Genomic DNA, 57671 nt, shown 5'->3' on the forward strand with positions numbered 1-57671 from the left:
CTGGTAATAATAAACTGATAAGGGTTTCTGCAGCTGCGCTCAAAATGAAAATTGTCGTTTGATTTACAATCGCAAAAGAAAGAAATTATTTTCTTCCCCCCAAGAATTCCGCTTGATCCATAATGGATCAAGCGGAATTCTTGGGGAAATGAAATCAGGGACAGTTTAATAGAAGATCCTTGGTTTAGATCGCGATCATTCTCCAGCGCCTTTAATAATCTGTGTAGTTAACCAATCAGAAATCCGGAAATTAGTTTGTTGTATTTTGACAATGTATGGTTTAACTGCTGGAATGATACCGTTAAGCTTTGCGTTAAGTATAACACCAACGGTTCCGGTGATGTTAAGTTCAAGCTTTTTAGCAAATCTCCTAGCTCCTGCATCATCTATAATGAGTAGGTCAGCATGGATTTCTGATGCAAGCGCCATCGCACTGGCCTCACCTATGTCCACAGTTTCAGCATAATTATATAATAAATCACGATTCTGCACGGCTTTTACATCAACCCAATTAGGTAGTCTTTTACCAAATTCAGCAGCTATCTCAGGAGTTGTTATTACTTGTTTGTACAAGGATTGGAGCAAATGCATACCATCTATTTTGTCCAGCGTAATGAAACAGCTGGCATCGGTAATGACAATTTTATCCTGTATGAGCATGCCTAAATGTTTCAAGATCTTCAGCTGCACTTTCATCCAGGTAGTGCACGTCGTATTTGATTAGGATTTCAGCAAAATCCCATTTTTTCATTTGGCACATTTCAGCGGCTTGTCTTAAAGTAAGCTTACCTGCTTCATATAGCTTGGCTGCAATAAGGCGTGTTGTTTCATCATGCTCTCTCTCAAGGGCATCAGGAACTTGTATGGTCATTGTAGTCATGATATAAAGATACGTATTATTAAAATTTAAAACAAAATGGGTGCTGATGATAGAATGGATTTTGATATATTACAAAGGGTAATTATTCTATTTTTGTTTAATTTGCTATCTCAGAATTTCAACAGTGGACAATCTACTATTATACAGGTCTTTATTTAAAGGGCGCGAAGATGTTTATGCTATTCATTGGTCAAAAGGAACTAAAAGTGGTTACATGCCTGCTAAATTATATGATCCTTATATCAGCAAGGTTTATAAAAAAAGTACAAACCTCAATAGTTCAGAGACCGCAAATTATCTTCCTTTGACTGACGATCAGATTCAAAGGCATCTTGAAGGTAGACAGCTAACAGGATTGTATCCACTTTTACAAGACAATACGTCTTGGTTGATAGCGGCAGATTTTGATAAAAATAGTTGGTTGGAAGATTGTAGAAGTTTCATTACTATATGTGCAAGCTACAATATCCCTGCTTACCTGGAACGTTCGCGCAGTGGTAAAGGTGGGCATGTTTGGATATTTTTTAATCAACCATATCCGGCTTTTAAGAGCAGAATAATTGTACTTACTTTATTAGAGAGAGCAGGGATAGTCTCTACTTTTGACAAAAACTCTAGTTTTGACAGATTATTCCCCAATCAAGATAAACATTCAGGTAAAGGATTTGGAAATCTGATTGCCTTACCTTTGTATAAACCTACATTGGAACTTGGGAACAGTTGCTTCATTGAGTCAGAAACAGCTCTCCCTTATAGAAATCAATGGGATTTTTTATTCAGCATTCGCCGAATTTCTATTAATGACTTAGACCAAATATTTCTTTCGTTGACCAGTTCTAAAAGTTTAAACGTTATTGAACCAGGCAAGCTTGTAATTAAGTTGTCAAATACTATTGAAATCAATCGAAATGGAATAAGTACTGCCTTGGCATCTTTTCTGAAGGATGAACTTAATTTTTTCAATGCAGACTTTATCATTAAAAAGAATAGCGGTAGGAGTACGTTTGGAACAAAGAGATATTTTAAGTTTATTGAGGAAGTAAATGAATACGCTATCATTCCAAAAGGTTTTATTAGAAAGTTATTGGTTTATTGCATTAAAAATAATATTCAATATCAGCTGGATGATAATCGGAAATTACTTACTCCTTCGGTTTTTTCATTTCATGCTTCTTTAAGGGAATATCAGTTGCCTGCGGTAGAAGTTGCATCTAAAAAGGACATAGGCATAATCGTTGCACCACCTGGTTCTGGAAAGACCGTAGTTGGCCTTAAAATCATTGCGGATAAACAGCAGCCTGCACTAATTGTCGTACATCGTAATCAATTGGCAGACCAATGGGCAGAAAGAATTGAAGCATTCCTGGGAATTCCAAAGCAGGATATTGGCAGGATAGGACAAGGTAAAACAAAAATAGGGAAACGGGTTACCATTGCAATGATACAAAGCTTGGGCAAAGAATTACAAAAGCCAGGATCAGACCAACTGGTTCGTGCCTTTGGAATTATTATTGTTGATGAGTGTCACCACATTGCTGCGGAAACATTTAAAAATGCGGTATCACTTTTCCATTCTTACTATTTATATGGTCTTACTGCTACACCTTTTCGAAAGAATAGTGATGATAGGCTGATTTCTGTGCATCTCGGAGAAGTAATTTCAGAGATGAAATCCAGCGAAAAGGGAGCATCCGAACAGCCTGAGATTATCATAAGGAATACAGCTTTGAATGTAGCGTACAACGCCAAAACAGATCGCTTTGAAACAATATCAAATATACTTATTCATGATTCTGAAAGAAATAAGCTGATTTTAAAGGATGTAACTTTTCAATTGAGCACAGGAAAACGAGTTGTTATACTCACCGAGAGAAAAGAGCATATTGAAACTTTACAGCAATATTTAAAACAATCTTTTGAAACAGTTACATTAAGTGGCGACGATTCGGAATCCAGTCGTAATGCTAAATGGAAGATCTTGAAGACGGGTAATTACCAGGCACTTATTACAACTGGACAATTTTTTGGAGAAGGATCCGACCTTCATAATGCCCAATGTTTATTTTTAGTCTACCCATTTTCTTTCGAAGGTAAACTGATTCAATATATTGGTCGTGTACAGCGTTCTGAACTAACTCCGGTGATTTATGACTACAGGGATATTAAGATTGATTATTTAAATGCGATGTTTCTTAAAAGAAACGTTTACTACAAAAAACTGATACGGCATAGAACATTATTTGACGATGTTATCGAAGTTGATGAAAAGGTAGAACCAGTAGGTGATTTAACAAGTTCCTTTAAAGATCAAATCATTGAACGGAATATTAAAGTTGCAATTGAATCACTTGACTTTTTATATGGCGGGGTTGTCTTTTGTGAATTTATAAAGGAGATAGAACAAGAGGTTTCATTTGGTATTGAGAATCTCCATATGCGCCCGGAATTCGATGTATTGAAGTCGTACTTTAAGAAATTTTTGAATTCCAAAACGATTACGGTAGCGATCTGTATAGTTATAGAGAAAGGTATTATAGTTGGAAAATCAGCAATATGCGAGGACATGAAAAAATTGAATCGTGAAGTTGTAGACAGCGTGCGTTTTCGTTTTGCTGAAAAGAATCTATTTAAAAAAGGAAATCTTTTAGGTAAGAATGTTGAAATGTTCCAGCTTAGCGCCGGTGATGCTAACCAGACATTATATGAGTCGGGAGAAGAATTATTAAAGGATGTATTGATTAGAGGAAATTATCGGCACAAAATACAGCTAAGATATTTATCAGACTTACATCTTGGAAATGTATTGAAAATAAGATTTGTGTTAAGTCCGTTTGCTTTTGTTTTCCTTATAGCAGGAAAGGAGCAATATCATATTGTAATGGAGACACTGGATACGGATGAGGCTACTTATATATGGCATACCTCAAAAGAAGTTTCGGAGCTCAAAAATACGCTTCATAATGTTGATAAAGATCTTAATAAGATTCGAAATGACGGGAGGTTTGCATTTTTACAATCAATACCGATAAATTTCAGCCGCGTTTTACACGATTATTCGGATAAACGAAATGGATTTGTGATCTGGAAAGATGATTTAGAGCAATATCTGACTTAATTAAAATATTTCATCACTACTAGGGATGTTACAACATCCCTAGTAGTGATGAATTTCAGACGATATAAAATCATTTTCGTGGACTAAAATAGTTTAACTTTTTAGTAGCCTTCCAAGCTCATCCATTTCATCCATTTTTCTTTTTAAATCGGCCAAACGCTTCAAATCAGCAATAAAACGGGTTGAAATTTGTATCATAAATGACCCCAAGTTTTGAAAGCAGTTCTGAAAAGAGCTGCTTTTTTTTTGTTTCAATAGAAATCACGGACATGCCGCGGACACAAAAAGGCGATCAAGCGGAATTCATTTTTATTAGAGTTTTAATGATATAACCAGAGAGACACTTGCGCAAGAGGGGTTTACTATTTGGTACTCCAATATATATCAATTTTTTCATCACAGTAAAACCCTTCAAAGCGATGGTTGAATAAGATATTTTCAACTGTATTTTTGTTCGAGCACAACAAGGTAAAGTGGCTATCCCAATGTGTAGCATATAGAATTTCGTTGTGAGTAGTATACCAATTCTTTTGTGGACCCCATGTTAAGAGTGTGTCGTCTTTGCCGTCTACCACATCTTGAATATAACTAAGTTTACGTTCAAAGCCCCATTCATCCCCTATGTACATGTATTGGTGTCCTTGACCCTGTAAACTTCTGAGCATCTCTTTATCAAGTGTATCTTGGAAATTACCTTCCGAAGGAATCCACAGATTGTGTAGTTCAGAGGCCTGTCTTAAGATATCAGCATCTTTTTTGTTTTCATATTCGATACGTAGCCCACCTACATTAGTCCTTAACGCTACATCCAATTGATTAATATTTTCAAATCCGGCAAGGGATTGAAAGTCTTTCCATGTCGTCACCTGAATAATTTTATTATCCTTATCTAATTTGTAAAAAGGATGTAGCATAATGTAAACAGAATCAAAACACCCCCTATAAAACTCAAGGATAGATACATCTGCATAAGCGCAAATACAATTGTGAGGTGCTTCAAAAGGTGGTTTATCTGTCATAGTTTTTTATATCGGTTAAAATAACTAAAATGTTCTTACTAGAATAGTGAAATATTTTTTCGTCATTTTAGATTTTATATAAGGATTTTTCAAAAAACTGCCAATCTCCATCAATTCATTCACAAAATGGTTCGAATTACGCGCCATCACTAACCTCAAGTTTTGAAAACAACCCTGAAAAGAGCTGCTTTTTTTGTTTAGAACGATTTCCCTGGGATCAAGCCCTTTTTGCGATCTCAAAGTTTCTTTATGGAATGGGAGAAAACCTTCTAGACAAAAGAAAAGCAAGTCGTCAGAATACGTCCCAACTACTCTTTCTATTGTTATTTTTTCATCTCAATATTCGTGATTTAATGCAGTTATTTTAAAAACCTGTTTATCGGTGTTTCCCCGAAAAGATGATAAGGGTTTGAGGGGGTAAGTTTGAATGGAAAAGGTATACTTTATTGAACACTTGTCATGTATAAAAAATTAAACTATCTTTACATGACAAGAGTCTCATCTATAAAAACTTTGTATGAAGATATTGGCTAAATTGAAAAGTGAAGTACCTTTTAATGGATTGCCTACACTGCCTCCTGATCAAATTAAAGTAGAGACAATTCCTGTTTTGAGGCAAGTCATCCAATCTTCAATAGCCCTTTCCGAATTAAAAGGGCTGGCTTATACACTCCCTAATCCTTCTATACTTCTGAATGCTGTAATACTTAAAGAAGCTCGTATGAGTTCTGAAATTGAGAATGTAATTACAACTCATGATAGGCTCTATCAAGCGTTATCTGCAAGTAGCACACAAATAGATCATGCTACCAAGGAAGTTCTACGCTATAGAGAAGCTATGCTTGCCGGATTTAAAATGATCATGCAAAAGGGATTTTTGAATACAAACGGAGTATTGGCTATACAGGAAATACTAGAAGAGAATAAAGCAGGACTTAGAAGATTACCTGGAACCTCATTAAAAAATGCTGTTACTGGTGAAGTCATTTACACTCCACCGGATGATTACGACACAATCCTTGCATTAATGAAAAACTTAGAGGAGTATATAAACGAAACTGATGTACTTTCTCCATTGATTAAACTGGCAGTTCAACATTACCAGTTTGAAAGCATACACCCATTTTATGATGGTAACGGCAGGACCGGAAGAATTATTAATGTTCTTTATTTGTGCTTGCATGGGCTTTTAGATAGTCCTGTACTTTATTTAAGCGACTATATAATAAGACATAAACCTGATTATTATAGATTACTTGGAGAAATTAAGACAAAGGACAATTGGGAGGATTGGATATTATTTATCCTAAAAGCTGTAGAGGAAACTTCTAAACAAACCACTGACCAGATTAAATCAATCAATCAGCTCTTTTTGAAATTACAGAATAAAATAAAAGAAGAGGCATCGAAGCTATATAATAAGGAATTATTAGAGTTGTTATTTGAGCAACCATACTGTAAAATAGAATTTGTTATTGATAGACTTAAGGTTTCAAGGATAACAGCTTCCAAATACCTTAACGGATTAGAAAAGATCGGAATATTACAGTCTAAAAAAGTCTGGAAGGAAACCATATATATCAATATCGAGCTATTTGAACTTTTGAAAAAATAAACTACTAGAGATTTTGAACTTCTCTAGTGGTAAAATACACTACAGCTACCAATTACACAGATGTTTTAACCTCTGAGCAAAGTTTGTTAGCCGCTCAACTTAACAACATAAGTGATAAGCTACAACAATTGCAAGCTACAGTAGCGTTATATAGGAGCTTAGGCGGTGGCTGGAGGTAGTTGAATTATAAGTTTTTAGATTCAGTTAGTTCAATCTTTTTTTCTCCCGAAGGCCGCTTCATCTCGCCTCTGCCTTTTGGTATACCAAAAATGGGATTACCATCCTTTCCAAAGGTAAATTGTTGTAGGTACACCTCTCTATTATCCCAACCGCCATCCAAAGCAGCTTTAGAATGATAATAAATCCAATATTCAGTATCATCAGGTGAAGTAGTCATACTTGCATGTCCTAACCCATGAACAGTAGCAGTCCCTTGAAATACAGGCTTAGCAGATTTAACCCATGAAAGAGGGCTCAGTGGATCTTTACCACTTGTTAAACGAAGCTGTCCTAATTTATAGTGCTCGGTCCAGGAACCGCGGGTAGAGTAGATGATAAATACATCATCATTATGTTTCAATATTTGAGGTCCCTCTTGCAATACGATATGCTCACCCTTTTCCCACTCACGTTCGGGTCTCGATAACAACACACGTCTCCCTAATGTCCAGGGGTTTTTCATTTCTGCAATATAAAGATTCTGGTCTACATCATGATGATCATGAAGTGTTTCCCAACCAGACCAAACCGCATATTTTTTACCATTCAACTCCAAAACAGTCATATCGATAGCCCAGCAATTGTCCTTCTTTTGATTAGGATCATCACCGGTGTAAATCATTCCTTTATCAGTATAAGGCCCAAAAGGGTTATCGCTTTCCAGAACCCCTGTCCGTTGAGCATAAAAAGGTACACCGTTGTGGACTGAGCCGGCATAATAAATATACCATTTACCATCAATGTAATGGATTTCGGGTGCCCAAAGGTTAAAACTATTCCACTTGCCCTGAGGAGGTGTCCATACTACTTCTTTCTTTTCGAATTTGGTTAGATATCTGGATTCCGTAACTGCAAACCCTCCTTTTTCATTAAAAATGGTATAATACTTACCATTTTGCTTTGTAACATATGGATCAGCTCCTTTACGAAGTGGATTCAAAAAGGTTTCAGAGACTTTACCTTTATCGGTTTGTTGAGCAATTAGGCTTGATGAAAATGGGATTAAAAGAAAAATGACCCAAAGGATTTTGTTCATAACGGAATACTTTGGCTAAATATACAAAAAGCACAAGAAGCTCACAGCGAGTGTTTGAATTTTAAAAAACATATATGCAGGTTAGAAAAAACCTGATTAGACCATTTCAATTATTGTAGTATGTGGTCCTGGATTATACCTCCAAATTAGAACAACAACCAATAACAGCACAGCAACTAACGCAATTGCAGCATACTTATTTGAGGTTGATTGTTTATTTTCCTTTCTACCTTCAACTCCCTCCCAATAAGCCACTCCCTGAAAAATACCAAAAAGTAATTCTAGAATAAAATACATATAACTACCATCTAATTTACAGCAAGATAACTAAAACAATTCACTAAATAACTGAAAGAATGGTCTAATGAAAATAAATTAGTAACTTAAACTTATAAAAATATTGTCTTTCATAAGCTAACCAAATACTATTAACGTGACTCATACTTATTCAATCTCCACAGAAGATGATCTCTTTATTAAGAATCAAATCAAGAAAAGCCTTATCCTTTTCATTGGCATGTGTATTGCATCTCTAGCACTATGCGTTCTTTTCATGCTTGAAAAATTCCACACTATTGATTGGGGCGCCATTTTTCTTTGTGTACTCTTCTTCCTCTTTCCGCTTTCATTCAGCATTAGAGTATTCCGCAAGGCGATAAAACTTCATCAGCACTTAATAAAGGAAATTGATATAGAGGACGATATAATTACCCTTACCGGATATAAATCATTCGGAAAAGAAACGCCGAACTACAGGCTATATTTAAAGAACTATCAATATGAAAAGGGTATTCAAAATTTAATGCAGAAATCAATTAATACATTCAAAACAAAAGACACTTATATTTTAATATCTAAAGAAGATCCTAATCAACATTTTTACTTCATCAGCTCTTTTTGGAAGCAATGGGATGAAATCCAAGGTTTATTTCTAAATGACTATTTACAATCTAAAGCAGGTTAGTTGATAAAGCCTAAATCTGAATCAATGAAAGAATATAAAAAGCTCACCCCTCCATCAAAAAAAAGAACAATTTGGACCTACATAAATTGCATTGTAATTATCCTTTGCATTTATGCTGGAATTTTTCAACAATACCATAGGGTTAATTTAGCAAGTGCCGGCATGCTCCTTATTATTAGCTGGCATACACTGAATGCTTTAAAAAGATTATGGATAGACACCAGCGAAATGAATTGGGTCAAACACCTATTCCCTCTTGTAATATTAATTACCTTAGGTCTATCTGCCGTAGCAATAGGTAAACTTGAGAAAGTCTACCTTGACCATCAACTGACAAATTACGGCCTAACGATTACTGGAAAAGTAGAAATTGTAAACACGCGTGAATTCCCTATACTTTACGCTTATTACAGTCGCTACGCCTTAGTTCGCTACAAACTCAACAATAGATACTTCATGAAAGAAATAGACAACAAGAAGCAAAAGCTTGTTCAAGGGGATAGCATAAAACTCAAAGTATCAACTCAGCATCCTGAAATAGTTGAAGCGGTATATTAAACCGCCTCATACTTAATATATTCACTTTCAAAACTCCCATCATCATAGAGATTTAAAAGAGAGTACCCAGGTACAGTTTCCCTATAAGCACTTTTACCGTCATCACCGGGCTCCCACCAGAAACCACTTGTAGCACCATTGCACAGATAAGTCACATCATTATACCAAACTTTATCAAGCAAGTGAATATGCCCACTTAGACAAAGTTTAATGTTCTTATTCTTGTTAAAAACCTCGATAAACTTCAAAATATCCAGATGGTTGTAGCTTCCACTAACCTTAAATGGACCTCTAATGTCTGGTTTATTATCTACAATACCTGTACAGCTCAGTAAAGGATAATGCGACATAATCAATGTAGATCTATCCTTAGCATTCTTTTCTACGTCTTTTACAAACCAGTTCCATTGTTCATCATCAAGCATCCCCGGGTTTGTAGGATGATTACTATCCAACATAATAAAATGCCAACCATTTTTATCAAAGCTGTAATAGTTATGCTCCATTCGCAGCATCTTTAACACTCCGGCTTTGCCTCCTAACTCGTCATCTTTACCTTGCCACCACATATCATGATTTCCCAACACATGATACATCGGAATATTTTTAACCACCTCGACACTTTCATTCCAACAAGCCCATTGCTGCTCTACCCTATCCTTAGTAATGTTGTCGTAATCCGCAGCGTAAATAGTATCTCCACCGTTAAGAATAAAATCTACCTTGTCTTTCTTAATCATTTCCAGACATTTCTTAAAACGGGCTACCGCATTATGTTCTGGCCTGATATGCACATCAGTGATATGTGCAACTTTTAAAACTTTCTTTTTCTTTACTTGAGCAGCAGTTGATACCTCTGCAACACTGCTCAATGCAACAGTCCCTACTGTAACTCCAAGTGATTTAATTAAATCTCTTCTTTTCATTTGGTTATTTTGTGTGTTAAATTTTAGTTATTGAGGTTAGCCAAGCTTCCTATCTGAAATATAGGGAACAATAGGATAAATATAATCATCCATTTTTACTCCTAGTTTTTCCGGAGATGAACCTACAAAAACAGTCTTTTTACCTTTAATCGTGATTTTCCCTTTATGGTCAATTTCAATCATTGCCCATATTGGATCTTTGTAAGGCACGGTATACTTGAGATTTGGATGCGCTTTATCAACCTCCTCAGAATAACGGATTTCTTTGTAATTATCTCCAAGCCACTGGTAGGATGCACTGTTGATTTGCACGTAATGGATACCATTGATGTGATTGTAATAATCCTGATGATGGTGGCCGCTCATAACCAGAATAACCTTTTGCTTACCAGCCTTTTCATTTGCTTTCTCCAGGGTATATCGTAGCAAGGTGCCGTTTTCAAGCCCACCAGCATCATTATCTAACCCTTGGTGACAAAAGATAACTGTTGAAAAAGAAGTCTCATCAAGATCTTTTCTCAACCACTCTAATTGAACCGGGGAAATATAACGTGCGTATCCTTTTGGACGGTCGGCACTTTCATTATGCTCATTCCCATCAAGAACCACAATATGAAATCCATTAGCATCAAATGAATAGTATTTTGCTTTAGCATTCCAAAACTCGACCACCTGATCACGAGTATATCCTCCATCATTATCATGATTGCCAATTACATGATATTTAGGCCCATTAAATTGATTCCAAACATCTAATAATGGAGCATTACTTTTTTTAGGTATACAGAAATCTCCTCCTTGTATAATAAAATTGGGTTTCTCTGCATTCATTTCCTTAATAAAGGTCGACAAGCGTTCTATACCATCATGCATAATATCATGATGGAGGTCAGTGATCATTCCAAACCTGATTTTTTTATCCACCGGACTTAACTCAGGATAACGTGCAAAAAGCAAAGTACCACCTGCTAACCCTGTTGTTTTTAAAAATTCTTTTCTGTCCATTTCTTATTTTTTTAATTGAAATACCGTCATTACAGCTGCGTGATCTGAAGGAAACATTACCGGATGATAATCAACAACCCTCGATTCAATAGGATTAAGATCCTTTCCTTTATAATAAATAAAGTCGATTCTATCCCTTACTCCATAAAGGCCTGTTGTGGTCGCTGCTCTTCCCCCCCAGGTTAATCCTGGATCCAACAATGGATTAATATGCAATTCTCTGTAACTATCCGAAAACCCTGCCTTTAACATTTCCTTACTTTCAGGCCATTCCACAGCTCTGTTATAATGAATAGCTTTAGTTTCTTCTATCCAATCCAGGTGAGATCCCATATTAAAATCCCCTCCCATAATTATAGGTAAATTGTCAGTATTTTTAAGATACGGATCAATCCTTTTTAGAATTTCCTTTATTTCGGCATGGCGGGTAGTAGCCTCATCCTGGATCAATTCCTGAGGACTTTCATTCTTTTGTCTAATGCTGGCATCAACATCAGGCAAGTAATTTAGCCAGGTATTAAAATAGATCAACTTCTTATTGGGACCCAGCTTTAATTTTACCCCACCAAAATTACTGGGACGGAATTCCCTAATAGTTTCGGTTATCGGGTAACGACTCATGATGGAAAGATTCGGGCTAATTAGATAAAAGTAGTATCCTAATGAATCAGCAATGGTTTCTCCTGAGCCATAAGTTTCTATTAATCCTATGATATCGGCATTGCTTGATTTAATGGTTTCAATTACGCGTTCAAGTCCAACGGCTTGTCCATATCTATGTCCGCCATGCCAAATATTCCATGAGAATATTTTCAAATGAGTAGGATCGTATACTTCCTCCTTTACAATAGTATTTGGAAAAAACTGTAAATACTGCTTTTCTACTTCACTTGCTGAGATAACACCATTCCATACTTTTACTTCATCAATAAAACCATTAAAAGCATTCCATTGGCCATTAGATCCATACTCCCATTTTTCATCAGAACCACCTATAACTGTCGAAAGTTGGGTTCCAAAGCCACCAAGACCAGGTGTATTATAGATTGCTGTATTCTTTCCATCTAAATATAGCCAGACTTCTTGTTTCTCACGATGAACACTAAGAACAATCTGATGCCACTTACCATCATTTATACGCTGCCTTTCTGCAGTTGGTTTATAATCATACCGTTGTTTTCCATCATTTAAGATTAATGCCCATGCACCATTTTCCTGAGTATAAAGTTGCCATCCTACAGTTGAAAGGTCATCAGCAATTTTATTCCCCATAATTGAGGTTCCCATTTTAGCATTAGGCAAAGTCTTTATCCAAATCTGCACAGAAAATGATGTCTTTCCCTCAAGCTGAGGTAAAGCTCCTTTACTCAGTTTAACCGGCCTTCTTAAAATTGCATTTGATGAAAGATCTAACGCTTTTCCACTCAAACCTTTGGAATATTGCGATTGCTGCAGGTCAACCCCATAATAGGCCGTGTCTTTTTGAGTAATGTTCTCTTTAAAATTGAAATCATCAAAATTCAGATAAAAGGCAGGTTCCTGAGCATTGGCATTTATCTGATAAATAAGGAGAGCGAAGATTATGGTTATTTTTAGCTTCATGGGATTTGGTTCGTGTGAAGTACATTAAACCTCACGCCTTAAAGATACAAATACTAAACAAATGTTTAATATTTGTATCTTTAATTTTATAACAACTATAAGTAAAGATTTTGTGAAGACTAATTATTTAACCTAATCATAACTTCAAATCTTATTTACTTAACTCCAACAACCTTATTATTGCTATTTTTAATAGAAATAACATTTCTAAAGTTTCACTATGTCGAACAGAAGAATTTTCCTTAAAGGTAGCCTCGCAAGTATATTACTAGCAGGTCTTTCAAAAAGTGTTTCCGCTTTAACACCGAAAATGCATACTAACTTACCTGTGGGAGCAAAAGCGAAGCTTCGCTTTGTAATTGCATCAGACGGTCATTATGGTCAACCGGGAACGGATTATAAAAAAGACCATGATAATATCGTTCAATGGATTAATGAAGCCCATGATATAAACCCACTTGATTTTGTGATCATTAATGGAGACCTTGTTCATGATCGTCCTGAGCTACTCTCTGAAGTAAAAACCAATTATTTTGACAAACTCAAAGTACCATTTTATGCTATCCCAGGTAATCACGACCATGCAGATACTGCCCTTTGGAAATCTGTTTTTGGCTACGAAGATAATTACTCATTTGAAAAAAATGGTATAGGTTTTATTCTTGCTAATACCTCAGATACAAAAGGAGCTTATTTATGCCCTGACAAAAACTTTATAAAACAAGAACTCGAAAAACTTAAAAACTTAAAGACTGTGCTGGTAGTTTTACATATCCCTCCACATTCCTGGGTACCAGAAAGTCCATTCGTCGATTGTGCTGAAACAATAAGTATCCTACACAGTTACAGTAATGTTAAAGCTGTTTTTCATGGGCACGACCATAGCCTTGACGCAGTATTTTACACCAACAAATTACCCCATTTTTTTGACGCCCATTTTGGCGGTAATTGGGGCACAAAATATAAAGGATACAGAATCGTTGAAATAGACGAAACAAATAAAATAACTACATACCAGGTTAATGCAAGCAAAAACCCAATACTGAATGAAACTACTTTTTAAAACTACATACCCTATATTAAACCTTGCAAAACACAAGCCTTAACCAATTGTGCTGAATTTCTACAATCAGACTTGCTCAATATATTGCAGCGATGCTTTTTAACAGTTAAATCACTAATAAAAAGTTTTTCTGCAATTTCATTGTTATTAAGTCCATTGCTTATACACCTGATAATGTCTATCTCCCGTTTAGAAAACTTCATGGTATTCTGCATGGTGCTTCCCGGATTAATATTCATATAGGATGGCTCACCATTTATCCCCAAAAGTGAGTACTGATAAGTATTATAATTACTCAAGTGATCTATCCTTGTGTGAATATTAAGACATTTACCGTACCCCCCATTGCTATCTAATGTGAGCATTAATGCCTGGTGATTAATTAAGGCATAATCTCCATTACCAAGTCGCCCCCTTAAATTGTACACCTTTTTATATTTCAACAGCTTTTCCCTTTTAATATTCTTATGAAAAAAATTTGCTATAGTGGATTCTGCCAGAGCGGTAAACTCCACATCTTCAGGATGAATTGCATTAAGAACATCATTAAAAGTCACGGTTTCAGGATCAAAACCATGAATATCTCTTATCCCAGGACTAATATGTGATAAAGACATGTCATAGAAATCAATAACATAATAATAAAATGGGCCCGGGCTAATAATTGAATTCGTTAGATCATCAAAAGTTAATTGAGGCAGTTCGGTGCTTTCCATACCTACATTATGCGGTTGCAACCAAACATCGCGAAGTTTTTGTAGTTGAGAACTCATTGAGAGGAGATTTAATTTAGTATATATTAAGTACGGGATTATTTCTGAAGAAACCAAAATATAAATCCCTGCCTAAGAGGTACATTTAGCTACAAGCAAGGGTTAAAAAGACTACCTTCACCGGCATACGGTTTTACTTTCGTATTAACCCCATCCTTTTTGGAAAACACCTTTAATTGCCTCATCGATTCTTTTATAGACCAACAAGTAGGCATAGCCGATCACTTTTTAAGTGAAAGCCTTGCTGCCGATCTAAAGAAAAACCTTATTTCCCTTTACAGCAACAAAATGCTTCTTTCGGCAGGAACCGGAAACGACAAAATAATTAGACATAATTCGGAAGTACGGGGCGACCGTATCTACTGGCTCGACAGAGATCATGATACACCTTGTGAAAATGCTTTCTTTATACTCATGGACAACTTTGTAAAGCATTTAAATGAAACATGTTATACAGGAATCACAGGCTATGAATTTCATTACACCTTATACGAAAAAGGCAGTTTCTATAAAAAACACCTCGATCAGTTCAAAAATAACGACAGCAGGAAGTACTCAATGATTATCTATTTAAATTCAGATTGGGTATTTGCCGATGGTGGCGAACTCTGTATCCATCATGATGATCATTTGCAAAATATATCACCACAAAACAGAAAGGGCGTCTTTTTTAAAAGTAATGAAATTATGCACGAGGTATTACTCACCCACCAACCAAGGATGAGTATTACCGGGTGGCTAAAAATTTAAAACTATTGAGCCGAGGGAGGTGGCACATCTGCACCCCACTGCTCATTAGGCTTTGCGCCCATTACCAACACCATTTTTCCGCCCTTCATCAACTCATCTCTGTATAGCCAGCAATTGTTTAGCGGTTTACCATTAAACTCGGCCGACTGTATATATACGTTTTCTGTAGAGTTGTTTTTTGTTTCTATTATCAAACGTTTTTCGCTACCCAATTCAATTGTTGTCCTTTCAAAAAGAGGACTACCCAATTCAATAATAGGTCGGAGGTCAGTAAATCCTTTCACATCAAATAACCCCAAGGCTGACATTACATACCATGAACCTAATTGCCCTTGATCCTCATCTTGTCCATAACCATAGCCATGAATCGTTTCTGTGCCATAAAACTCATCGCAGATCGCTCTTGTCCATTTTTGAGTAAGCCAAGGTTTACCGGAGAAGTTAAACAACCAGCTAACTTGTAAATTAGGTTGATTACCATGATTATACATTGATTTCACCCCTGCAAATGCATCTATTTCTTTACCTCCACCAAAACCACTTTTTTGCGCAATGGTAAAAATACTATCTAAACGATTGTTAAATTCAGACTTGCCAATTTCAGCTATTAAACCCGCAGGATTTTGGGGGACATAGAAAGTGTATTGAAAGGCATTTCCTTCCTGAAACCCCCTCCATGGCTGATAAGGATCAAACTTATCAATAAAAGAGCCGTCAGCATTTTTAGGATGGATCAGTTTATTTTTAGGATTAAATATTAGTTTCCAACCATTAGATCTTTCAATCAAGTTTTGATAATCGTCTTTCTTGCCTAAAGCTTTAGCCATTTGTGCCGCAGCAAAAGCGCTAAAACTATATTCCAGCGTATGTGATGCAGAAAAATTAGAGCCTAGAGAATCTGTTTCCCCCTTAGCATATGGCACAAAACCGCGTTCAATAAATTGCTTGGTATCCATTTTTCCTGATCCAGGATTACGGTTAACCCATTCCAATTCATTTGCTTTTACAGCTTTATAGGCCAAATCTACATCGTAATCTCTGATTCCTAAATTATAAGCAGCACCAATGGTAAGTCCAATAAAGTTTGTTCCTACGCCTGAGGCAAATTGCCCATTTGCAATCCCATCGCCAAACCAACCCCTGTGTTTATAAACCTCTAAATGAGTTTGCACAAAGTCCTTATACCTATCAGGATATGCCAGAGCCCACAACTGTGTGAGATTCCAAAAAGCTCCCCAAATAGCATCTGTATTATAGAAATTATATTTAGGCCTTCCTTTTTCATCAAGCGGAAGCTGCCCTATTGTACCTCCATATTGAGGAAATGTCCCACTCACATCGCTTGCCGTCCCCCTACCCAGTAGGCCATGAAATAGCCCCGTGTAGAATTTCACCTTGTTATTCCTATCCTTTCCTTCAACATAAATCTTACCCAACTCACGCTCCCATACTTTTTGAGCATTTACCTTGGCTTGGTCAAAGGAAATACCTGTAGCTTCTGCCGTAAAATTCTTCTTTGCATTTTCTGTTGAGGTATAAGACAAGCCCACTTTCATCTCAACAACATCCTTATCTCCGGTCTTATATTCAAGAAATAAACCTGCACCCTTACCTTTGGCCGCAGCACTATTCTGAGAAATACCTTCCGTATTAAATGAACCTACATTTATTGGCTTTTTACTTGTTTCGCCCCAAAAATACATAGTGATCTGACCTTTTGGATCGTACCCCTTAATATAGAGTGGATAAGTAGTTACAAAACCTTCAAAATGGGTATCATCAATCATCCGAACAGACGCGTCCCTTACCTCGCCACTTTCACCTTGTTTATTGCCAATATCAAGAATAATCCTCGACTGATCATTTTTAGGAAAAGTATAGCGATGAAAACCAACGTGTGTGGTCGCTGTAAGCTCAGCTGTAATGTTATAATCATCTAGCAGAACCTTGTAATAACCAGGCTCTGCTATTTCATTTTTATGATCAAAATGAGAACGATAGCCATTCTCCTTTCCCTCCAGGTCCCCTGACTTCACTTTTAAAGGTCCGTTTGCAGGCATAAAAGAAACCCCACCAATTTGCCATTCATGAAAATGAACAAATCCTTCTATAGAAGTATGCCTTGTATCGTAGCCCACTGCCTCCCAACCAGATTTATTTCCATAGTGACCATCAGTTGATGGCGCTAATTTTGCCATACCATGAGGCAGAGCAGCTGGGGTAAAAAAGAACCAGCGACTGTGCGCCGTTCCAATCCCTGAATCTACATACTTCAATACACTCTCTTTCTTCACCTTACATGATGAAAATGCAAAGACAGCTAAAAAAGCAGTTACTATAATATTAAGATTTCTTCTCATCCCAAAATGATTCTATTTCTTCCAATGATTTGCCTTTAGTTTCAGGAAGCAACTTATACACTATAAAAAATGCGATCAAACAGAAAAAGGCAAACACCCAAAATGTAGCTGGCGTTCCTGCCTCCTTTAATAATATTGGAGTAACCTGCCCCATTATAGTATCGGCAACCCACATTACCATAATACTTACTCCTAATGCTTTACCCCTAATGTTCGTTGGAAATATCTCTGAAGCAACCACAAACTTTAAAGGACCAATTGAAAATGCAAAACAAGCGAGAAAAAGAGTGACACTAATAATTAAGAAAATGCTTGTTGTTAAACCCATATAAAAAAGAAAACCTGTAGCAAATAAACTGAGGGTGGCCCCGATGGTACCTACAAGATAAAGTGGTCTCCTGCCCCAATCGTCGACTTTCCATATTGCAATAAAAGTAAACACCAAATTAGCCACTCCAAAAATGATCTGTCCTAAAAAAGAATTACTTAAGGCAATCCCCGCATCATTTAGTATTGATGGGCCATAGTAAATGATAGCATTTATACCACTTAATTGAGAAAACAAAGGCAGTAAAATACCAAGCAACATAGCCTTTCTCAATTTGGGCGACAGCAATTCTTTATAAGAGCCGCTATCATCATGCTTTTCTCCAATTAAAGCTGCTTCTACCGCTTCATCTTTGCCGTTATTAATACTTTTTAAAATAGCTAGTCCTTCCAAACTTCGCCCTTTCTTTATTAGCCATCGTGGACTTTCAGGCACAAAGAATAAACCAATCAAGAACAATATAGCAAGCACCCCTCCTATGCTAAACATACCTCGCCATACTTCCTTAATATAAATAAGGTCGATTAATCCAGCAGTAGCAGTATGGTGCTCGGAATAGCTTAACAGCACAGAATTGGTGATGTAAGCCAACAAAATCCCTACAGTAATAGCCAATTGATAAAAAGTAACCAACCTACCCCTAATAGCTGCCGGAGATATCTCTGAAAGATATAACGGCACCACAATGGATGCAATACCTACGCCGATACCACCTAATAATCTGGAAGCAATTAGCCAATCGAGAGACGTTACTAATGAACAGCCCACTGCTGAGAAAAGGAATAAAACAGCAGAAAGAAAAAGCAGCTTCTTACGTCCAAGTCTATCACTTAAATCTCCTGAAAATGCCACACCTCCTATACAACCAACTAGTGCTGAAGAAACAAACCAACCTTCCTGTAATGGTGTCAAAGTAAATTGCTTCTCAACAAAAGGTAAAACTCCTGATATTACCGCCATATCGAAGCCAAAAAGTAGCCCTCCTAATGATGCGACCAGGGTTATTAAACCCAGGTAGGTTTTATAATTATTATTCATACTGTTTGGTTTATATTTGGTTAGGGGTTATTTGGTGGATTATTTTTTACAATTCAATATCATTTTTAAGAAAGGCTTTAATCACTTTAGCTTTCCCTTTTCCGTGGTTTATCAGTTTATATCTTTGAGTTGCTGCAGGAATAATAAAGGTTTCCGCATAATGAAATTTACTGGTCTCATTTTCTGCTACCTCTACAGAAATAGAAGTACCTTCTACAAGCATCAGTACGTGACACCTATCTTCTGTTTCAATAACTACCTCCGTCTCAAACTCTATACGGTGAACATCATAAAAATGTTCTTTATGCGTCGGCAAGTGAAGAATTTCCCAATCGTTGCCTCTATCAAATAAAACTTGTTTGGCAATCAGCTCTTTTGGTACTAATGCACCTTTTCTCTCAAACCTAAGGTTATTGAAGGCATGCTCAATATTTATTGGTCTTGGTTGACCATTAAGATCTAACGCCAACCAATCGTACATTTTAAAAGTAAAAATATATGGGGTTGCACTAATTTCAAGTACCATATTGTTTATACCTGAGCTGTGCACAGTGCCATTAGGAATTAAAAACAATTCGTGCTTGCGTGAAGGGAAACTACGGACATATTTCTCCACCAAAATCTCTTGTTTTTTAAGTTGACTAACCTCTAGTGCTGTTCTGAATTCCTGAGGATCTATATCTTCCTGAAAGCCTAGGTAGACTTTTGCACCAGGCTCGCAATCCAGAATATAATAGGTTTCATCCTGAGTAATGGTTTCTCCGAATTTCTCTCTGATATATGATTTGGATGGATGACACTGAATAGATAGATTTCCTCCTTTAAAGGTATCCAGAAAATCAAATCGGATCGGGAAATAGTTACCAAACTGTTCAGCATGTTTACCTAATATAGCCTGATATTCAATTGTCATTAAAAGGTCGAAGGGTATTTCAAGTAAGTTTCCATCGCTTTCCAATACCACACCATTCTCAGGAGTAATTAGTTCAAATGACCAGGCATAATTAACCTCACTGGCATTTAAACCATTAAGATGTTCTTTCATCCATTGCCCTCCCCACGAACCGCTTTCAAACCAGGGGCGTGCACGTAAAACAGAATGACTAAGTTTATGTAAGCCTTCAACAAGATCACTTTTAAACAGCCAATTTGGCCTACCTACTCTTTGTCCATCCGCAATAACAGCAATCTTTTCAAGTAATTCGGTTTTATAATTGTTTAATACTACCCAATCAACAAAGTAAAAGCGTTTGTACATTTTATAAGCCTTGTCCTGAACACTAGTTCCAAGATTACTAACTGACCCGGCGCGCATACGATACTGTATCTCATTTTTAGGGATATCAAAATACACTACTGGAGCATCCCAATTTAGTAAGCCAGCTCCAATGCCAATTACAATATTAATATCTGCCTGATTGTCTTTTTCAAGGGCTAAAAACTCATCAAGTTTAAAGAAATCTTTAAGATTAAGATTGGTTTTAAAACCCCAAACATCTTCTGATCCACCCAAAAATGGTTTAACCATTTCTTCTACATCAGTTTCACTTTTAAAGTAATCAGACGTAAAGTGCCACTTTACAGAAAAGCCATTCTCTTCAAGCTTCTGTTGAACTTCTTGCTGGATTTCGTTAAAAAAAACTCCACCATACCCATCAATAAGTACATTTTTCTGTTCAATGATCCACGCCACCAAACTACCAAAACCACTATATATTTTACCCTTACCTAGTTTATGATAAGGGATTGGATTGTAATCACTTTCTATATTGGAACCTTCATACACATGTTGCTGCAACAATGGTTGCGTACTATTCCGCCATTTATACTCACTCATACTTTTGCCTGCTTGTATTTTATCTTTTTCAGTAGCCTCAGAAGCTTCAATCATATTTTTCACAACAATTTACTAATTTAATACCCAACAAATGTATAAACATATAAATCAACAGAAGCAGCTTTAAAACAATCAATAAGCCATAAAATCATTAAAAAGCTCAACTGTTGAATTTAATATGTACAAACATAGTGATTTAATAATCCAATACAAATATATTTTCATAATATTGCAATAGAGAAAAAATACCTGAAGGGTAACCTAAAAAGACGCATAAAATATGAAAATAGCACTCAATCATAAAAGCCCTGTTCCTCTGCATATACAGGCAGAAGAATTGCTGCGTAGAATGATAGCAGATCCTCAATTTCAAAATGGAAAATTACTACCTAATGAAATAGATCTTGCCAATCAGCTGGCCATTTCCCGCACTACCCTTAGGCAAGCATTAAACAAGCTGGTTTATGAAGGCTTGCTCATCCGTAAGAAAGGAGTTGGAACCAAAGTAGCAGATGCAATGATTAGCTCTAAATCTGTAAACTGGCTAAGTTTCTCGCAAGAAATGAAAGCCAGAGGTATTCCAATCAAGAACTTTGAATTGCATGTAAGCTGGATTTATCCTGAGGAGGTGATTGCCAATTTCTTTAACATAAAAACAGACCAGAAAATACTAAAGCTCGAACGCTTAAGAGGCAGACCTGAGGGGCCGTTTGTATATTTCGTTTCCTATTTCCACCCACGCACAGGACTAACAGGTGAAGAAGATTTCAAAAGACCCCTGTACGATATACTACAAGCTGATTACAACATCATTTCTGAATTATCCAAAGAAGAGATCAGTGCAAAAGCAGCCGATAAATTCATTGCAGCAAAACTTGAAACAGAACCTGGAAGCCCAATATTATTCCGTAAACGATTTGTTTACGATCAGGCAGACCGTCCTATTGAATATAACTTAGGGTATTACAAAGCCGATAGCTTTGTATATACCGTTGAAAGCAGAAGAGGTTAAATTATAAGCCCCAATTTTTATTGGGGCTTGCTCCCATCTTTAACACTAACTTACCACCTTTAAGCAGTTCCGATGCGGGAAACTTAAATGAGCTCAGTACCTTTCCATTAAGGGTTGCACTTTGCACAAACTTATTAGCTCTCGATACATTTGGCGCTTCAATGCTAAATGTTTTTCCCCTTCCATATTGCTCACCCAGATCGATAGTCACGTTCGAAAAAAGCGGGCTTCCAATTTCATACACAGGATCAGTGCTGCATCCTCCGTCAGTTTGGAAAAGCCCCATAGATACCATAATAAACCATGCACTCATCTGTCCCTGATCCTCGTCTCCCAGGTAAGCATTAGCTACATCAAATCCGTAATAGCGATCTATAATTGCTCTACTCCAATATTGCGTAAGCCAAGGTTTCTTTACCCAGTTAAAGAGAAAAGCAAAATGCATAGACTGTTGATTCCCCTGAATTACAGGATAATCCCAGTATTGATCTCCCGGAGCATTAAACCGAAGTTTCTCACTTTCTTTAAAACCCCATTGAAGGCGTTCTATAAATTTATCCTCTCCAATTTCCTTAGCCAAACCAGGCACGTCCTGTGGTACAAAATAAGTTAATTGCCATGCATTTCCTTCTACATATTGCTCATTGGCACCCGACTTAAATGGATCAAAATCAGGGAACCAGCTGCCATCTGATTTACGCATACGCGCATATCCTGTTTCCTTATCAATTGCATTTTTCCAATAATTACCACGAAGTGCAAACTCTTCTGCAGCATCTTTTTCCCCTAATGCTTTTGCAAACTGCGATACCGTCCAGTCATCGTATGAATACTCCAATGTATTTGAGAATCTCCCCTGATCATATGGCACATATTTATGTTTTAAGTAAGGCACAAGATCTCTATTTCCGGCAAAGCCTAACCCTACCTTTTGTGCCGGTGTAGTCTGCATTTTATAAACAGCCTCGAAAGCTTTTTGAGCATCAAAATCGCGAATACCCATTTGGTATGCTCCAACTATTAAAGGAATTTCATGCTCGGCAACCATTACTGGCACATAATTCATCCCTGCTGGACCTTTGGCGAGCCAGCCATTAGCATCATACATCGCCAATTGAGATTTAACCCATTTAGACGACCACTCTGGAGTAACCAAATTCCAAAACTGATTTAAGTTCCAGAAAGTATTCCAAAAAGCATCACAACCTAAAGCTAAAGCCTTTGGATCTTTAAGTTTTTGGATCTTCTGTGTGGCATCAACCCAACTGCCATCCAGATCACTCCAGGTGTTACGACTAGCCAATGCACGATACATATTACTGTAAAATCTTACTTTCTCACGTCTATCACTAGTAGCAATTGTTAAACGGCCCATTAGTTTATCCCATGCTTCATGTTGTCCTTTTCTAACTTTATCGAAGCTCCAACCATAAGGCTTTGTCACTTCTTCCTGTAAATTTTGGGAGGCATTTTCTATACTAACCAACGAAATACCGGTACGCGTTTGAACTACTTGATTCTTTCTGGTATCAAATTCCACATACGCTCCGGCATCCTTAACTGTGCCAGCATTTACAATATCCTTATCACTCACATCATCATTTAACCAGGTACCAAATTTTTTAATGGGCTGATCAAATTCAATCACAAAGTGAACTTTATAATCCTGATTAACATCACCAGACCAGGCATTAGGTGTAAACTGCCTCGTAAAACCTTCAATCCTATAATCGCTTACTTTTCTTAACGAAACATCCTTCAATTGATAAGTATATTCAGCAGGAATTTGCAGATCAATCATTACCCTCGAATTTTCAGCCTTTGGATAAGTGTATCGCTGAAAACCACATCTGGTTGTAGCCGTTAACTCGGCTTTGATATTATAATCAGTAAGCATTACTTTGTAATAACCTAAAGGAGCTTCTTCTGTCGATTTATCAATTTTAGATCGGTAGCCATCTTCCCCTTTACGCTCATCACCAACCTTAGTTTTTAAAGGCCCGTTAACGGGTAACATACCCAAACCAGCCATTGTCCACTCATGAATGTGACTAAAAACGCCAACGCTTTCAAAAGTAGGATCATAGCCACTACTCCATCCTGCGTTCTGATTATCGGGACTCAATTTCACCATACTAAAGGGCATCCATGGCCCTGGAGCAATCATCCAGCGTGAATGGGCAGTACCCATTGTCGTGTTTACGTAGTCGGCCGAAGTAAATTGTTGTTTTTTTGATCTCTTAACTGTTCCACGTTCCAACAGCACTCCGTTACTAAAAACCTCATAATTACTTTGTTTTGCAGCAATTACAGCTGGCATTGGAACTTCAAATTGATATCTGGACGTATCCAACTTCTGCTTAAACAATAGTTTTCCGTCCAGTTTAACACTAAGTTCAGGATTTCCTGAAAGATGCTCCGCATCTACCAGTAGTGGTTGAACCTGTTTACCATTCAGCGTTAGCTCGTATTCAGCGGCCTTTACATTCCTTAAAAAAACGTCTTTACTATTAACCAACACTGTATTTTGAGGACCTTCCAATCTTACCTGATCAAATACCATCCAGGAGCCTTCCAGTGTAGTTAGCACAATTTCATTCCCGCCTTTACGGAGCATCCCCGGTTGAACCGGAATTTCTATTTTATATTCTTTTGCATCATTCAGATCACCTTCAACAACGCGACCAGATTTATATTTTGGCAACTGTTTTACAAAAGCTTTACCATTAATGATCACTTTAAGCATTGGTGGTAAATCGCCCTGATAGCCCATCAAATCAATAACGAAATTCCATTGCCCTTTAGAAGGCTGATTTGCTAGTCCGAAAAGTATGTTTGCAGAGTTAGTTCTTAAACCCGAAGTACCGCCTGTACCTCCCCAACCATCTTTTGGGCCAGGCAAAACATATGGCCAATCCTTATCCGATTTAGAAAAACCAATAAGGAAAAACCGATCTTCCCATCCAAAATCATGATCTAGAAAGTGCTTATACCCCGAAGGAGCAAGCGCCATATCTCCATTCTTATTGTCTGAAACCCCAATCTCCCAGATCACTTTTTTCTGTGCAAGCAGTGGCTCTACCGCGACACTTAAGAACGTCATCAGTAATAATATCTTTAGGTTGTTGCGGTAGTTACTCATCATTTGCAGTTAAAATTATTTTTTTGTTTTTTGTTCAAGCTCAGTAATTGCACTCCATAAAACACCAGCCTCTCCCCTAAAACTAGATGAGCCTTGAGGCTTATTATCCGGTGTGTACCACTCATAAAACCCTTTGTTTTTTATTACACGATCCAACATTGGTTCCATTGCCGCGCAAGCCTCATCAATAAGATTGTAACGGATAAGTTGAGACACCATTCGTCCTCCAAACCAGGTCCAATCTCCACCATTCTGATAAGAATATGGCCCCATACCTTTATTCTTAAAAAAACCTTGAGGATACACTGGATATATGGTTAAACCAATCGTAGCTGCATTGGCTTTCTTCACATTTTCCTGCATCTTTTTATAGGCAGTTTTTACCTCTTCCTTACTTAATAGGCCGGCTTCAATAGCAATTGCAGTCCCACCATGGTAATAAATTTCTGATTCATTGAATGACGAAGGAAATGGCGAGCCGTTCAAATAAATATGTGGTATATATTTCTGCTGAGCTTTATCCCAAAGGTGTTTACGAATGTTTGTTGCTATGCTGGTTTTGATGCCTTTCCAATATTTTAGTGATTTTGGCGAAAGGTCGGCCATGCTTAAAAAATCGTTTATGGCAATAATGAACATCGCATTATCATAAATATCGATGGTTCTGTGAGAGTTAGAATCTAAAACAACGCCCCAATCATGCTCTGGTTGAACATCTCCCCAATCTACAGTTGTTGCGCCCCATACCAATCCATATTTTTTTTCGAAACGTTTGGTAAGCAAAAATTGCATAGCTTCTTCCAGATGTTTCTGTACAGATGCACCTGCAACAGTATCCTTAAGGATGGATTTATCACCTGTACCTCCTATATATTTAGCTATTGCTTGCACAAGAGAAGTCTCCTGATCTGTTTCTACTGTATTTTTATGTCCTGCGTAGTTTGGCGCAAGTGCAGAATGATAAAAATTATATGGAACACCTCCTGTTTTTACTGGGATATAGCCATCTAATATTCCACCGTCAGGTTGCTGAAATTGGAAGAAGGTAATCAGGTGTTTCTTTATAAGGTCTTTGTCGTTTACTTTACAGGCAACGGTTAAAAAGGTATTGAGATCTCTTATCCATACCTCACCGTAACCATCACCGGCAGTAAAACCTTTTTTAATTAATGTTTCTGCCATGTCCTTTACTGAATCTGCTGCAGGCTTAATCGCTTCAATCCTTTTAGCAGCATCGGCAGACAAGGCCGTCTGCCCATTGGTGTTATTGTTCAGTGCAAAAGCACTTAAACAAGTTAGCACTAACATTTTTATCTTCATTTGTGTGTTGTATTATACTTGGTTAAAATATTAAAACTATTGGCAGTGCATTAAAAGCACAAACGCTTTCATGTTCATAAAGCTACAATCTCTTCAGTTTTCTCACATTTTAAACCGAAGATAGTAAACCAAAAAGTAATTGTTTTTTGCTATCTTACCTTTTGACTGAGCCTATTCATGAAATGTTTGTACATACATAGTTACATATTAATTTTATAGCATCAAATTTTTTTAATAAAAAAGTGATTACTTAACCCTGATTGCTCATAAAACAGACTATTGATTTTATGAACGGTAACTATTTCACCTTAGACTCAACTCAGACCCACCTCAGACTCAGGTCAGACTTTGTTAGACTATTGCCTAATTACACTCTCTTTTTAGGCGGTATACAAACTGATGTCAGACAGATATAAAAAGAGCCTGATCAATGATACAGGCTCTTTATTTACGCAGTCGTAATTCTGAATTATTTTATTTTCTACCTAAAGTGATTTCAGGCCAGCTATCGGTTCTAAACGGCGAAGCCGGAAGCCCAGCACCATTAACAAAATTACATACCGGGTTATTGGCCCAGGCATACCTTACGGCAACCGGATTAGCTACATCAGGACTACTAACAATCACTTGATTTCCTTTTACTACAGCTTTAGCCCAATGAAATTTCTGATCCGAGCCTGCAATAGCAAAACCTTTCAGTTCAGCGCCATCCTTAGCCTTTAAACCACCATCAGCGGCTTTAAAAGTTAAATTAATAGCCGCACCATCAATTTTTTGAGACTGATATATTGGACCGCTATAAGGAATTCTAACTCCATAATCTTTAGCAAGGGCTATAAATGCCAACCTCTTACCAACATCTTGTTTGTTTTTTGGGTGAATATCTACCGCATCGCCGATATCAATAGAAACAGCCATCCCAGTGTTTGGCAACGAAAGCGTTTCACGCTGTGCATCTCTCAATTCAGCCCACTCAGTAGCTACAGGCTGTGCTTCAACTGGCATATAATTAGCGAGTTGAACAAAGTAAAATGGGAAATTCGGCTGATTCCAGCTTTTTCTCCAATCCTTAATCATAGCAGGAAAAAGTGTACGGTACTGATTTGCACGACCAGCATTGCTTTCTCCCTGATACCAGATGGCTCCTTTAATTGGAAATTGCAGATAGGGATTAATCATGGCATTGTACAATACAGTAGTTCTGTTAGGCCCATCATTTGAAGTAGGCATAGGCGCCACATCTTTCAAATTTAACCCTACTTTATGTTGCCATTCGCCATCAAGCGACAACCTTTCGCCGCCTCCAGAAATAAGAGCCATTATATTTTTATCTCCAAAAACACCACCAGCACCGCCAGTATCGAACACCCTCAAAACCAATGCAAATGTTCCTGCCTTTACTTTATTTCCAGGAATAGTATAAATACGCGGTACACCAACCCCCTCAGTTTGACCTACCTTTTCACCATCAAAATAAGTAACATCGTTATCGTCAATAGTACCCAAATTAATTTTTAAATCTTTACCTGTCCAAGATTGAGGAATAGTAATGTTTTTTCTAAACCAAACAACACCATCGAAATCCGACAATCCGGCGCCCTCCCATAATGTCGGCAGCGACATAGTTTTCCATGATGAAACATCAAGCGAAGCAGCCAACCATGCCGGTTTACCACCAACTATACCTGCATCTTTATCAAGCACCGATTTGTTCCAGGCAGCTAATTTTTCTTTAAAGTCAGAACCATCATTACTTGCATTTTCAATTGTTTTTACCGCTTCTACAAAATCAGGGATAGTTTTAAGTGTAGTTGCGCTAGTCCAGGCCTCAGCGATGGTACCACCCCATGAAGTATGAATTAAACCAATTGGAATACCTGTTTTTTTATTGATCTCACGAGCAAAAAAGTAAGCTACAGAAGAAAACCCTGCAACATATTGCGGAGTACATTCCTGCCAGCCACCATTATCAACTTTAGCATCATCTAATAGCGTGTTGCTGGTTACATGAACGGCTTGCAATAGTCTGATTTTTGGATAATTTGCATCCTTTATTTCCTGTTCATAATTATCGATTTTTCCCCATCCTGCCAATGGCATTTCCATGTTAGACTGACCTGAGCAAACCCATACATCACCAACCAACACATTATTTAATTTCGTAACCTCCCCATCAGAAATGGTAATATTATAAGGTCCGCCATACGAAGGAGTAGGCAACACTACCTTAAACTTTCCATCCTGACCTGCTTTACTGGTATAAGTTTTATTATTCCAGGTAGAAATAACTGTTACAGTTTTTCCTACATCAGCATTTCCCCAGATCGCAACATTGGTTTTCTGCTGAAAGACCATGTTATCACTAAATACAGTTGGTAAGACTACTTTAGCCTGTGTTACAGCGCTAAAAAAAATGGAAGCAAGCAATAAGCCGCCCTTAAATAATTTAATGGAATTGGGTTTCAACATGTTTGTGGTTTAATTTGGTATACACAAACATACAAAAAACATCTATTAGTCGATACCCCCAACAACCCCCATTTGCTCCAATTTATCCTCAACCCCAGAGATATACCGCGAGCTAGACTTCCTATCGGAAGAATATTCCATCATTAACGATTCTGCTACATGTACCATGTGTTCAGACCCAATAAATATAGCGGTACGCTGATGTAATTCCGTTGGTTCTATTTCTAATATCCTATTAAAACCATCAGAAGCCACTCCCCCAGCCTGCTCAACTATAAAAGCCATCGGATTACACTCATACAACAGCCTTAATTTTCCTTTGGGAGAACGCGCGGTGGTAGGATATATATAAATGCCCCCCTTTATTAAATTACGATGAATATCGGCCACCATAGAACCAATATATCTTGATGTATATGGCCTATTGGTAGACTCATCTTCTACCTGTACATATTTCAGGTATTTCTTTACCCCTTCAGGGAAATGCACATAATTCCCTTCATTTAAGGAATAGATATTTCCATTTGGAGGTATTTTCATATTTGGATGGGATAAGCAAAACTCCCCAATAGAAGGATCTAAAGTAAAACCGTTTACTCCTTTACCGGTTGTGTACACCAGCATAGTTGATGATCCATAAATCACATAACCAGCAGCCACCTGCTCTGTTCCTTTTTGCAAAACATCATGCAGGGTAGCTTCCCCCTTTGTCGATTTTCTTCTATAAATTGAAAAAATAGTTCCTACTGCTACATTGCAATCAATATTTGAAGAGCCGTCAAGTGGATCAATACATACAATGTATTTAGCATTTTTAGATACCGGAGAGTCAATTTTCACAAACTCATCCTCTTCTTCAGTTGCAACAATACAACATTCGCCACCACTGGTCAAGGCACTTATAAATTGAGTATTTGCATACACATCCAGCTTCTGCTGCCCCTCTCCCTGAATATTCATAGTTCCGGCAGCTCCCAATATATCAACCAGACCTGCTTTATTCACTTCCCGGTTCACAATTTTGGAGGCGATACCAATGTCTCTCAGTAGTCTTGAAAGCTCACCTTTTGCATAGGGAAAATCGGCCTGTTTTTCGATGATAAACTGCCCCAGTGTTTTTATGCCTGACATATACTTAGTGTATTTAATACGTTATCTATTACCTATTTCTATAGCCTCTAAGTTATGTATTTTTTCGTCAGAAACACTAAATCTAATTAAAGTTTTAACCTTGTGCCAGCCCGAATTTCCTGCTGCACCTGGATTTATATGCAAACAATCGATTTTCTTGTCGTACATCACCTTCAAAATATGCGAATGTCCCGTGATAAATAATTTTGGAGGCTTAGTGTATATTTCACCCTTAACATTAGGAGCATATTTACCAGGATATCCGCCGATATGAGTCATCCAAACATCAAGCTTTTCACAGTTGAAACGCAAGTGCTCCGGATAAACACTCCTAATCTCTTTACCATCGATATTTCCATAAACACCACGTAGTGGTTTAAAGGCAGCGAGCTCTTCTGCAACATTATCTCCAAAGTCGCCTGCATGCCATATTTCATCGCAATCCACAAAGTGTTTAAAAACCGCAGGATCCAAAAATCCATGCGTATCAGAAATCAAGCCTATCTTAGTCAAAGTATATGTTCTTAATATGAATCAAACAAATTAGTATGTATCAAACAAAGCTATGTATAATGATATTTATACGACTAAAAAGCCAGCAAGAAATCTTTAAGTAATCGTTTATAGTCGGAAGTATATACTTTCTCCGACTCGTAAATAAAAAAGTTACTCACTTTTGTCTCAACTACCCTTCGCTGCAAGCAAATGATATGACGAAAAACAGGCTTACTTTCATCAGAGCAAACATTTATTCTTTCGCCAAGGGCTAAATTAAACGCCGAAGCCCGTTCCACCACAAACTCAGCCTGCTTAACCGGAAGTATTAACCAGATACACCCATCATCAGCCAATAGTTCTGAAGTTTTTAACAACAGTAACTCAAAAAAGTTCTCATCGGCATGTCTGGCTATACCTTTTCTTTGCTCCGGATTCTTAAGATCATTCACAAAATAAGGAGGATTGGAAACAATCAGATCGTATTTAACATCAGTATTATATAAGGCTATAGGAAAATGATGAGCCTTAACCCTTTCAGAAAAATCTGAATTACTGAAATTAGCAGAAGCAGCCAATGCCGCCGACTCATCAATTTCAACCGCATCAACCAATGCATTTGGAAAACGTTGCGCCAACATTAAGGCAATAACACCTGTTCCAGTGCCAATATCGAGTATTTGTTTAGCGTCATTTTTTTGAACAATTGCACCTAACAATACCCCATCAGTGTTAATTTTCATGGCACAACCGGCCTGATTTACCTCAAACTGCTTAAATTTAAAAATACTTCCCATACGCTTCTGCGAATATATTACATTCTACCCTCGCGGTTTTAAAATTTTAACGCTAAATTTGCGGCTCAAAACACTACAATGATTTATTTCTTCTCCAATCAATCCAATACAGTTTTCGCTTTACAAACCGCGCAAAACTTATCCGATACTGATATTACAAAACTAGAATGGCTGTTTGGCGGTGCAAAATTAAAGCAAGAAACCGTATTAGCAGATTTTTTTGTTGGACCTCGAGCAGCAATGGTAACTCCTTGGAGCACTAATGCAGTAGAGATTACGCAAAACATGGCCATCGAAGGAATCATCAGGATTGAAGAATTCCATAAAGTTGAAGAGAACTTTTCTGACTTTGATCCAATGTTATCTCAAAAATATAAGGAACTTAATCAGGATATATATACAATTAACATACAACCGGAACCTATTATTGAGGTTAGCGACATCGCTGCTTACAATAAACAGGAAGGTTTATCACTAAGTGATGATGAAGTAGGTTATTTAGATGGTCTTTCTAAAAGACTTGGAAGAGCACTTACAGATTCAGAAGTATTTGGTTTTTCTCAGGTAAACTCAGAGCACTGTCGTCACAAAATCTTTAATGGTAAATTCGTTATAGACGGCGTAGAGCAACCAACCTCACTTTTTAAACTGATCCGTAAAACATCAGAAGAAAACCCTAACGATATCGTTTCTGCATATAAAGACAATGTTGCCTTTATTAAAGGCCCGATAGTTCAGCAATTTGCACCTAAACGTGCAGACATACCTGATTACTATGCAATCAGCGATTTCGAATCAGTAATTTCTGTAAAAGCAGAAACACACAATTTCCCAACAACTGTTGAACCATTTAATGGTGCCGCCACAGGATCAGGTGGTGAAATCAGAGATAGACTTGCAGGTGGACAAGGCTCATTGCCTTTAGCTGGTACTGCGGTTTACATGACTGCCTTATCAAGATTAGAAGATAATCGCCCTTGGGAAAAAGGTGTTGAAGAAAGAGAATGGTTATACCAAACTCCGATGGATATTCTAATTAAAGCTTCGAATGGAGCAACTGATTTTGGAAATAAATTCGGTCAGCCACTAATCACTGGATCTGTACTTACTTTTGAGCACGAAGAAGACGGTCGTAAACTTGGTTTCGACAAAGTAATCATGCTTGCAGGTGGTGTTGGTTACGGTAAAGCTAGCCAGGCTAAGAAACAAAAACCTTCTGAAGGTGATAAAATTGTAGTTCTTGGTGGAGAAAACTATAGAATTGGTATGGGTGGTGCTGCAGTATCATCTGCTGATACCGGTGCTTTAGGTAGTGGAATCGAACTAAATGCCATTCAGAGATCTAATCCTGAAATGCAAAAAAGAGCAGCAAATGCTGTGCGTGGCATGGTAGAAAGCGAGCATAACAGTATCGTATCTATACATGATCACGGTGCTGGTGGTCACTTAAACTGTCTTTCTGAATTGGTTGAAGAAACCGGCGGAAAAATTGATCTTGACAAATTACCTGTCGGAGATCCTACCCTTTCAGCAAAAGAGATTATCGGTAACGAATCTCAGGAACGTATGGGTCTGGTAATCGGACAAGAACATATAGAAACACTTCAAAAAATTGCAGATCGTGAACGTTCTCCAATGTATACTGTAGGTACAGTTACAGGCGATCACCGCTTTACTTTTGAATCTGCGACTACTGGTGCTAAACCAATGGACTTAGAACTGAAAGACATGTTCGGCAGTTCTCCAAAAGTAGTAATGGATGATAAAACCATCGATAGAAAATACCAACCAGTTACTTATGATAAAGCTCAGTTAAATACTTATCTGGAGCAAGTTTTACAATTGGAAGCAGTTGCTTCTAAAGACTGGTTAACGAACAAAGTAGACCGTTGTGTAGGTGGTCGTGTTGCTAAGCAACAATGTGCTGGTCCATTACAATTACCGCTAAACAACTGCGGTGTGATGGCATTAGACTTCCAAGGAAAAGAAGGTATTGCTACTTCAGTAGGCCACGCTCCTCTATCTGCATTAATTGATCCGGCAGCAGGAAGTCGTATTGCTATTGCTGAATCTCTTTCTAATCTTGTTTGGGCACCATTAAAAGATGGGCTTAAAAGCGTTTCGCTTTCAGCCAACTGGATGTGGGCTTGTAAAAATGAAGGTGAAGATGCCAGGTTATATGAAGCGGTAAAAGCTTGTTCTGATTTCGCAATCAGCTTAGGAATCAATATCCCAACGGGTAAAGATTCCCTGTCTATGAAGCAAAAATACAAGAACGATGAGGTTATTGCTCCTGGTACTGTGATTATATCAGCGGCAGGAAATTGCAATGACATCACTAAAGTTGTTGAACCTGTTTTACAAAAAGATGGTGGTTCAATTTACTACATCAACTTATCTGATGATACCTATAAACTTGGTGGTTCTTCATTTGCACAAATCTTAAACAGAATTGGCAACGAAACTCCAGATGTTAAAAACGCAGATCAACTTAAAAATACATTCAACACACTTCAGGAATTAATAAAAACGGAGAAAATACAAGCAGGACATGATATAGGTAGCGGTGGTTTAATCACTACTTTATTAGAGCTTTGCTTTGCTGATCGTGATCTTGGCGCATCTTTAGATTTTTCTTCTCTAGGTGAGCAAGACATCATCAAGTTACTTTTTGCTGAAAACATCGGTATCGTATTCCAGGCAACTGCGGATGCTGAAGCTATCCTTTCTGCAAATGGCGTTGCTTATCACAAAATCGGTGAAGTTACTTCAACAGCCAGCTTACAGCTAAAAAACAATTTAGATGAGTTATCTTTTGACATTGATCACTTACGTGATGTATGGTTCAAAACTTCTTATCTATTAGATAAAAAGCAAAGTGGACCTGTAAAAGCAAAAGAACGCTTTGACAACTATAAAAACCACGTACTTAACTTTAACTTCCCTGCACAATTTGACGGCAAGAAGCCAGTTTTAGATGCTTCAAAACCAAGACCAAAAGCAGCTATTATCCGTGAAAAAGGAAGTAACTCAGAACGTGAAGTTGCTAATGCCATGTACCTTGCCGGTTTTGATGTTAAGGATGTTCACATGACCGACCTTATCTCTGGAAGAGAGACTTTAGAAGACATTCAATTCATTGGTGCTGTTGGTGGTTTCTCTAACTCTGACGTTTTAGGATCAGCAAAAGGATGGGCAGGAGCTTTCATGTACAATGAAAAAGCTAAAATTGCTCTTGAAAACTTCTTTAGCAGACCAGATACTTTATCTGTAGGAATTTGTAATGGTTGTCAGCTTTTTGTTGAGCTTGGCCTGATTAATAAAGACCATGCAGAGAAACCAAAAATGTTGCATAACCAAAGTGGTAAACACGAAAGTATATTTACTTCATTAACCTTACAAGAAAACAATTCGGTAATGCTTTCTACGTTAGCAGGCGCTACATTGGGTGTTTGGGTTTCACATGGTGAAGGTAGATTCCAGTTACCTTACGCAGAGGATAAATACCAAATCGTAGCTAAATATGCTTATGAAACTTATCCAGCTAGTCCAAACGGATCTGATTACAACACAGCAATGATGTGTGATGAGTCTGGTCGTCACCTGGTAATGATGCCTCACATTGAGCGTTCATTGTTCCAATGGCATTGGGCAAATTATCCAAAAGGACGTAAAGATGAAGTTACACCTTGGATGGAAGCTTTTGTGAACGCCAGAAAATGGGTTGAAGATCATAAAGGATAAAACTTAAAAAATATAAATTAGCAAATCCGAATGAACCAGAAGTGGTCATTCGGATTTGTTTTTTTAGAGCGTTCTTGATGTAACATATTTATATCCGCTCTTGATCAACCAAATATTCCTTCTTGATATAGGAATTGTTTCACTAAATTTATTTTATAACCATAAATAAACCATGAGCAACAATTCAAGAAGAGACTTTATAAAAAAGATAGGTATCGGCACCGCAGCGTTATCTGTTGGGAATAGCATATTCGGCGGAACTGCATCAGGCTTTAGCGCCAAAAGCTATAGAAATATTATCGGAGCAAATGATAGAATAAACGTAGCAACTATCGGAGTTAATAGTCGTGGCAATAGCATGGGTGGCACTATCGCCCAACAAAAAAACACACAGGTAGTTACCGTTTGTGACGTAGACAAACGAGCAATTCCTAATGCAATAAACACAATAATGAAGGCTGGGCAAACCACCACGCCCAAATCTGAAAAAGACTTGCGTAAAGTTTTAGAAGATAAATCAGTTGATGCAATATATACGGCAACACCTGATCATTGGCATGCCCCACTAACCATTATGGCTTGCCAGGCAGGGAAACATGTTTATGTAGAAAAACCTTTAAGCCATAACCCAAGAGAAGGTGAAATGGCTGTTGCCGCAGCCAGGAAATACAATAGAATAGTACAAATGGGTGCACAGCGCCGCTCTGCTCCTACCCTTACTAAAGGAATCGAACGACTCCATCAAGGGGTAATTGGTCGCGTCTACATGGCTAAAACCTGGTATACAAACACAAGAAAGGAAACATTTTTAAAACCTGGTAATGTGCCCGACTGGTTAGACTATGATTTATGGCAGGGCCCAGCTCCTCGTGTTGATTACAAAGAAGGTCTAATCCATTACAACTGGCACTGGTTCTGGCATTGGGGAACAGGCGAGGCATTAAACAATGGAACTCATGAAGTTGACGTTGCTCGCTGGGGTTTGGGAGTAGATTTCCCAACTCGCGTTAGCTCGTCCGGTGGCAGATACCAATTCAATGATGATTGGCAGACCCCAGACACTCAAATAGCGACTTTAGATTATCCCGGCAAGGTAACTTTACTTTGGGAAAACAGAAGCTGTAACGGAAGAAAAGTTGAAGGTCAGGAACGTGGAATTATCTTTTATGGCGAAAAAGGAAGCCTCGATACAGGGGATGATGCTTACAAAATATATGATCTTCAAGGCAAATTAATTGAGGATGTAAAACCTAAATCAGGTGGCGAATCATTAGAGGGAAGAAACACTGCCAGCCCAAGTTTAGGATTGGATAGTTTACATATAGCAGATTTTTTAGATGCGATAAGAAACAATAGACGGCCTAATTGCGATGTTGAATTGGGTTACAAAAGCACAGTTGCCATGCAATTAGCAAATATATCATGGCGAGTTAATAGAGACTTAAAAATTGATCCTAAAAACGGCCACATCGTGGGCGACAAAGAAGCCCAAAAACTATGGGGCCGTACATATGAAAAGGGATGGGAGCCTAAAATTTAAGATCCTCTTTCAATAAAAATATAATGCATTAGCAATCCTAAAATCAAAATGCCGAATAACTTACTCCAAGTTCGTTAACAGTAGTATTGATTTTAGGATTGTATGCATTTAAAGACCATATTTTTCCACTGGTAATATGGGCAATATAAAGATCATACCCTCCTATAGTTCCACTTCTGGTACTCGATAATATAACATATTCGGAACCGCAGGGATAAGCATCAGAATAGTTCTCATTATTTTTATTAAACGGCAAATAAGTTGGAGCCTTACCATTAAAATAGCCCATATAAATCTGATCATTTTCATTACCCGCACTGTACCAGCTTGAATAGAGATAAGTTTCGGCATCTCTTACAATTGGATAATATTCCTGTACATTTACTGCATTAGCCAGTGCTTTATTTTCGGCGCCATCTACATTTACCATGTAGATACCGGAGTTTGCTCCATCGCACATGGCGTAAACCAGCTTTTTACCATCACTGGTAAAATAAGGCATAGATTCTTCTAATGAAGATTCACCTACAGCTGTTATTCCAAAAGTAGAAAGATCCATAATTTTCATTCTGCCATCCTGCTTAAAAACAAGGTTTTTTCCATCAGGAGAAAACTTAGGATCTTCATCACGCTTCTTATTTCCTTTTGTTAAGTTAATTGGTTGAGCAGATGAACCCAGCGACCACAAATAGATATCCCAGTTGTCGTTAGCTGAAGGCTTGCCCATAAATACAATTTGCTTTCCGTCTGGAGAAAAGTGGGCATTCATAGGATCATTAACAATCCACTGATCGCTCAAAGTACTAAGTTTATTTGTAGAAAAATCGTACAGATACACTTTAGAGTCTCCAGATCCATAAATTGAATAATTATGGAACACTATTTTTCCCTTTATCGCAGGAAGCCCTGTTTCAGGCGGCTCCACCCCTGGAACACCTCCAGCCTGCGACTTCGATTTACATTGACACATTAATAAAATAACAACCAGCAAACACAATTCTCTTTTCATAATGTAAACTTCAAAGAAGGTGCCTGAAAAATGAGTTCCCTAGACCCAAATTCCAGACACTTCTTAAATTAAAAATTGGCCATTCTTAATATCCTTTGTTCTGAACAAGTTTATTGTTCCTGTTAAGCTCATTCTGTGGAATAGGCAAAAGCCTTTTATCTGAATTCATATTATAATTCATTTGTTTACTACCCCCATCGCAGGTTATAACATATTCCTTAAGTGCACCTATTACCGGCTCAAGTTTATTGGTACGTATCAAATCAGACCAGCGTTGCCCTTCAAATGCCAGTTCCAGTCTTCTTTCGTTCAATATCTTGTCGGCAAGTTGTATATCTGAGAAATCTCCAGGTTTAATTTCAGATAGATTAACTCTACCCCTAACCAAATTTAAAGGAGCCAGAGCCTCAGCACTGCGACCTAAAGCATTCAATGCTTCAGCTTTTAATAAAAGTATGTCTGAAAACCTTAATATGTATACGTAATCGCCACTTGCCCAACCTTCAGCATGTCTCCATTTATAAGTAAAAGCTACAGATCCCGAAGTGGCACAAGGTTTCCAAAACTCATCGGACCATTCCACATCTTCAAATAAAATGGTAGAATTCTTTCTAATTTCATCCCCTTCTGTATCAAATGCCTTCACCAAGTCTTTAGATGGAGTACAGTATTTTCTCCAATCATCACCAGATATAGATGGAGGTAACAAAAGCTGAGGCCCATAATTAGCCTGTGGAGTAGATGCTTTATATTGAATCTCCAAAATAGCCTCATCATTTACATAATGAGATCCATCAAAAAGTTCATCATAACTATTATGCAATTTATACCCACGGTCTTCAACATTCTTAATGTATTCCAATACCTTATTGTAATCCCTATCTGGTTTTTGAGCATATACTTTAGCAAGTAAAGCATACACAGCTCCTTTAGTAACTCTTGATTTACTTAAAGAGATTGTGCTGTAACTATCAGGAACAGCCAAGGCATCATTTAAATCAGCTACAATTGCAGCATAAATCTCAGCTTCGGTTGCCTTAGGGACATTTGCTTCATCAGGATTAATTTTACCGAACTGCATTACCAGTGGTACTCCACCAAAATTCTTAACCAACTCAAAGTAAAAAAGAGCCCTCAAAAACTTGGCTTCACCCACAATTTGAGCACGTCGATCTCCCTGATCCAGAGTTACATCTTTAACATCGTTTATTTTTTCAAGTACAAGATTTGCTTTAGCTATTCCATTGTACAACTGTTGCCAATCATTAAACACCCTTACGTTAAGCGGAGAAATCGACAGATTATCATATTGATATACCTCCTGGGCATCCCCACCAGCATAAGCATTATCAGAACGTACGTCAGAAAGTAAAAAGAAGTCCCAAACAAAATACTCTGTATAAAGAGAATTGTAAACACCAGTTAATGCAGCTTCAATATCAGAAGCCGTTTTATAAGCATTTCCAGTTGTAGCATTGGATTCAGGCTCTTCCGTTAAAAATTTATTACAGGAAGATGCACCCAATGCTATTAAAACACAAATAATGATATATAATTTCGTTTTCATAATCTTAGATTTAAAAAGAAACACTTAGTCCAAAAATAAACTGTCTAACCTGAGGGTAAGTACCATAATCAATACCTAAAGCACCATTAGAACTCTCCCCACCCGTACCAGCAAAGGCACTCACCTCAGGATCATACCCTGAATATTTTGTAAAAGTCAGTAAGTTTTCGCCTGTCACATACAACGACACGCTTCTTAGCTTCATTTTGCTTAACACCGATTGCGGTAGTTTATAGCCCAGCGTAAGCGACTTTACCCTTAAGTAAGAACCGTTTTCAATAAATCTGGAAGAGATATCTGAATTAATCACGTTTCCTGATTCAGCTCTTGGAATATCAGTGATCTGACCTTCTTTTGTCCACCTTCTCAACACAGCTACAGATTGATTTCTATAATCCATCATTCCTTCTGTCTCTATACGTGTTGCATTAAAAATATCATTTCCCTGTACTCCCTGTAAAAACAAGTCCAAGCTAAAACTCCCATAAGAAACTCTATTCGTAAAGCCGTAAGTAAACTTAGGATTTGCATTTCCAATCACTTTTCTATCTCCTGCATCCAATGCACCATCCTCATCAATATTGTATCCATTACCATTTACATCCTCATAGATCATGTTTCCGGTTTTAGGATCAACCCCTTTAGAAACATAACCCCAAAAAGTACCAATAGGCAATCCTTCTTTGATAATGGCAGCTTGTTGTCTTTGTGGAATCCCACCTACAGCAAGTTCCTGATCTCCAATATAACCTACTTTATTTCTATTGAATGAGATGTTAAAATCAGATTCCCATTTAACTGCCCCCGTAAGATTCTTTGTATTCAATGCAAATTCAATCCCCTTATTTTCTAGCTTACCAATGTTCTGCAATGCACCTAAAAAGCCACTTGAAGTAGGTACAGGTTTATCGAACAATAAATCAGCAGTAGATTTTCTGTACAAATCCACTGATAAATTAATTCTGCTTTTAAATAGACTCACATCTATACCAATATTATTTTGAGTAGTACTCTCCCATCGCAGATTCCTGTTTTCAGGAGTTTGGGGAGCAGTTCCAGAATTCACTTGCTCTCCTAGAATATAATTACTTCCGGTTGCTATAAGTCCATACCAGGCATAAGGACCAATATGATCGTTACCAACTTTACCCCAAGCATATCTGATCTTTAAGTCACTAATAAACTCCGCATCTTTCAAGAAATTCTCTTTTGATATTCTCCATCCGGCAGAAAATGACGGAAAAAAGCCCCAATGCTTATCCGGTCCAAAAACTGAAGATCCGTCTGCTCTTAAATTACTCGACAATAAATATTTATCATCATAAGCATAACGCACCCTACCTACAAAGGAAGTATTAGTACGCGCAGCCCTTCCGCCTGTTGCAGAGTTAATAATAGAACCTCCATTTACAGTTGGCACGCTTATGCCGCTAAATCCTTTGGTTTCTATTTCAGAAGACTCAGAAGTGGTACGACTTGCAGTATAACCTACAAAAGCATCTACCACATGTTTTTCAGCAAAGGTTTTAGCATAACTTAGTGTATTTTCAGAAAGCCAGTACTCACTTTCATTCATATTCAAGTCTGCCAACCCTTTATTAACCCTTCCCCAATCTGTTCTAAATGGATCTAAAAAGTAATTGTATTTACCCCTTTGGCTATCGTATCCAAATAAAGTTTTAAACTTCAGATCTTTTAAAATTGACACCTCTGTGTACAGGTTCCCAAAAAAACGACTGTTATTAAAACCATTGATTGAACCATCAGTATATGCCACAGGATTATTAAACGATAACCTTAATGGATTTGCAGTAAAAGTACCATCCGCATTATAAATACCTGTTACAGGAGAGGAAGTAAGTACATTCATAATTACTCCTGAATTTGCAGACCCTCTGTTGTCATCAATATTACGATCATACCATCTTGCATAAGAAACACTGGTACCCACTTTAATAAAGTCATTTACTTTCTGATCAAGGTTCACTTTAAAATTAAACCTGTTCATTGTATTTGTTCTAACTACGCCATCTTGTTTTAGCCATGAACCAGATAAATAATAAGTTGTAGCATCATTACCACCATTTACCGAAAGCTGATAATTCTGAGCATATGCTTCTCTATAAATTTCTTTATGCCAATCCGTATCGTCTTTATAGTTATCCCAAGCAGCTACCTGACCAATTTCAGTCATTAACGCAATATAATCGGCTCTATTTAATACGTCTATCTTGTTTTTAACGTTTGATATCCCACCATAAGTACTAAATGAAAGCTGTGCTTTTTGGCTCTTTCCTCTTTTAGTAGTAATTAGAACTACACCATTAGCTCCAGAAGCACCATATATTGCCGCAGATGCTGCATCCTTTAAAATAGAGATACTTTCAATATCACTCGGATTAATATCATAAGTGGTAATACTAGGCACCCCGTCAACTACATACAATGGCTCACTATCAGCGGTAATAGAAGTTGTACCCCTAACTCTGATAGAAAATCCTCCCTGAGGCTTACCTGAAGGTGTTAAAACTTGTACACCTGCGGCTTTTCCTTCAATTGAATAACCAAAATTAGTTGCTGGTCGTTCTTCCAGGTCTTTAGCACCCACTGTAGATATAGCTCCAAGAATGTCCTTTTTCTGTTGCGTACCATAACCTACTACTACAACCTCATTTAAGCCCTGAGCCTCTGCAGACATTTTCAGGTTCAAAATAGATTGGTTACTCACCTTAACTTCATAAGTCTTAAACCCAACAGACGAAAACACGAGTGTTCCATTGCCATCTGGCAGATTTAATGAATAACCACCCTGATTATCTGTTGTAGTGCCAATTTCGCTTCCCTTAAGTCTTACACTTACACCTGGCATCGGTATATTTTGTTCGTCAGTAACTTTGCCACTAACGGTCAATAGTTCATACCATGATTTATCTCTTTTAATAACTACCGTTTTATCTACTATAGCATAGGTAAGAGGAAACCCCTTTAAGCAGCTCTCCAAAGCTTGCTCTAAAGAAACATTGGCAACATTAATATCAATATTTCTGGTTTTATCCAACAAATTATCTTCGTACCAGAGGTGGTATCCCGATTGCTTCTTTATTTTCTTTAAAATGGTCTCGACTGATACATTTTTTTCGGACAATGTAATCCTTTGTGCATATCCAGAAGCACAGACTTGAAAACAGGTAAAGGCTAGTAAAAATACCGTAAGTTTCATAACTAGAATTGCATATCTAAGTTTTCCATAAAATTCATGGACATACCTATTGGGCGTATAAAAATTCATACTTTTGAGTGTTTGGTTTAATTGAATTAAGGACTGTCGAAAGGTTTTTTACCGCATTTTGCGGAATGGATTGAGCCAAACATTTGTCGGTGGTGTTACTAGCACCGCCGGCTTTTTATTTTAGATCAACCTGGTTTTGGGTAAATTTATCTCATCATATATCTGGTTAGATTTAAAGTTTAAGTAATGTTTATTTATGGCATAACAATAATTTTTTTCCCTTCAACAATAAAATGAATATCATTCAGCTCCAATATTTTAAGTAGGCTGGAAATGCTGGAACCCCTAGGAATATCGCCTGAAAAAGAACGATCAGGTATTCCCGGTCTATACTCAACTTCAACATCGTACCATCTGGCTACCTGCCTCATAATACTTTTAATATCAGACTTACTGAATGAGGTAAGGCCGTTTTTCCAAGCAACCACCTGGTCCAGATCTGCCAATTCTTTCATGTTCAATTCACCTGATGGAGACAATAATGCTTGCTGACCGGGCTTAAGGATTAAACCTTCAGAAGATTTATCTGATCGGATGCGCACACTTCCTTCTAATAAGGTAGTTTTTATTAAGGGCTCATCATCATAAGCCATGATGTTGAAATGAGTGCCCAACACCTCAACTTCCTGTTTACCATTTACACTAACTTTAAAAGCAGCTTTTTCATTTCTTTTCACTTCAAAATACCCTTCGCCCGTAAGTGTCACCAAACGTTCGTTCTTTGAAAATACAGTTGGAAATTTAAGTGAAGACATAGAGTTCAATACTACGTCACTACCGTCGGGCAAGATTATTTTATATTGTCCTCCACGAGGTGTAGTAATTGTATTGTAGGAAACAGCCGAAGGCTGTGCGCTTACTGTGTTATAAACAACCTGTCCATCTTTATCTTTAATAACTGTAACACCGCCAAGTTTAGCCACCTGACCAACTGCTGCAGCAGTAAGGTCTATCTTAGTTCCATTTCCTAAAGTAAGTGTGGCTTTATTACCTCCTGGCTGGATTACTTCTTTTACATTAGATATGAGAATTGGCTTTTCATGATTGTTCTTACTATAATAAAAGAAAACGCCTGCCAATAGCATGCAAACAATTGCAGCCGCTGCTGAGATTTTAACAATCAAACTCCTGTTTGACAATTTCCTTATTACAACTTGCTCTTCGGGTATGTGTGGCAACGATTTTTCGATAGCGATACGACTTAAAAAGTCAATCCAACTCTTATCAGTATTAAACTTACTTAAGTTTACATAAGTACTGGCAGAATCCTCTTTAATTCGACGAAGTTCGTTTAACAATTCAGCATCTTCCACACTCAATTGCTTACCCAACGACTCTTCGTATTCGAGTGACTCTATTAGCTTCTCCCAATCTGGATTTTCTGATGCCATCTTTTTATCGTTTGTTTAATAGTATGTCGCACTATAAACAAAAAAGGGTGACAGCAAAACAAAAAAAAATATAATTATCCATAAATAATTAAAAGAAGGAACAAAAAAAGGTGCAATTTATCACGTAGGTACATGTATGCACGTCTAAGTTGAGTTTTAACAGTATTGATTGAAATATTTAATTTTTCAGCAATCTGGGCATAACTTAGACGATCTACAGCATGTAATAAAAATACATTTTTACGATCTGCAGGTAAGCTATCCACTACATCGATAATTTGAGCGTACAATTTCATTCGATCAGCAATATCCTCTTCTTCCTCTTCAATCTCTATTTCTGAAGAAAATAGACCCTTTCTTTTCTCTTGTACAGCTTCTCTCCTCAGATAGTCGATACAACTATACTTTATTGCCTTATAAGAATAAGCATTAAAAGAAGTTTTTAAACTCAAGGTCTCTCGGTTATTCCAAAGCGTAATGAAAAAATTCTGAACAATATCTTCGGCCACATCACTATCTCCAATCCAATTCATGGCAAGCAAACAAAGGCGCTTGTGGTGTGTTCTAAATAATTGTTCAAAAGCAGCTAAATCAATAGGAATATTCCTTGTTGTATCCAATATGCTGAGGCTAAGAATTAATCTGGAATGATTAAATCAATATTAAATAATTTTATCTGTATTATAAAATCTATAACAGATCAACCTTACACCTTTCATTTTTAAGAGTAATTAAGCAACTTTCATTATTATAGCTTTCTTTTAAGCTGGCTTCGTTCTTTTTATACTCGGTTTTGAGGTTCTTTCTATTTAGCCCTTGTGCAAACCGCCTAATGTCTTCTTCACTTTTCAATATCAACCCTGGCACCTGTTTAGGTTTGTTATTATCCCCTATAGCGACCATAGTAAAGTAACTCGTATTGGTGTGTTTGATAACATGCGTTTTCAAGTTTTCTGAAATGACTCTTATTCCTATAATCATAGAAGTATTACCTACATAATTTACTGATGCCATTAAAGAAACCAGTTCACCCACCTCAACAGGAGCTAAAAAATCGACAACATCAATAGAAGCCGTTATACAATAACCATCTGAATGTTTTGCCGCACATACATAAGCAACCTTATCCATTAAACTTAAAATAATCCCTCCATGTATTTTACCCCCAAAATTAGAGTAAGAAGGTATCATAAGTTCTGTAAGTGTCGTTTGAGAATTCTCTACCGGTTTAAAATCTTGCATAAATGAGTCTTTTGATATGCAATTTAGTTTTTTATCAATAAAAAAGGGGCTGTAAACTTAATTACATCCCCTAACCCTATTCTTAATATTGAGAGCGTATCGAATACCTATATATAGTTATCTGCTTATAGTAAATGAAAGTGGCATATTATACCTAACCCTAACATTTTGATCATTTTGTTTACCTGGTTTCCACTTTGGCGATTTACTAATTACCCTCACGGCCTCTTCATCACAACCATAACCGATTCCTCTCAAAACAGTAACATTAGAAACAGAACCATCTTTTTCTACTACGAAACTGATATAAACCCTACCCTGCGCATCAACTTCCTGCGCTGCATTTGGATATCTTAAATTCCTTTGTATAAACTTAGCCCAAGCCTTCATCCCTCCTTCAAACTCCGGATAAGATTGAATATCGGTCATATCATGGATTCCATTATCCTCCTTAACGCCGTTTCCATCGCCACTACCGGTACCTATTCCATTCCCAGTACCCTCAATAGGAACCGAACCAAGAGAAGTTTCAACACCAGACTGTGTAACAGGCCCTACTGCTGCATGATCCATCTCCACTAATGTTGGCGGGTCTGCAAGCACTGGCCTATCTACAACTATTGGATTAGAAACTGGTTTAACAGTTTTAATTTTCTCTTTTATAGGCTCAGTTTTCGGCATATCCATCTTTTCCTGAGGTTTTGGTTTCTCAATTTTACGCTCAGCCAGAGTAATATCAATAACACGATCATCCTTGATAGGCGCTACAGTTTCAGAAGGTTTTTCACCAATAACATGTTTATAAATCATTGGCCCGGCAAAAAATAGCACAAATAATGGAGCAGCAATAAACAAAGCGCGTGCAGTTGTGCCTGATGATTGAGATCTTAATGAATAAGCACCATAGTTTTTGTTTCTGTTTTTAAACACAAGATCGAGCCACTCTGTCTTGTGTAAATTAGATGAGATGTTAAGCATAATGTCAAGTATTAGTTTTAAAGAGGATGTAGAACATCCATATATTCCATAACACTTTAAAAAAAACTTAAAAAGAAAGAGTTTTTCAGAAAAACAGATAAAAATGATCTCTCTGTTAAAAAACAGCCAAAACAATAGTTTTAGTAATTTTCACTGCTTTTAGAGGAAAATATTAGGAATTTTAAGGCAAAAAACCTTGAAAATGAAAAAATCCCCTCAAAAAATATAAAAATAAATGAACAAACAGTATATTTACCCTTCGAGAGGCCAACTTAAGCGTCATTTCAGAAAATGACACAGAAATTAGACAAATAGTCTAACACCCCTAAAAAAGCTACCTCTTTAACTTATTCTTCTTATTAAAAACTGGTTTTCATCAAAAATGTTCAATTTTTGCTTTAAAATTTGCTAACATTTGTATTTTTACAAACAATTTGATGGAAATAATTAATTAATAATCCTATTTTTGGTAAAATTTTAAACAAATAAATGAAAAGCTTAAGAACAATTGCATTAAGAGAGGCGCAAACGAGAGTTTCACCAGAAGTAAAGGCTCCTTCAGCCAAGATTTCTGAATTTTTCGGCGTTAATGTTTTTGACAAAAGAAAAATGAAAGATTTCTTGTCAAAAGAGGTTTATCAAAAATTGGTTTCATCCATTGACTCGGGTGAGCTAATTAATCATGAAGATGCCAATCACATCGCAACAGCTATGAAAAGCTGGGCAATGGCTAAAGGTGCTACTCACTATACTCACTGGTTTCAACCTTTAACTGGTACTACAGCTGAGAAACATGATTCATTTTTTGAACCAAGCAGCGATGGTGCAATTGAAGTATTCGCAGGAAGTGCATTGGTTCAACAAGAGCCGGATGCTTCAAGTTTCCCTAACGGCGGTATCCGCAACACTTTCGAAGCACGCGGTTATACAGCATGGGATCCTTCTTCCCCAGCTTTCATTATGGAAAGCAAAGCTGGTAAAACACTTTGTATTCCAACTGTTTTTGTTGCATATACTGGTGAAGCCTTAGATTATAAAGCTCCTTTATTGAAAGCACTTTCAGCGATGGATAAAGCAGCGGTTGATGTTTGTCAATATTTCGACAAGAGCATTACTAAAGTAACTGCTTCTTTAGGTATTGAGCAAGAATATTTCCTGGTTGACCGTGCGTTATACAATGCTCGTCCGGATTTAGCCTTAACAGGACGTGCATTATTTGGACATATATCTGCAAAAGGACAGCAATTAGAAGATCATTATTTCGGATCTATCCCTGAGCGTGTGTTCACTTATATGGTTGATTTTGAAAACGAAGCCTTAAAATTAGGTATTCCATTGAAAACTCGCCACAATGAGGTTGCACCTTCTCAATTTGAGTGTGCTCCAATTTATGAAGAAATCAACCTTGCCATTGACCACAATCAATTGCTAATGGACCTGATGGAAAAAGTAGCTTTAAGACATGACTTTAAAGTGCTTTTGCATGAGAAACCATATGCAGGTATCAATGGATCAGGTAAACATAACAACTGGTCGTTAATTACTGACACTGGTAAAAACTTATTATCTCCAGGAAAAACTCCTAAAAACAACCTGATGTTCTTAACATTCTTTGTTAACACCATCAAAGCTGTTCATGAGCACGCTGACTTATTAAGAGCAAGTATTGCTTCAGTAAGCAATGATCACCGTTTAGGTGCTAATGAAGCTCCTCCTGCGATCATCTCTATCTTCCTTGGTTCTCAATTAGCTGAGGTATTAGACGAGATCGAATCATCAAGAAGCATCATTAAAAAAGTTAAAAATGAAGATTCTTTATGGTTAGGTATCCCTAAAATCCCTCAGATTTCTTTTGATACTACTGACCGTAACCGTACTTCTCCTTTTGCCTTTACCGGAAATAAATTTGAATTGAGAGCTGTAGGTTCTTCTGAGAACTCTTCTGCACCAATGACAGTATTGAATGCTATTGTTGCTGATCAGCTTACTAAATTCAAAGTTGAGGTTGATAAATTGATTAAAAAAGGTGAGAAAAAAGATGTTGCCTTATTAACTGTAATCAAAAAATACTTAAAAGAATCTAAAGACATCCGTTTCGAAGGAAATGGTTATAGCCAGGAGTGGGAAGATGAAGCTGCAAGACGCGGTTTATCAAATATCAAAACTACACCAAAAGCGCTTGATGCTTATGTAACTGAAAAAACAGAAGAACTGTTTACTAACACCAAAGTATTTAGCAAAAGAGAATTACATGCTCGTCATGAGATCTTATTAGAGAGCTATTACAAAAAACTTCAAATTGAAGCAAGGGTAATGGGCGAAGTAACCAACAGCATGATCATCCCTGCTACAATTGCTTACCAAAACTCTTTAATTGAAAACGCTAAAGGATTAAAAGAACTTGGTTTAAGTGGTGATGCTTTAGCAACTCCGCTATCAATCATCAACAAAGTATCTGAGCACTTAAACATCGTTAAAACTAGCATTGATGCAATGCTTGAGCAACGTAAACAAGTAAATGCTATTGAAGATTCACGTGATAAAGCAATTGCTTATGATGAGAAAGTAAAATCATACTTCGATACTATTCGTTACCATACAGATAAGTTAGAACAAATTGTAGATGACAGCGTTTGGCCTCTACCTAAGTTCAGGGAATTATTGTTTTTAAAATAAACCAAACCCCTAATAACCAACTATTTTTTAGTTTTATAACCTCCGCTTTAATTAGTGGGGGTTATTTTTTTATTAGTTAGTGTGTTTTTTTTCTACATTAAAGTTTTAACATTAAGGGGTTTCCCTATCTTTGCAGCAACATGAGTGATAACAGGTACAACCAGCGTGGCGTTTCTGCCTCGAAAGAAGATGTGCACCAGGCCATCAAAAACATAGATAAAGGTATTTTTCCGCAGGCTTTCTGCAAGATTATCCCTGACATTTTAGGCAATGATGAGTCATTTTGCAATATTATGCATGCTGATGGTGCAGGTACAAAATCTTCCTTAGCTTATGTTTACTGGAAAGAAACAGGTGATATTTCTGTTTGGAAAGGCATTGCTCAGGATGCAATCATTATGAATATTGATGATTTAATCTGCGTAGGTGCTACAGACAATATTTTATTGTCATCAACAATTGGTCGTAATAAAAACCTGATTCCTGGAGAAGTAATTGCTGCCATTATTAATGGTACCGAAGAAATTTTAGCTGAACTTAGATCCCAAGGCATCTCTATTTACTCTACTGGTGGTGAAACTGCTGATGTTGGCGACTTAGTACGCACAATCATTGTTGATTCAACCGTAACATGCCGTATCGAGCGCGATAAGATCATTAGTAATGATAAAATACAGGCTGGTGATGTAATTGTTGGTTTATCTTCTTCTGGACAAGCTAGCTACGAAACTGAATACAATGGTGGTATGGGATCAAATGGTCTTACCTCTGCCCGTCATGATGTATTCGATAAATCTGTAGCCAACAGTTACCCTGAAAGTTTCGACCCGGCTGTTCCTTTCGACCTGGTATTTTCTGGTGGAAAGAAATTAACTGATCCTGTTAAAATTGATGAGCAAACTGAAGTAACTGCCGGTAAATTGGTATTATCACCTACGCGCACTTATGCTCCTGTTATTAAAAAGGTATTAGAAGGCCACAGATCTCAAATTCATGGTATCGTTCATTGCAGTGGTGGTGCACAAACTAAAGTGCTTCACTTTGTTAATAACGATGTTCATATCATAAAAGACAATCTATTTCCAATTCCGCCACTGTTCCGTTTAATACAGGAACAATCTGGCACAGACTGGAAAGAAATGTATAAAGTATTTAATATGGGTCACCGTATGGAATTGTATGTTCCGGCTGAAATAGCTGAAGATATCATTGCCATCTCTAAAAGCTTTAATATTGATGCGCAGATTATTGGCCGTGTTGAGGCTTCGGAGCAGAAACAAGTAACAATTGTTTCTGAAAACGGCGAGTTTGTTTATAATTAGTAAGCTAAATTATAGCACGCCCGTCATCCTGAATTTATTTCACTGTTGTCCGGAGAAAGTTTTATAATAAATTTTAACCGGACAGCCGACTTACAAATGGCTGCAATATTTGGCTTCTGAAATATTATTTTCCTGAATATTGCAGCTATAAAGAGTTAAGAATGCTAAAACACGAATTATAATCTAATTTTCTCCGGACAGCCGGATTTAAATAGGAATTTTAAAAATGGGAAAAACAGAGGGCTTGCTTTTTCAAAAGACAAAAAAAACACTGTTGTTAGCTTAATTTAAATGATTTAATGGTGTGTTTAGATTTTAACCGGACAACAGTGAATTTATTTCAGGATGACGGGCGTATTAAAACGAGTGCTTAAAAAAAGAGACTATATTGCAATACAGTCTCTTTTTTTAAGCCAAATTATCAACAGAATCTTATTATTTCTGCTTTAATGCTTTTGCTATCCCCTGCTCAACAAGTGGTTCCATTATAGCATAACCTGCTTTATTTGGATGAATACCATCCTCTGCCAAGCTCTTAGGCAAGCCATTTCTTTCATCTTTCATCGCCGAGAAATAATCAACATAAATGAGTTTATTTTTTTCTGCATAGGCTTTAATCCATTTATTCAGGGCAATTACCTTATCCGCAGGCTCAACTTCTGGTTTCCATGGGAAAGCGAAAGCAGGTAACACTGAAGAAAGCACTACCTTGATATTGTTTGCACGCGCTATCTCAGTCATAGCCGAGATGTTATCTTCAATCATTTCCAAAGTTGAAGGACCAGTATTACCGGCGATATCATTGATTCCGCAAAGCATTACAACAACTTTAGGTTTTAACGCCACTACATCCTGATGAAAACGGATTAGCATTTGCGGAGTAGTTTGCCCGCTAATTCCACGACAGATATAAGGTTTAACAGTAAAGAACTCAGGATGATTGTTTTTCCATCCCTCAGTAATAGAATTACCCATAAAAACGACTCTGCTTTCGTTCTTTGCAGGCGCGCTTAGTTTAGCATTCTCTTCCTGATATCTTTTTAAATTAGCCCAGTCCTGTGCCTGAGTGAATTGAATGGAGAATAAAATGGCTGGAATGACCAGCCATTTTTTAGAAATTATTTTCATACTATTTATTTGGTTAAAGTTATTTTCTAGTGTTTTACCTTATAGAATTTATAAGCAAACATAAAGATCACAATATAACAGATTATTGGCGTATAATATGCATGCGCTGTACCAAAAGAGTCTGCTACAACTCCCATTAGAAGTGGAAAAAATGCACCACCAACAACTCCCATTGATATAAATGAAGATGCTTGTTGCGTATGCGACCCCAGATTTTTAAGTCCAAGACTAAAAATAGTCGGAAACATGATACTAAAGAAGAAGTTGATCATCAAAAGCGCACCAAAAGAAATCATACCTAAGCCTTGGGCGACGATGATACACATAACTATATTGCCCAATGCAAATGCAGCCAACAACTTGTTAGGTGCAATAAAACGCATAAGGAAGGTACCAAGAATACGCCCAACAAGCATCATACCCATAAAAAAGAATCCCATGACATAAGATGCTTTAGATGAGCTAAAGCCAACTATTTCATGAGTATAGTTAATAAAAAATGCCCATGTTCCGGCTTGTGCAGCAACATTAAAGAATTGAGCAGCAACCGCCCAAACAAAATGTTTGTGTGCAAACAACTTCTTACCTGGCTCAACATCAACGTTAACCGCATCAGCATCAGCTGAAGAAACTACGTGAGGATCTATTAAATCTGGTACTTTAACAAAAGAAAATGACACTGCAACAAGTAGAATAACAGTACCAATAACAGCATACAATACCTTAACAGATGTAAGATCGGTACTTCCTTCAACATTGTTAGACAACAAAAAATACCCTCCTATAACCGGCCCAATCATAGTGCCGACTGCATTAAAAGTCTGTGCAAAATTGATACGCAAGTCACTGGTCCGCTGATCTCCTAACGAAGCAACAAATGGATGTGCAACTGTTTCAAGAGTAGACAATCCACAACCAACAATAAACAATGCGATCCCAAAAAAAGCAAAAGAAGAAACATTAGCCGCTGGAATAAACAAAAAAGCCCCCGCAGCAAAAAGCGACAAGCCTAAGAGCACTCCTTTTTTATACCCAAAACGTTTCATAAATAATCCCGCAGGTATCCCCATCACTGCATACGCTCCAAAAACTGCAAACTGAACAAAGCCTGATTGAAACTTAGACAAGCTCATGGTTTGCTGAAAATGTTTATTCAATACATCCGCCATTGTAATTGCAATACCCCAAAACATAAAGAGGGACGTAACAAATACCATAGTTACCAAGAATTTCTTCTGGGTAAGGGCTACTTTAACTTTTAATTCACTCATGGTTCTATAATAAATGGTTAATTTATTGGTTGTTTGGTTAGTTTATAATTATTTGCTCTGCTCTACACCCCAGCTTTTATTTGGTTTAGGCCCCATTTCCAGTTCTAATTTGCCACCTGCAACTAATTGCTCGTGAGTAAACCACGGTGTATTTAACACTTGTCCGTTGAACTTAGCACTCTGGATGTATTTATTTACAACTGAACAATTGTTCGCTATCAATTGGAATTTCTTTCCGTTTGAAAGATCTATGCTAACATTTTGAAATAACGGACTTCCGATCGTGTACACTGGAATACCTGGAGTAACAGGATAAAATCCCATCGAAGAGAATACCACAAAAGCAGTCATACCACCCCCATCTTCATCTCCTGGGATACCAAATACATTATCCTTAAACCAGGTATCTAAAAGGAATCTGATGCGCTTTTGAGTTTTCCATGGCGAAGCAGTATAATTGAACAAGTAAGGAATATGGAAGCTAGGCTCGTTACCCATAGAAAACTGACCAACCATACCTGTTGCATCCGGGAACTTGGCCCAGTTCTCATATTTACTTCTACCAAGTGGCTCTCTATAAAGCTGATCTAACTTATTCTCAAAGCTTTTTGCACTACCAAACAAACCAATCAAACCTTTAACGTCTTGTTGTACCTGCCATAAATAAGTCCAGCCGTTATTCTCGTCATAATAATCTCTCCCGCCCATACCACCGTCAAACTTAGGATCAATATCTACCCAATTGCCATCTTTATCTTTTGGTAAAAACATTTGAGTTTTGCTATCCCATAAGTTTTTGTAATTGTTACTTCTTGCGATAAACTTAGTGTAATCTTGCTCTTTTCCAAGTTCTTTAGCCATTTCCGCAACAGCCCAATCATCATAACTATGACCTAAGGTTACAGCAACAGCCTGACGTTTTTCCCAGCTATGTACACTTGGATCAGTTTCTTTTTCGTCCTTTTTCAAAGATGGGAAATAGCCTTTTGCATAATAGAAATCTTCCAACTCACCTTTTGGACCATTTTTCCATGGCGACATTGTCGCTTCGTTTGCATTTTTAAGCATTCCTTCATAAGCCGTTTTAACATCAAAGCTTCTTATCCCTTTGCGATACGCATCAAGAAAAGTAATTGAAGAGTGAAATCCATTCATACAAGGATTATCACCAAACAACAATGGAAATGTAGGCACCCAACCACTTTGCGTATACATGTTTACGTATGAGTTCATCATATCACCCTCTTGTTCAGGGTTCAAGATTGTACGAAGTGGGTGATGCGCTAAATAAGTATCCCACGACCAATCGTCAACATAAAACGGACGTGTAGTTTTATGAACTTGCTTGTCATAGCCGCTATAATACTGGCCGTCTTCGGTTATATCAACCATACGCTCGTAGCAACGATACAAAGCAGTATAGAATGAACGCTTTTGAGCCTCAGTACCACCAACTGTTTTAATTTGGTTAATTACCTTTGACCAAGCTTCTTCTCCTTTTTTAACTTGCTGTTCAAATGTTGAGTTTTTCAACTCGTTATCGAAATTCCTCTTCGCTTGTTCAGCACTTACATAAGAAATGGCATACTTAAACTCTATAGCTTTTGGTGCATTTTTAGAGAAACTTACCCATGCTTTTAAGTCTTTATCATTAACAGAATTAGCAGCAACAGCTTTCCCTTCTTTTAAACCACCCAATGTAATATCAGTATTAAAAGCACCATACATGTATACTTTAACATTCCCACTATAGGTTTCAACACCGGTTATTTCTTTCTTTGAAATTGATTTATACTCATGCTCTCCACCATTAAACACATCAAGCAATAGGCCTTTTTCAGTATTCGTAGGAAACTCAAACCTGAATATACCTGTCTTTTTTCCAGGCGTAAAATCAACTTTTATTTCTTCATCAATTAACCAGGTGGTATAATACCAAGGGCGATTGATTTCCAAATCATGATCATAAGTCATTCTTTTGCCCCAATCAGATGCTTCAATAGCCTTAACAGTTGGCTTGATAGCAAAAACTTGCCCCATTCTATGAGAAACAACATTTAAAGGGAAGCTGGAAATCTGATCAGACATGTAATCAGATCTTTGTGGAAACATCCTTATCATTTGATTAGGAAGTTGTATTGTTGGTCTGGTAGGCTCCAAAAGCTGACCTACGTTCCCAATTAATGGGTCGACATATTTTAGGTTACCAGTTCCTTCATACTGGTTAACCTGGGCCATGGCTATACCCTGTCCAAAAAGCAAAGCCGCTGAAAAAGCAACCTTAAATTTGGACGTAATTGTTCTACTAAAAATTAAGGACATAATACTGATTAGTTTATAAGTTTGGTTCTTAAGTATTCACAATGTGTGCAACGCTAAAGATATAAAACTCATTCCATAAAAAAAGCATTATTTACGTTACTAAACCCTTATAGCAAACCAATAAAGCGCCATTAAAAAAGGTCGGCTGCAAATGCAACCGACCTTTTTTAAATTTATCGATGACAGATTGTTTAAAGCTGTCGTCATCCTGAATTTATTTCACTGTTGTCCGGTTAAAATCTAAACACACCATTAAATCATTTAAATTAAGCTAAAAACAGTATTTTTTTTTGTCTTTTGAAAAAGCAAGCCCTCTGTTTTTCCCATTTTTAAAATTCCTATTTAAATCCGGCTGTCCGGAGAAAATTAGATTATAATTCGTGTTTTAGCATTCTTAACTCTTTATAGCTGCAATATTCAGGAAAATAATATTTCAGAAGCCAAATATTGCAGCCATTTGTAAGTCGGCTGTCCGGTTAAAATTTATTATAAAACTTTCTCCGGACAACAGTGAATTTATTTCAGGACCTCGCACTCGCTATTCCCCCTTTCTCTTGAGGGGTCCTGAAATAAATTCAGGATGACGATCGATTCAGCACCACAGCAGATTCAGGATGACGAGCAATTCAGCATGAGGATCTCTCCCCTTTACTTCCTCAACTCCAACTCATCAATCAAGTTCTTAGCACCACCAAGCACATCAATACACCATAACACATAGCGCACATCAACACAAATCGTACGTTTAAACTGCTTATCAAAAGCGATATCACCGCTCATTGCTTCCCAGTTACCATCAAATGCCAAGCCGATCAATTCACCTTTACCATTAATAACAGGCGAACCAGAGTTACCACCCGTAATGTCATTATTAGTAATAAAGCCAACCGTTAAAGTACCATCATTACCATACTGACCAAAGTTCTTTTTATTATAGTTCTCAATCAGGTTAGCAGGTAAATCAAACTCACTATCACCCGGAATATATTTTTGCATTACCCCATCAATAGTGGTAGTAGTTTTATACACAATACCGTCCTTTGGAGAATAATCCTGCACATTACCATAACTCAAACGCATTGTAGAATTCGCATCAGGATACATTAATTTCCCTGCATTTTTCTCTAGAATTGCTTTAAGATATAAGTTATCCAATTCCTCTTTTTTACTTTCAAAATCAGCGACTACAGAACCGAAGTTAGTCTTCACATAATCAGGAAGGTAAAGATTAACTGCATACTTATACCCTGGATCATTTTTAATCGCATCAAGAGAAGGATTAGAAGCAATAAATGCTTTTAATTTCTCTGGCTTAATAAAATTACTGTTCTCCCAAAGGTAGTCCGCATACTTCTGGAAAGTAGCTTGAGGATTTCCCGACCAATATTTCTCAGCAATATCACTAAAAAACTTAGGCTGAGATTTTACAGGAACATCATTATAGAATGAAGCTAAAATCTGTGCAAAAATCTTTTTGTCAGCAGTCTCATTATAAGTTTCCTGGTAAGTATCGATAGCTTTAACAGCACCAGCTTTTACCTGAGCGGCAAAAGCATCATCACCTTTCTTTTGCGCTACCGCATTCCATCCACGACCAATTGAAATCGCATTTGGAACCCATGCAGAAGCTAAGAAACCTTCATTAATGTAAGTACGTTGAATAGATATCGGATCAATACTTTTATAAATCTGATCATATTGCTCCATTAAACCGGCAAATTCAGTTTTTTGAGCTGCCCATTCAGTAAATGCTTTTTCGTCTTTTCTTTTAGAATCAGCAACTTTTAAGCGTTTCAATTGCTCAGTCTGACCGATATAATACTTCCAGTAATTTGCGATGTTAGCATACTTAGAAGACAACTTTAAGCGTGTGTCTACACTTTTATCCATCTCCGCTTTCCACGCTTTAAGGCGAATATCACGAAGTTTAACGATAGTAGGACTTACTTTTTCAGTAGCCAAATCAACTCCGTAAGAAGTTAAATATCTATCGGTACGACCAGGATATCCATAAACAATTGAGAAATCACCATTCTTTACCCCTTTAATAGATACCGGTAAAAACTTCTTTGGTTTAAACGGAACATTTTCCGGTGAGTATTTTGCAGGAGCATTGTTTTTAGAAGAATAAACCCTAAACACAGAAAAATCTCCTGTCTGACGAGGCCATTCCCAGTTGTCAGTATCACCACCATATTTACCAATATTTTGTGGCGGAGCACCTACTAAACGAACATCATCAAAACGCTCGTAAACAAAAAGGATGAACTGGTTAGACTTGTAAAAATCCTTTACATTAGCCTCAATTGTTGGTCCTGTAATAGCTGCTTTTGAAATTGCACCAAATACCTCGAGCATTTTCGAAGACTTCTCTGCCCCTTTTAAACCTTTAGTAGCTTCATTTACCTGTGCAGTTACATCTTCCATTTTTTGAAGAAAACGTACAAACAATCCATCAATTGGCTTCTCTTCGCCATAGTTTTTAGCATAAAAACCATTATCAAGGATATTGTTTTGCGCAGTTGAATTTGATGCAATTGCATCATAACCACAATGGTGATTGGTAAAGATCAAACCTTTATCAGATACGATTTCTCCTGTACAGAAGCCACCGAAATGAACAATAGCATCCTTTAAGCTAGATCCGTTCGCATTATACAAGTCTTTGGCAGTCAATTTAAAGCCCTGCTTCTTCATTTGCTCATAGTTTTTACCTATCAGCATCGGGATCCACATCC

General features: G+C 37.3%; 40 protein-coding genes (1 of these 40 running past the window's edge). 11 read left to right on the top strand and 29 right to left on the bottom strand.

Annotated features, from left to right (window positions below; all coding sequences use genetic code 11):
- Positions 1-195 precede the first annotated feature (195 nt).
- Both HQN83_RS21950 and HQN83_RS21955 read right to left on the bottom strand, forming a co-directional pair.
- Entirely contained in the window at positions 196-660 is a 465-nt protein-coding gene (locus HQN83_RS21950; RefSeq protein ID WP_173093382.1) for a DUF3368 domain-containing protein, read from the bottom strand.
- Positions 644-871: a UPF0175 family protein gene (locus HQN83_RS21955; protein WP_245870024.1), complete on the bottom strand. Its 228-nt coding sequence runs from the start codon at positions 869-871 to the stop codon at positions 644-646. The genes HQN83_RS21950 and HQN83_RS21955 overlap by 17 nt, the downstream gene beginning before the upstream one ends.
- A gap of 133 nt (positions 872-1004) precedes the next feature.
- Between HQN83_RS21955 and HQN83_RS21960 the strand changes: the two genes are divergently transcribed.
- A complete protein-coding gene (locus HQN83_RS21960) occupies positions 1005-3995 on the top strand; it encodes a TOTE conflict system archaeo-eukaryotic primase domain-containing protein (protein ID WP_394353513.1) in 2991 nt (996 codons plus the stop codon).
- Positions 3996-4357: 362 nt separating this feature from the next.
- On the opposite strand, the gene HQN83_RS21965 is transcribed toward HQN83_RS21960, so the two are convergent.
- Positions 4358-5014, bottom strand: a complete 657-nt coding sequence (locus tag HQN83_RS21965) for a DUF2711 family protein (RefSeq protein ID WP_173093386.1) — start codon at positions 5012-5014, stop codon at positions 4358-4360.
- A 517-nt stretch (positions 5015-5531) separates the two neighbouring features.
- Here HQN83_RS21965 and HQN83_RS21970 point away from each other — a divergent pair.
- Positions 5532-6629, top strand: a complete 1098-nt coding sequence (locus tag HQN83_RS21970) for a Fic family protein (protein WP_173093388.1) — start codon at positions 5532-5534, stop codon at positions 6627-6629.
- 184 nt (positions 6630-6813) lie between these two features.
- Here the strand turns inward: HQN83_RS21970 and HQN83_RS21975 are convergent, their stop codons facing one another.
- Together HQN83_RS21975 and HQN83_RS21980 are read right to left on the bottom strand one after the other, a co-directional pair.
- Positions 6814-7884 (bottom strand): glycoside hydrolase family 43 protein, encoded by a 1071-nt coding sequence (locus HQN83_RS21975; RefSeq protein WP_173093390.1) that lies wholly within the window; start codon positions 7882-7884, stop codon positions 6814-6816.
- A gap of 96 nt (positions 7885-7980) precedes the next feature.
- Complete coding sequence (locus HQN83_RS21980) at positions 7981-8181, bottom strand: hypothetical protein (protein WP_173093392.1); 201 nt, start codon at positions 8179-8181, stop codon at positions 7981-7983.
- Between the two features lie 256 nt (positions 8182-8437).
- On the opposite strand from HQN83_RS21980, the gene HQN83_RS21985 reads away from it, so the two are divergent.
- A complete protein-coding gene (locus HQN83_RS21985) occupies positions 8438-8848 on the top strand; it encodes a hypothetical protein (RefSeq protein WP_173093394.1) in 411 nt (136 codons plus the stop codon).
- A gap of 24 nt (positions 8849-8872) precedes the next feature.
- The gene (locus HQN83_RS21990; RefSeq protein WP_173093396.1) at positions 8873-9406 is read left to right on the top strand and encodes a hypothetical protein; all 534 of its coding nucleotides are present in this window, start codon (positions 8873-8875) and stop codon (positions 9404-9406) included.
- On the opposite strand, the gene HQN83_RS21995 is transcribed toward HQN83_RS21990, so the two are convergent.
- The 3 genes from HQN83_RS21995 to HQN83_RS22005 are packed head-to-tail and all read right to left on the bottom strand — an operon-like array spanning position 9403 to position 12939.
- Entirely contained in the window at positions 9403-10332 is a 930-nt protein-coding gene (locus HQN83_RS21995; RefSeq protein WP_173093398.1) for a metallophosphoesterase family protein, read from the bottom strand. The two genes, HQN83_RS21990 and HQN83_RS21995, sit on opposite strands and share 4 nt — an antisense overlap.
- A gap of 36 nt (positions 10333-10368) precedes the next feature.
- Positions 10369-11337, bottom strand: a complete 969-nt coding sequence (locus tag HQN83_RS22000; RefSeq protein WP_173093400.1) for a metallophosphoesterase family protein — start codon at positions 11335-11337, stop codon at positions 10369-10371.
- A gap of 3 nt (positions 11338-11340) precedes the next feature.
- Positions 11341-12939, bottom strand: coding sequence for an endonuclease/exonuclease/phosphatase family protein (locus HQN83_RS22005; protein WP_173093402.1), 1599 nt, complete (start codon positions 12937-12939; stop codon positions 11341-11343).
- Positions 12940-13159: 220 nt separating this feature from the next.
- On the opposite strand from HQN83_RS22005, the gene HQN83_RS22010 reads away from it, so the two are divergent.
- The gene (locus HQN83_RS22010; RefSeq protein ID WP_173093404.1) at positions 13160-14002 is read left to right on the top strand and encodes a metallophosphoesterase family protein; all 843 of its coding nucleotides are present in this window, start codon (positions 13160-13162) and stop codon (positions 14000-14002) included.
- 11 nt (positions 14003-14013) lie between these two features.
- On the opposite strand, the gene HQN83_RS22015 is transcribed toward HQN83_RS22010, so the two are convergent.
- Positions 14014-14775: a LuxR C-terminal-related transcriptional regulator gene (locus HQN83_RS22015; RefSeq protein WP_173093406.1), complete on the bottom strand. Its 762-nt coding sequence runs from the start codon at positions 14773-14775 to the stop codon at positions 14014-14016.
- 159 nt (positions 14776-14934) lie between these two features.
- Between HQN83_RS22015 and HQN83_RS22020 the strand changes: the two genes are divergently transcribed.
- Complete coding sequence (locus HQN83_RS22020; protein WP_173093408.1) at positions 14935-15525, top strand: 2OG-Fe(II) oxygenase; 591 nt, start codon at positions 14935-14937, stop codon at positions 15523-15525.
- A gap of 2 nt (positions 15526-15527) precedes the next feature.
- On the opposite strand, the gene HQN83_RS22025 is transcribed toward HQN83_RS22020, so the two are convergent.
- The 3 genes from HQN83_RS22025 to HQN83_RS22035 are packed head-to-tail and all read right to left on the bottom strand — an operon-like array spanning position 15528 to position 21142.
- Positions 15528-17885, bottom strand: coding sequence for a GH92 family glycosyl hydrolase (locus tag HQN83_RS22025; RefSeq protein ID WP_173093410.1), 2358 nt, complete (start codon positions 17883-17885; stop codon positions 15528-15530).
- Positions 17869-19251, bottom strand: a complete 1383-nt coding sequence (locus HQN83_RS22030; RefSeq protein WP_173093421.1) for a sugar porter family MFS transporter — start codon at positions 19249-19251, stop codon at positions 17869-17871. The genes HQN83_RS22025 and HQN83_RS22030 overlap by 17 nt, the downstream gene beginning before the upstream one ends.
- Before the next feature lie 46 nt (positions 19252-19297).
- Positions 19298-21142: a class I mannose-6-phosphate isomerase gene (locus tag HQN83_RS22035; protein WP_173093422.1), complete on the bottom strand. Its 1845-nt coding sequence runs from the start codon at positions 21140-21142 to the stop codon at positions 19298-19300.
- Positions 21143-21368: 226 nt separating this feature from the next.
- Between HQN83_RS22035 and HQN83_RS22040 the strand changes: the two genes are divergently transcribed.
- Positions 21369-22100: a GntR family transcriptional regulator gene (locus tag HQN83_RS22040; RefSeq protein ID WP_173093423.1), complete on the top strand. Its 732-nt coding sequence runs from the start codon at positions 21369-21371 to the stop codon at positions 22098-22100.
- A 1-nt stretch (position 22101) separates the two neighbouring features.
- Here HQN83_RS22040 and HQN83_RS22045 read toward each other — a convergent pair whose 3' ends face one another.
- The 6 genes from HQN83_RS22045 to HQN83_RS22070 all read right to left on the bottom strand — a co-directional run bounded on the left by HQN83_RS22045 (position 22102) and on the right by HQN83_RS22070 (position 31454).
- Positions 22102-25245 (bottom strand): GH92 family glycosyl hydrolase, encoded by a 3144-nt coding sequence (locus HQN83_RS22045; RefSeq protein WP_246254566.1) that lies wholly within the window; start codon positions 25243-25245, stop codon positions 22102-22104.
- A 12-nt stretch (positions 25246-25257) separates the two neighbouring features.
- Positions 25258-26562: a glucosidase family protein gene (locus HQN83_RS22050; RefSeq protein ID WP_173093424.1), complete on the bottom strand. Its 1305-nt coding sequence runs from the start codon at positions 26560-26562 to the stop codon at positions 25258-25260.
- 474 nt (positions 26563-27036) lie between these two features.
- On the bottom strand, positions 27037-29031 hold the full coding sequence (locus HQN83_RS22055) for a sialate O-acetylesterase (RefSeq protein WP_217277449.1): 1995 nt from the start codon (positions 29029-29031) through the stop codon (positions 27037-27039).
- Positions 29032-29076: 45 nt separating this feature from the next.
- Positions 29077-30162 carry a class 1 fructose-bisphosphatase gene (gene fbp / locus HQN83_RS22060; RefSeq protein WP_173093425.1) on the bottom strand — a complete coding sequence of 362 codons (1086 nt, stop codon included), beginning with the start codon at positions 30160-30162 and terminating at the stop codon, positions 29077-29079.
- Between the two features lie 21 nt (positions 30163-30183).
- Positions 30184-30675: a metallophosphoesterase family protein gene (locus tag HQN83_RS22065; RefSeq protein WP_173093426.1), complete on the bottom strand. Its 492-nt coding sequence runs from the start codon at positions 30673-30675 to the stop codon at positions 30184-30186.
- 74 nt (positions 30676-30749) lie between these two features.
- A complete protein-coding gene (locus HQN83_RS22070) occupies positions 30750-31454 on the bottom strand; it encodes a tRNA1(Val) (adenine(37)-N6)-methyltransferase (RefSeq protein ID WP_173093427.1) in 705 nt (234 codons plus the stop codon).
- A 78-nt stretch (positions 31455-31532) separates the two neighbouring features.
- On the opposite strand from HQN83_RS22070, the gene purL reads away from it, so the two are divergent.
- Positions 31533-35198 carry a phosphoribosylformylglycinamidine synthase gene (gene purL / locus HQN83_RS22075; RefSeq protein ID WP_173093428.1) on the top strand — a complete coding sequence of 1222 codons (3666 nt, stop codon included), beginning with the start codon at positions 31533-31535 and terminating at the stop codon, positions 35196-35198.
- Positions 35199-35370: 172 nt separating this feature from the next.
- Positions 35371-36738 carry a Gfo/Idh/MocA family protein gene (locus tag HQN83_RS22080; RefSeq protein ID WP_173093430.1) on the top strand — a complete coding sequence of 456 codons (1368 nt, stop codon included), beginning with the start codon at positions 35371-35373 and terminating at the stop codon, positions 36736-36738.
- Positions 36739-36781: 43 nt separating this feature from the next.
- Here HQN83_RS22080 and HQN83_RS22085 read toward each other — a convergent pair whose 3' ends face one another.
- The 7 genes from HQN83_RS22085 to HQN83_RS22115 form a co-directional block, all read right to left on the bottom strand.
- Positions 36782-37747: a TolB family protein gene (locus HQN83_RS22085; RefSeq protein WP_173093432.1), complete on the bottom strand. Its 966-nt coding sequence runs from the start codon at positions 37745-37747 to the stop codon at positions 36782-36784.
- Positions 37748-37832: 85 nt separating this feature from the next.
- A complete protein-coding gene (locus HQN83_RS22090) occupies positions 37833-39314 on the bottom strand; it encodes a RagB/SusD family nutrient uptake outer membrane protein (protein WP_173093434.1) in 1482 nt (493 codons plus the stop codon).
- A gap of 10 nt (positions 39315-39324) precedes the next feature.
- Positions 39325-42603, bottom strand: a complete 3279-nt coding sequence (locus HQN83_RS22095) for a TonB-dependent receptor (RefSeq protein WP_246254567.1) — start codon at positions 42601-42603, stop codon at positions 39325-39327.
- A gap of 194 nt (positions 42604-42797) precedes the next feature.
- On the bottom strand, positions 42798-43994 hold the full coding sequence (locus tag HQN83_RS22100; protein WP_173093436.1) for a FecR family protein: 1197 nt from the start codon (positions 43992-43994) through the stop codon (positions 42798-42800).
- A 74-nt stretch (positions 43995-44068) separates the two neighbouring features.
- A complete protein-coding gene (locus HQN83_RS22105) occupies positions 44069-44614 on the bottom strand; it encodes an RNA polymerase sigma-70 factor (protein WP_173093438.1) in 546 nt (181 codons plus the stop codon).
- A 70-nt stretch (positions 44615-44684) separates the two neighbouring features.
- Positions 44685-45236 (bottom strand): acyl-CoA thioesterase, encoded by a 552-nt coding sequence (locus tag HQN83_RS22110; RefSeq protein WP_173093440.1) that lies wholly within the window; start codon positions 45234-45236, stop codon positions 44685-44687.
- A gap of 117 nt (positions 45237-45353) precedes the next feature.
- Positions 45354-46214, bottom strand: coding sequence for an energy transducer TonB (locus HQN83_RS22115; protein ID WP_173093442.1), 861 nt, complete (start codon positions 46212-46214; stop codon positions 45354-45356).
- Positions 46215-46703: 489 nt separating this feature from the next.
- Here HQN83_RS22115 and HQN83_RS22120 point away from each other — a divergent pair, with 489 nt between their 5' ends.
- Entirely contained in the window at positions 46704-48890 is a 2187-nt protein-coding gene (locus tag HQN83_RS22120) for a glutamine synthetase III family protein (protein ID WP_173093444.1), read from the top strand.
- A 140-nt stretch (positions 48891-49030) separates the two neighbouring features.
- On the top strand, positions 49031-50212 hold the full coding sequence (locus tag HQN83_RS22125) for an AIR synthase related protein (protein WP_173093446.1): 1182 nt from the start codon (positions 49031-49033) through the stop codon (positions 50210-50212).
- A gap of 435 nt (positions 50213-50647) precedes the next feature.
- Here HQN83_RS22125 and HQN83_RS22130 read toward each other — a convergent pair whose 3' ends face one another.
- From HQN83_RS22130 to HQN83_RS22145, 4 genes are all read right to left on the bottom strand, one after another.
- Complete coding sequence (locus HQN83_RS22130; protein ID WP_173093448.1) at positions 50648-51340, bottom strand: SGNH/GDSL hydrolase family protein; 693 nt, start codon at positions 51338-51340, stop codon at positions 50648-50650.
- Between the two features lie 26 nt (positions 51341-51366).
- The gene (locus HQN83_RS22135; protein WP_173093450.1) at positions 51367-52611 is read right to left on the bottom strand and encodes a sugar MFS transporter; all 1245 of its coding nucleotides are present in this window, start codon (positions 52609-52611) and stop codon (positions 51367-51369) included.
- 48 nt (positions 52612-52659) lie between these two features.
- A complete protein-coding gene (locus HQN83_RS22140) occupies positions 52660-54933 on the bottom strand; it encodes a GH92 family glycosyl hydrolase (protein ID WP_246254568.1) in 2274 nt (757 codons plus the stop codon).
- A 648-nt stretch (positions 54934-55581) separates the two neighbouring features.
- On the bottom strand, positions 55582-57671 hold the 3' portion of the coding sequence (locus tag HQN83_RS22145) for a S46 family peptidase (RefSeq protein ID WP_173093452.1). 73 nt of this gene lie beyond the right edge of the window; the window shows 2090 of its 2163 coding nt (coding positions 74-2163); its start codon lies off the right edge, out of view; the stop codon is at positions 55582-55584.

Origin of the sequence: Pedobacter foliorum (assembly GCF_013266735.1) — a bacterium.
GTDB classification, from domain to species: domain Bacteria; phylum Bacteroidota; class Bacteroidia; order Sphingobacteriales; family Sphingobacteriaceae; genus Pedobacter; species Pedobacter foliorum.

Coding starts and splice junctions, on each gene's coding strand:
- HQN83_RS22110 (WP_173093440.1), bottom strand. CDS start 45,236: ATGCAAGATTTTAAACCGGTAGAGAATTCTCAAACGACACTTACAGAA.
- fbp (WP_173093425.1), bottom strand. CDS start 30,162: ATGTCAGGCATAAAAACACTGGGGCAGTTTATCATCGAAAAACAGGCC.
- HQN83_RS22005 (WP_173093402.1), bottom strand. CDS start 12,939: ATGAAGCTAAAAATAACCATAATCTTCGCTCTCCTTATTTATCAGATA.
- HQN83_RS21985 (WP_173093394.1), top strand. CDS start 8,438: ATGCTTGAAAAATTCCACACTATTGATTGGGGCGCCATTTTTCTTTGT.
- HQN83_RS22090 (WP_173093434.1), bottom strand. CDS start 39,314: ATGAAAACGAAATTATATATCATTATTTGTGTTTTAATAGCATTGGGT.
- HQN83_RS22085 (WP_173093432.1), bottom strand. CDS start 37,747: ATGAAAAGAGAATTGTGTTTGCTGGTTGTTATTTTATTAATGTGTCAA.
- HQN83_RS22115 (WP_173093442.1), bottom strand. CDS start 46,214: ATGCTTAACATCTCATCTAATTTACACAAGACAGAGTGGCTCGATCTT.
- HQN83_RS21955 (WP_245870024.1), bottom strand. CDS start 871: ATGACCATACAAGTTCCTGATGCCCTTGAGAGAGAGCATGATGAAACA.
- HQN83_RS22010 (WP_173093404.1), top strand. CDS start 13,160: ATGTCGAACAGAAGAATTTTCCTTAAAGGTAGCCTCGCAAGTATATTA.
- HQN83_RS22015 (WP_173093406.1), bottom strand. CDS start 14,775: ATGAGTTCTCAACTACAAAAACTTCGCGATGTTTGGTTGCAACCGCAT.
- HQN83_RS22050 (WP_173093424.1), bottom strand. CDS start 26,562: ATGAAGATAAAAATGTTAGTGCTAACTTGTTTAAGTGCTTTTGCACTG.
- HQN83_RS22100 (WP_173093436.1), bottom strand. CDS start 43,994: ATGGCATCAGAAAATCCAGATTGGGAGAAGCTAATAGAGTCACTCGAA.
- HQN83_RS22000 (WP_173093400.1), bottom strand. CDS start 11,337: ATGGACAGAAAAGAATTTTTAAAAACAACAGGGTTAGCAGGTGGTACT.
- HQN83_RS22035 (WP_173093422.1), bottom strand. CDS start 21,142: ATGATTGAAGCTTCTGAGGCTACTGAAAAAGATAAAATACAAGCAGGC.
- HQN83_RS22120 (WP_173093444.1), top strand. CDS start 46,704: ATGAAAAGCTTAAGAACAATTGCATTAAGAGAGGCGCAAACGAGAGTT.
- HQN83_RS21970 (WP_173093388.1), top strand. CDS start 5,532: ATGAAGATATTGGCTAAATTGAAAAGTGAAGTACCTTTTAATGGATTG.
- HQN83_RS21975 (WP_173093390.1), bottom strand. CDS start 7,884: ATGAACAAAATCCTTTGGGTCATTTTTCTTTTAATCCCATTTTCATCA.
- HQN83_RS22080 (WP_173093430.1), top strand. CDS start 35,371: ATGAGCAACAATTCAAGAAGAGACTTTATAAAAAAGATAGGTATCGGC.
- purL (WP_173093428.1), top strand. CDS start 31,533: ATGATTTATTTCTTCTCCAATCAATCCAATACAGTTTTCGCTTTACAA.
- HQN83_RS22130 (WP_173093448.1), bottom strand. CDS start 51,340: ATGAAAATAATTTCTAAAAAATGGCTGGTCATTCCAGCCATTTTATTC.
- HQN83_RS22070 (WP_173093427.1), bottom strand. CDS start 31,454: ATGGGAAGTATTTTTAAATTTAAGCAGTTTGAGGTAAATCAGGCCGGT.
- HQN83_RS22025 (WP_173093410.1), bottom strand. CDS start 17,885: ATGAGAAGAAATCTTAATATTATAGTAACTGCTTTTTTAGCTGTCTTT.
- HQN83_RS22055 (WP_217277449.1), bottom strand. CDS start 29,031: ATGTTGAAACCCAATTCCATTAAATTATTTAAGGGCGGCTTATTGCTT.
- HQN83_RS22030 (WP_173093421.1), bottom strand. CDS start 19,251: ATGAATAATAATTATAAAACCTACCTGGGTTTAATAACCCTGGTCGCA.
- HQN83_RS22140 (WP_246254568.1), bottom strand. CDS start 54,933: ATGTCCTTAATTTTTAGTAGAACAATTACGTCCAAATTTAAGGTTGCT.
- HQN83_RS22040 (WP_173093423.1), top strand. CDS start 21,369: ATGAAAATAGCACTCAATCATAAAAGCCCTGTTCCTCTGCATATACAG.
- HQN83_RS21995 (WP_173093398.1), bottom strand. CDS start 10,332: ATGAAAAGAAGAGATTTAATTAAATCACTTGGAGTTACAGTAGGGACT.
- HQN83_RS21965 (WP_173093386.1), bottom strand. CDS start 5,014: ATGACAGATAAACCACCTTTTGAAGCACCTCACAATTGTATTTGCGCT.
- HQN83_RS22045 (WP_246254566.1), bottom strand. CDS start 25,245: ATGATGAGTAACTACCGCAACAACCTAAAGATATTATTACTGATGACG.
- HQN83_RS21990 (WP_173093396.1), top strand. CDS start 8,873: ATGAAAGAATATAAAAAGCTCACCCCTCCATCAAAAAAAAGAACAATT.
- HQN83_RS21950 (WP_173093382.1), bottom strand. CDS start 660: ATGCTCATACAGGATAAAATTGTCATTACCGATGCCAGCTGTTTCATT.
- HQN83_RS22135 (WP_173093450.1), bottom strand. CDS start 52,611: ATGAGTGAATTAAAAGTTAAAGTAGCCCTTACCCAGAAGAAATTCTTG.
- HQN83_RS22095 (WP_246254567.1), bottom strand. CDS start 42,603: ATGAATTTTTATACGCCCAATAGGTATGTCCATGAATTTTATGGAAAA.
- HQN83_RS22125 (WP_173093446.1), top strand. CDS start 49,031: ATGAGTGATAACAGGTACAACCAGCGTGGCGTTTCTGCCTCGAAAGAA.
- HQN83_RS21980 (WP_173093392.1), bottom strand. CDS start 8,181: ATGTATTTTATTCTAGAATTACTTTTTGGTATTTTTCAGGGAGTGGCT.